Origin of the sequence: Bradyrhizobium sp. Rc3b (genome assembly GCF_900114915.1) — a bacterium.
Lineage (GTDB): Bacteria > Pseudomonadota > Alphaproteobacteria > Rhizobiales > Xanthobacteraceae > Bradyrhizobium.
Window position 1 is genome coordinate 57,672 of sequence record NZ_FOUS01000022.1, and the last position, 57,671, is coordinate 115,342.

Consider the following 57,671-nt stretch of genomic DNA (forward strand, 5'->3'; position numbering starts at 1 on the left):
TGGCCAGGATCGATCCTTCTTTGCGCGGGGCTTCGCGCGGCCTGAACATGCGCCTGCATTGATCATCTCCCACTCCGGCGCTTCTGTGATGCTGCTTTCTTGACTTACCCAATGTTACCCAACTTCGATCTGAATGGGTGCATATGGGCGGAAAATGACGGTTAGCGTTCCCGACACGCGCGGCCCTGGAAGAGGAGGGCACGTGAATTTGCGGGCCAAAGAGCCCAGAGGAGGGACTAATGCCAAGGACGCTAGCCGCTTTGCGCGGCCATTCGGCTCATTTTGTCAAAACCGCTCTGATTTGCTCAACGCTTTTGGCCGGTGCGGCCGCATCTTTCGTCCAGGCCAAAGCGCAGGATATCAACTGGCGCCAGTTCGAGGGCTCTTCGATCGTGTGGGCTTACGACATCCATCCATATGCTGACGCCGTTGCAGCACAGCTGCCCGAGTTCGAGAAGTTGACAGGCATCAAGGTGACGCCCGAGCTTTATCCGGACGACGCCTACTGGAATAAGCTTACCATCCAGCTGAGCACAAAATCACCCTCGTGGGACGTCGTCGGCACGGGGATTCAGCCGGCTTGGGATCTCGCGCCCGGTCAACTGCTCGAGCCGCTCGACCGCTATTTGAACGACCCCAAGCTCACCTCGGCAAGCTATGACTACAAGGACTTCTTCCCCGCATTGCGTGACGCGCTGACGTGGCAAGTCAATGGCGGCCAAATCGAAGCGGGCCGGGGTCAAGTGTGGGCTATCCCGCACGGGTTCGAAAACATCCAATTGTTCTACCGTAAGGACATTCTGGACAAGCACGGGATCAAGCTTCCGACAACCCCAACGGAAATGTCCGCGGCTTGCGAAAAGCTGAAATCTGCGGATCCGGCGATCACACCTTTGGGCGTGCGGGGAGTCCGCTTTTGGAGCAGCATCCACACGGCCGCAATCTCGATTGCCAAGTCTTATGGTGTGCACGACTTCGTCGTCAAGGACGGCAAATTAGAAACTGGTCTCGATTCGACCGAGTCGGTCGCCTTCCACAAGGACTATGTGGAGATGATCAAGAAGTGCGCTGCTCCATCCTTTGCCAACGACAACTGGTATCAGGTGGTCGATGGCATCAATTCGGGTCGGACGGCGATGGCGATCGATTCCAACATGTTCGGGTTCTGGAACGATGTCGCCGGCAAGCCCGCTTCGGGCAAGATTGCATTCGCTCCCCCTCTGCGCGCTCCGAACGGCAAGAATTTCGAATCGAACATCTGGATCTGGTCCCTGGCCATGAATGCGGCCTCTCAGAAAAAGGGAGCAGCCTGGCTGTTCATCCAGTGGGCAACGTCAAAGCAGGTCGAGCTCAACGGTGCCGTCGCCGGGAAGCTCGTCAACTCTCCGCGCGCCTCGACCTGGAGCGACAAGGTTTGGCTCGATTACGCGGCCAAACCGGAATTCACGAACTTCGTGGATACCTTCAAAATCGTGCAGGACAGGGCTGCATTGGCCTTTACGCCGCGCGCAGGATTTGCCGAGGCGATGAACGCCTGGGCAGTCGCCATGCAGAAAATGGTCAACGGCGCGGACGTGAAGGCGACTTTGACCGACCTCGCCTCCGAGATCCGCTCCTCCATGTAAGGCGGTCGGGGGCCAGCAGAAGCGTTTGCCGCCCCCACCACGCCCGAGTATCTTTTGAGAAGTGAGCGATGGACCTTCAAGGCATCGACGCAATCGTGACGCTACAATCATCGGCAGACCAGCTGGCCTCGTCCAAAAACGAGCAGGTGCAAAAGGCCGAGCGGAATGCTCTTGACTGGTGGAGCCTTGCTGCGATTGCCCCCGCAATCATCATCCTGCTTGGATTTCTGTTTCTGTTTTTCTATGGGGTCTTTCAATCACTGACCGATCTCAAGTTTGGCCGTCCCGTGGTTCGCTTCATTGGATTCACCAACTATGAGGTGGCAATCAAGACCCAAGATTTTTGGAATAGCGTGCGGGCGACTATGGCGTATGCTTGCTCCGCCGTGCTCGCTGAAGCGTTCTTTGGGCTTGCGCTCGCCAAATTGTTCGCAAGTGGGGTGTACCTTGCCCGGCTGATGCGGCCCGTCATTCTCCTTCCCCTGGTTCTGCCGCCAATGAGCGTCGCCTTGATGTGGACCACAATGATGGACCCGCAGAATGGGATCCTGAATTATTTGCTTTCGCTTGTCGGGATCGGCCGGTTCGCATGGATTTCGGACGCCAGTACGGCGATGTTCTCGCTGGTTCTCATCGACATATGGACTTACACACCATTTTTTGCGCTAATCATCTTCGCCGGCTTGCAGGGAATCAATGACGAGATCAGAGAGGCCGCGCGGGTCAATGGCGCGCGGGGTTGGGCAACGTTCCTCTATATCGAGCTTCCGCTCATCGCGCCCTACATCCTGATCGCCGCAGTGTTTCGGCTGATCGAATCGCTCAACCAGTTTGACATCATCTTCGGAACAACCCAGGGCGGCCCGGGTGACAGTACTTCCGTGCTCTCCGTCCGCGCCTACATCACGGCCTTTCAAAATCTCGCCTTCGGGCGTGGTGCCGCGCTCATGGTTGTCAATTGGATGATCGCGCTTCTCGGGACCTTGGCCATGGTTAAATTGTGGCGGTTGGTCCGGCAGCGCGTAAGCTAGAGGAGGCTGACATGCGTTTCAATCGCTCAACGCCTGCAAGCTTGTTCCTTAATCTGCTGGTTGTTGCCTGCACGCTGATCCTGACATTTCCGTTGGTCTGGATCGTGATGATGTCGCTGAAGCAGCAGGCCGAGGTGATGATCTGGCCGCCGCGCTTTATCTTCACTCCAACATTTGAAAACTTCCGCGTTTTGTTCGATGCCGCCCACGCCGGGGCAACAAGCTACGGCACCATCAAGGTTGATTTCCTGACCCCGGTCACCAATAGCGTCGTGATCTCGCTTGGTGCGGTGCTCGTATCGCTCATCGCGGGGGTACCGGCAGGCTACGTCCTGGCGAGGCGTGATATCCCTATGAAGGAGGACATCGCATTCTTCATTCTGGGCTTCCGCTTCGCGCCGGCTCTCCTCGTCGTCATACCGCTGTTCAGCGTGTTCCAGACAGTCGGCCTTTATGACACCTATTTCGGTATGATCTGGGTCTATCAAGTCGTCACGCTGCCAATGATCATTTGGCTGAGCCGTTCATATATCGAGGACATCCCAAAGGACATTGAGGAGGCGGCCGCCATGGATGGCGCAAAGCCATTCCGGGTTGTCTGGCACATCGTTCTTCCGCTTCTAAAGCCCGGCTTGATAGGCGCTTCTTTGCTTATCTTCCTGCTCGCGTGGCACAACTTCGCGCTCGGCCTGATCCTCAGTTCGACGAAAGCACCAGTCACCGTCGCCCTGCTCAAGCTGCTCAATCCGGGCGTTCAGTTCTATCCGGTGATGGCTGCGGGTCTGGTGGTGACCATGATTGTGCCGGTCGTCCTGATCATCCTTGGCCAGCGTCATCTCGAACGTGGTCTTACCTTTGGGGCCGTGAAATGAGCCCCAGACCATTGATGTTCTTCGGAACGACCAATCTCGACCTCTGCTTCAACGTCGAGCGGCTTCCAACGCCGGGTGAAAGCCTGATGGGAAGCTTGAAACGGAATGCGGGAGGCAAGGGCGCCAATCAGGCGGTCGCCGCCGCTCGATTGGGCCTTCGGCCGAGGTTCTACACCCGACTTGGCGATGACGACGCCGGTCGATCCTTGCTGCAAGCGCTGCGTGAGGCAGGTGTCCGTCTCGATGCCATAGCGGTGTGCCCAGGGGAGTTATCGGGTTCTGCTCTCGTCCTTGTCGGTGACGACGGCTCCAACATGATCGTCATAGACCCGGGCGCCAATGCAAATGTCACACCAAGCATGGTCGAAAAGGCGGCCGAATTCATTGAGCGGGACGCAATCGTTGTTGCCGAGATGGGCATGCCGGTCCCCGCGCTCAATCAACTCTTTGCAATGAAGAGCGTCAAGGGCTTCGATCTCGTTTTCAATCCGGCCCCCGTGAGGGCGGGCCTGTCCGCGGCGGCGTGGAGGAGTGTTGATTTCGTCACTCCAAACCAGACGGAAGCGTTCGAGCTCACCGGTGTCGAGGTGCACGACTTCGACAGCGCCGCTCATGCGGCCGGAAAGCTTCTCGATCTGGGGCCAAGAGCTGCCCTGATCACGCTTGGTGCGCAGGGGGCCTACTACGCTGATGCCAGCGCGTCTTTTGCGCTCCGGGCATTTCCTGTGAAGGTCGTTGATACGACCGCGGCGGGCGATGCCTTTAATGGAGCCTTCGCAGCCTCTCTTGCCCACCGGTTGCCGATACGAGATGCGGTCAAAAAGGCGCTCGCGGTTGCCGCCTTGTGTGTGACGCGACGTGGCGCCCAAAGCTCGATGCCCAGCTGTGTGGCCGTCGACGAATTTCTGAATTCTCAAACGATCTTGGAGTTGGAATGACCGAACAGTTCTCAGTTGCAGACAGGACCGTGCTCGTGACTGGTGCAGGTGGGGGCATTGGCTCAGCCATTGCCAATGCTTTCCGTCAAGGCGGTGCGAACGTCCTGGCAACCGACGTTAATGTGGAAAGCCTCCGGGACATTCTGACGCGTTTGCCGCACGGCAATGGCATCCTGCCTATGAGCATGGATGTGTCACGAGAAGATGATGTCGGCAGAGTGCTTGATGAGATCGCCAAGCGCTTCGGCAGGCTCGATGTCCTGATCAACAACGCCGGAATAAAATCGGCTCAGGCGCTTCTAACCGGCAATGCCGACAGAATAGAAAAAACCATACAGATCAACTCCGTCGCTGTGGTTCGGTGTGCCAAGCTCACGATCGAGCGCTTCATGAAGAGCAAGGGGGGGCGCATCGTTAATGTCGGGTCCTCCTTGTCATCTCAAGGCGCGGTTTTCAATTACCAGGCTGGCGGCGCCGACTATTGCTTGTCAAAGGCCATCGTGCACGACGTGACAAAGCTGCTCGCTTATGAATGTGCTCCGCTCAAGATCAACGTCAACGCAATTGCACCCGGGATTATCGATACACCCATGCACGCGCGTCCGCGGGAGGAGACCGAAGCGCGCCACAGCGGCCGAATTCCGCTGGGCAGGGTCGGATTGCCGGAGGATATCGCAGGCCTCGCGGTGTTCTTGGCCAGCCCCGCAGCATCCTACATGACCGGGCAGATCGTCCATGTGAATGGCGGGATGCTGATGAATGGTTAGCACCGGCTCGAACGTGAACTGGCCGCCGATAGAAGGGATCATCTCGGACCTGGATGGCGTCGTCTATCGTGGCAGCACCGCAATCGCGGATGCAATAGAAGCATTTACGCGATGGCAGGAAGCCGGCGTGCCGTTCTGTTTTGTGACGAACAATTCCACGCATACCCCGGTGGACGTCGTCCGCAAGCTGAATGGATTTGGTCTTTCGATCGCACCGTCAGAGGTGGTTACAAGCGGCATCACCGCGGCAGGACTCATCCGAGCGAATTATCCGCACTTGACGCGAATCTATGTCATCGGCGCTCCCTCGCTTGTCACGGCCATGCGCGATATTGGGCTGGAGGTCACTGACCGAACGCCGGAAGCCGTCGTGATGGGGCTGGACCGGGATATCACGCACGAAAAGATGCGAATTGCCGTTGAGGCGATCCTCGGTGGAGCTGTCTTCATCGGGACCAATCCCGATCTTCTGCTGCCGACGGCCAGTGGGTTTGAACCTGGGGCTGGTGCGACGATTGCAGCTGTGGCAGCCGCTACGCAAGTGCAGCCTTTGATCGTTGGAAAGCCGCAAGTGCCGATGATCGAGACAGCGCTCTCACGCCTTGGTACGAACCGAGGTTCAACCATTATGATCGGAGACCAAGTTTCTACGGATATTCAAGCCGGAAAGAGGGCGGGTCTTTCCACAGTGCTTGTTACAACCGGCGTGCCGACGCCTCAGGGTCCGTCCTTGATGGCCCCCGACTTCACGGTATCGAGCTTGCGCGAAATTGAGGTAAGTGCTGCTCGCGCGGCTCAGGCGCGACAGAGGAGGGCATAATGGCAAATGTTCGTCTGGAGGGCCTGAAGAAGGCATATGGGACTATCGAGATCCTGCGTCATATCGACCTGACCATCGATCACGGCGAGTTTGTCGTCTTCGTTGGTCCGTCCGGGTCAGGCAAATCCACGCTACTACGGATGATCGGCGGGCTCGAGCCCATCAGCGGTGGGCGGCTCCTCATTGACAATGAGCTCGTCAACGACATCGATGCGGCTGATCGCAACCTCGGCATGGTCTTTCAGAGCTACGCTCTCTATCCGCATATGACGGTGAGTGAGAACCTGGCCTTTCCGCTGCGCATGGCCAAAGCCTCGAAAGCCGAGATCGCCTCCAAGATAGCCACAACAGCGTCGCTATTGCAGATCGACCATCTATTGGATCGCAAGCCTCGACAACTTTCAGGTGGGCAACGCCAGCGCGTCGCAATCGGGCGCGCCATCATGCGAGAACCAAAAGTGTTCCTGTTCGATGAGCCCCTGTCCAACCTGGACACCGAGTTGCGCGTGCAAATGCGGGTCCAGATCGCCAAGCTCCACAAGCAGCTCGGAAATACCATGATCTATGTGACGCATGATCAGGTGGAGGCGATGACCATGGCCGATAAGATCGTCGTCCTCAAGGACGGCAACATCGAACAGGTCGGCAGCCCGCACGATCTATATCACCATCCGGCCTCGCATTTTGTGGCAGGATTCATCGGCTCGCCGAAGATGAACTTCCTGGGCGGCAAGGTCGAGGCAGCTCACGAAGATGGCCTGGACGTCCGACTGGAGGCCGGTTCTACGATCTCCGTTCCGGTCCAGCCCGACAAAATGCTGGTTGGCAAGCCGGTCACTGTTGGAATCCGCCCGGATGACTTCTCCTCGCCCGTGCAGCAGGAGATCTCCATTAGACTGGAGGTGGATTTCGTAGAGCATCTCGGTAGCGTCACGTACATCTACGGTTTTGCTGGAGACGAAACCGTCGTGGCCAGGGCTCCAATATCCGGCTCGCGCAAAGGCGCCGGAAAGCTCACTCTCACAGCCGCTCCAGCCGACTGCCACTTGTTCATGAGCAATGGAAAGGCGGTTCGGCGGTTGCAAGCGCCTGCGAGTTGGAGCTAGTCTTGTCGAGCCGTGCGATGACGCCGGCTCGGGACGGACACGCGGGCCACTGAGGTGAAGGGAGCCGGCATCAGGCAGTTCTTCCGCAATTCCCGTTCGTTTGTCCTTGGTGCGGGGATCGGATCGGGCATGACGGCCAGGGCCGCGGAGCGGGCGGGCGCCGATTTCGTGCTCGCACTCAATGCTGGCCGTTTTCGTGCCATGGGCGGGGCCTCGCCCGCCTCCATTCTTCCAATCCGCAACAGTAACGAGTTGGTAGCGGGGTTTGGACGGACCGAGATCCTACCAAATACGAAACTGCCGGTCTTCTTCGGCACCTGTACATTCGACCCCGAGCTTGATCTCGATCGTTGGCTCGACCGAATCATCAAATGGGGATTTGCTGGCGTAACCAACTTCCCTTCGGTCATACACATCGACGATGACCGCAGGTCGTTGCTCGAGCAGTCCGGCCTGGGCTATTCCCGGGAGATCGAGCTCCTTGTGAAGGCTGCAAAACGCGGCCTGATGACGATTGCCTATACTCGCAGTCAATCTGAAGCGCGCCGAATGGTCGAAGCCGGCGTGGAGGCCATTTGCATCAACTTCAATCTAAACCGCGAGGTTGAAAGCGGGTCCGATCCGTCGATCAGCCTGTCTGAACTTGCAACGCGTACAAATGCCGTTGCGCGCGTTGCTCAATCCGTCAACAAGAGCACCGTCTGTTTGCTTGGGGGCGGCCCGATCACAAAGCCGGACGAGCTTCTGGACATCTGCCGCGAAACCGGAATCCAGGGGTTCATCGGAGGCTCTTCGCTGGACCGCGTGCCTCTGGAGATGTCGGTCCTCGAGGTGACGTCGGGCTTCAAGACCATCCACCTGTTGCGCGAGAAGGTGGATCTGCTCGAAAGGAAGCTGCAGTTGAGTGGCTTCAGGCACGGCGTTATCGCACAGTCCTCGGCAATGAAGCGCGTCCTTGAGATGACCAAACGCGTTGCGGCGACCCCCAGCCCAGTCCTCATTTGGGGAGAGGTCGGCTCCGGCAAGCGTAGAATAGCAAGCCTGGTTCACGCGTTCAGCGACCGCAGGCACACCAAGGCGACGCTGTTTCATTGCCGACCCGGTCCGGCGATGGAGACACTTGGCGCGTTTTTCGGCGCCGAGCGGCTTGAGAGTGGCCGACGCCAATTGTCACTGCTGGAGGCGTCTAGCGACGGCGCCGTCTTGCTGCTGCATGTTGACCAGCTTTCACGCGAAGGCCAGGAGCGCCTCGCCGACTACCTGGAGACGGGCGGGTTTACCCCTCTGAACGGGGTAACTGTCATGCGTTCCCACGCCCGGATCATTGCGACCGCGACGGTGGCCCGAGGCGCTGGTCTTGAAACGGTTCTGTCCGCGCGGCTTCTCGACCTTTTTACCGGGCTGGATGTCCAGTTACCTTCGCTACCCGACAGGCTTGAAGATCTGCCGCAACTCGTTCAACACTTCACCGTCGAAGCCAAAGGAGATTCCTGCGCCCAGACGCTCACGATCGAAAACTCTGCATTCCTTTCGCTCGCCGGGCATGATTGGCCAGGCAATTTGCGCGAGTTGCGGCAGGTGGTGAACCAGCTCGTGACCTTGCCATCAAGTCACATCACCGGTGAGGTGCTAAAGCCGCTGTTGCAGCCACCTTCAGGTCCACGGCCCACGGCCTCGCTGTCCGAGCGAGACTGGATTATCGAGGGCCTAAAGAGAAACCGGCTTCACCGCGGCAAGACTGCTCGCTCTCTCGGGCTTTCGCGCAAAACCCTCTACAACAAGATCAAGAAATTGCGGATCCTCGAATAAGACCTCATGCCCGTCGGAGCGGCTGCTGGGCGGTGGCGGCATGCTCCAGCGAGAACTTCGGTACCGACGACGAGCCATGAGAGCCAAGGCTTACGAGCCGGATATCCGATCCAATCGGCGCGGCAAGCGCCTCGGGTCGCACATGGACGGACCCATCCAGCTGTGAACCTAGCCGTTGCTCTGCAGCTGTCATCCTAGCCTCGTCCGCCGCGACAAATAGGACTTTGAACCCTCGGCTTGCAAACCACTCCATACGGCGAAGCTCGAGCTCCTGACCGCGATCGAGCGGCACTCCTGCCGGTGTCCGTTCAATCATGGAGGCAGGCGGAAAGTTCGTCACTCCCGTCATCCCTGCCTCTTCCAACAAATCACCAAGATCTTCCCAGCATGCAAACGGGTCGATCATAACGATCGCCGCATAGCAGGAAGGGGGTACTTTAGGCCCCGCTTGCAAGTCCCGCAGGAGACAGCCGTTCCAGTCGATAACGGGAAGCGTGGCCATGACCAGCATGGCGTTCTGTGGAAGGGTCCGCAGTGACGGCGCATAGATGGTCATCTGATCACCGCGAGACGAGGATAGGCTTGCGGCAAGGCGACCTAAGACATTGGCTCTCACGGTTTCTACTCAACCCTACCCAACTGATGCTTCCGCCGATCTTACACGCCGCTTCATCCAGGTCTAGACCACGACGTCGATCGTTATCGCAGCATCACCCTGCTTTCTTTGGCGCAGGAGCAAGGTTCGGCTGGGAAGGGATGGTCGTCGGGGCCGTTTCCTCCTGGCTGCTTAAGTGGCTGTCCGCCCGTCCCGAGTGTCGGATGCGATTTGCTGCAGGGTACTGAGGAGCTCCGTCGCTGTGAAAGAGGGCCCGTGAAGCGTCTCGGGTAAAAAATTTCGGGCGAGCTATCTGCGCCCTACGGATCCGCTAGCAGACCGGCTCGTCTGCTTCCTCCCTGACTGGCGCCGCTGCTGGAAAACTCCGGCAGCGGCATCTTTTTTGAGTCGGAGCGCGCACGCCGCGCGGTCGAGAACTGGTTTCCCGGAATTGCACAGCTCGCGACCATGCGGAGCCAAAATCCAGAAACGATCCGCCAGCTACGCTTGCCGTCGTCGGCTCAAACGGGGAGGCGACTTCCGATCCAGACGGTGGCGCCTCAATCACCTCGTTTCGGAACTACTGTACCTCGGGCGAATGGACAATCGAAGGCATCCCCGAACTGCTCCGGTTATCTCACGTAGAACGAAGCTTGGTCGACTTAGGGGGCACCCGCTTATGGGGCACGCGTACCTGGCAAAAATAAACTTTTCGGGGACCCCCTCCCCACTGCCACGGTCCCGTGCGTCCAGCACCGAGGAAGTTTCCCCGCGGTTTCCCGGCCGAAGAACGGAGGGACAGCATACCTGTTAAGTGATTGATGTTACTGGCGCGCTCGGAGAGATTCGACCCTCGGAATCGAAATCCGATCAATCGGCAGATTACATGTCCTGAGCGGAAGGCTTGGCCAGATGGAAGGACCTGCTTGACCTGCTTCACCCCTCAGCCAGGTACCAGGGGTAGTGCGGGTGCTTAGGCTAAAACTCACCGATCAACGCGCCATGGTTGATTTGTAGGTAGCGTTGAACAGCCGCCGGCTGTGCAGCGCTGAGCGGCGGAAGTTTGCGCGGGCCGTGAGACCTTCAAGCTACAGGGCGGCCACAGCGGCAGATCGCGCGCGGATACCTTAGACTGGCGCACTTCGCTGCCGGGGATGAGGAGACTTGCGCCATGACTACATTACACCCGCCGGACCAGCCCTCGTCCTTCTCCGAGCGCCACGCGACCAAGCGCAGCCTCGCGGCCCTCGCCGACCGACCGCGTACTTTGAACGGCTCGTGCAGCGCGCAGAGAGCGTTGCGAACATGAGCCTAAACGGGAAGCTCGGCACGAGCACGCAAGGCCCTGGCGATAACGGCACCAAGCCTAGCGCCGACACGGGGACATCAGGGCAGTAAGGAAGACAGATGTTGTTTCCAGATAGGAACAACTGGCGTGCGGACATGCAGGACGTGTCCGCGGCCATTGACGAGAGCACGGGGGAGTTGGTGCAGGTGACGCCTTTACGTTGGCACGCCACGGCCTAACTTTCCGCGGTGCCTGATCCTGCGAGAGCTGTCACGGTAACGGCGGTTTTCACGAACAAGGCGAGATCGATAATCATGGGCGAGAACAATGGCCGGATTGCTTCCGGCCACTTTGTCAGCCCGATTGTCAGCACGTCGGAGCCGATCTTCTCGTTTGGCTATGGCGTGTTGCCGTTCCAGCTTGTGCAGGGTTATCGCATCATGCGCCTCTGCAATCGTGCTCTATTTGAGATTACAGACGTGAAGCCTGATGGCGTTTCGCGGATCGACGCCAAAGTGGTTCAGCTTGGCATCGCGGCGGAGGAGTTCTAGTGGAGCGCATTCTATACGCCCCGAGGCAAGGCGCGACCTATGAGCCGTCACTAGACATCCTGGTCCCGGCACTCACCCGGCTGCGCGATTGTAGGAACTCGATTGATACCCTGGTGCTGCTCGACTCGTTGCCGAACATGATCTTGCCAGGCTTGGCTTACGTCGCATCGCGCCGCCAGTACGTTCCGCGCGAGCGGTGCAAGCGGTCGTGACATATTGCGGGCCGACGTTCCTAGAACGATGCTTGGGCGCAAACGTTCGCAAGAGCTGTTGAAGCGCTATCCGAAGCGAGTAGCATGTGCCGGTCTGGTTAGGTATGACGCATAGGTCTGTTAGATTCGTAACCTACACCTAACACCAAACGACAATGGCCCTCGAAATAATCCTTTCACGGCAATCGTCACCCCTGCAACACACGAGGCGCATCAACGTTAGGGGCCTGGGGAAATGCAACTGACCGCTACACGACGTTATGACGATTGGCATCCGGTCACGCTGGAGCCGTTCGATCTCGAAGATCGCATGTACAGAAAGCCAGATGGGTCTTTCGTTCTGATGGTCGTAGGGGCATTGCCGGGTAGTCCCGCAGTTGACCAGTCTTACAGTCTATTAGGTGTATTTGAGTGGTTGGGTGAGTGCGCATGGCAAGTCGAGCGGGCGGTGATCGGAACGACAAGCTCGGCTTATGGAGTTGGTCGTCACCCGGCACATATGGGGCAGCGCCCTAAGGGCGGAACAAATGCAGGAAAAACTTGCGTCCGTTCTCAACGAGGGCCATCGTCATCTGGTCACCGTTCGCAAGGCGCAAAGTGGACATCTGGAGATACAGTTCGACCAGGAGCTGGGAGACGTAGGCGGTGCGTTCACTGAGACGTCAAAGAGTGTTCCCGGCAATCGACCTGGTTAGGTAACAAGCGGCTAAGGAGGGGCGGATTGCACTAAGTTTCTTGTCGATACGAGAGCGTCCCGGGCGCGCGGTGGAGTTGCATTCTGGATTCTGAGGCACGTCTCGCTTTCTGCTTGCAATTTCATGAGGTGCTCATAACCTCGCATCGGCATGGGCCGACCGTTCTATCCGCAACGGCTGTGGCGCGCGCCTAAACGTACCGCTGGAGGCATCACGGTAGAGCCGATGGAGTGACCTATGGCTGTAATGGATAACCAGGTATTAGACCTGAGTGATCAGGAAGTGCTGGATTATTTCGGCCGGGAACGCAGGCAAGTAGGCGATAGCAAGCGATTTGAAGCCTCTATTGTCAGACAGATCACCGACCTGGGAATGCATGTTGCTAGCCAACGGCCTGAACCCGGCGATTTTCCTGAGGACACCACCCTAATAACGGCGGTTCGACGGTATTATGAAGTTATCGCGAACGGGCAAATTATTCAGACCATCTCGCTCACGATGCGTGTCATCCAATCCTTCGGAGTTCACGCGGACACAAACTTAGCCGTTCGAGGTGCAGCACACGAGGCCGCTATCGTACAGTTGTTCCGAGACTACAATAGTGCACGCGACGGTGACATCGAGGCATATGCAACAGCAAAGGCTCAACAGTTGGGCGCTAGCCCCGACGAATTTGCGTTATACTTTGCTCCGACGCTAACGCTCAAAGCGTGGGACATGGATCGTCAGAAAGAGGATGCGCTGCGCAATTATTTTGCTGGTTTTAGAGAAAAGGGTTTTGAGCTGCGACCGATCCGGGATGAGTTCATCCCAACTTACCAGCCGACAAGACCGGGCGGCGTAATTGAAGTACCGGCAGGCACCGGTCCGGGTGAAATAGAAAGGAAAGTTGAAGAGGCTGCAAAAGAGGAGGCGAGGCAGAATGAATGCCACGCGGAGAGATATGAAAAGATCAAGATAGCCTCTCTGAACAGATGGCCAGACACAAAGGTGGAGTGGAGATGGGCGCTGGTAAACTGGGGAAAATGGAAGTTTCATTTTTGGAGACCGGTAACACTAATCCGGGATGTCGAGTTGGTGCTGTATGTGACAATCACCTATCTCAACGCAGATGAACGACTCAAATCCATCTTCCTTGATTGTTTAAAGGAAGCGGCGGTCGATGCTGCGGTAACCGGGGTAGTTACCGAAAATTTCGACGCAGCGGTGGCCGCCTTCAAGGCCGTGTTCTGGAAGTTGCTAAAGCAAAAAATAAGAGAGACGGTGAATTGTTTGATTCCGGGCCTTCGCTTGGTAGAGGAAGCGGGGAATTGGCGCGTTCTATAAAGGAGACCTCTCTTGCCGAACAGCCGTTCAGAATGCGTGAACAACGATCACGCTGTCGTAAAAATTACATTCAGGCACACAGGCATAGAAAACATGACCCTAAACCACGGTCAGGCCGACAGTATCGTTGGCCCGCAGGATGAAGAATTTAGGTATGCCTGGAAAATCCGAGATGAACTAATCACCGATGACGAGGTCACGAGATATGGAGCGCAAGCTCGTTATGGCGATACGTTGGTCTTCGGCAACCCGCCGGGCAAAGTACCGTAGAGACTCCCACAGGATACGGCGAGGCTATAACTGCCAATCCTATTCAGATAGCCCGCTGGCGCCCGACGAAGGCGGGTAGAGGCAGGCGGATTTCGTCTCCGGGCATTGATGCTCCCGAAAGCTCGGTGAGAACAGCTCGGCGCGGTGTAGTGCGGTCGTTATCAGATATATCCTACGGAGCCGTGTTTAGCGTCCACAGCCCGCATTCACGACCTATCAGAGCTTTGCTAATTCGCTCGACGCTACTGCCAGAAACTCTGCACTCTTTGGGGCGACTTTGCCGTTCAAACCGAGTAAGGCCACACCGATCACTTCGCCCCTGGCATTGAGCACCGGGCCGCCGCTATTCCCAAACGCAATCTTGGGTGAGATTTCAAGATGCCGGACGCCGCTTCTCGGAAAAGGTCGAATGAGCGTGCCGGTCTCTATTCGGACTGGCCGCGCCGCATGGTGGGCTGGATATCCGACCAGTTGAAGCGACGAAGCATTCGGCGACGAGTCTAAAAATGTGCTCGGCAGCCGAGAGGACTTCAGCGGCGCTGTTCGGGAAGCCGTTGAGGCCAGCGGCGAGAAGCTCTCGAAAATGCGCCAGTCTCGGAATTGTCGAGATCACCGAAGTTTGCGCCATGGCCCCGCCTCCTGCTCGAGGCGGGGTTTCTCATGCGGCCACCCCGTGCTGCTGCTGCTTCGCGTCAATGTCCGCGTCGGCAACCGCTTCATCCCAATAGAGACGCCGGCCGCCCGGCCGGATGCCCCCAGGGATCAATCCCAAGCGATGGCGCCGGCGATCTCATGAACGGAGCAGCCGTACTTCTCCGCCATGGTCTTGATGTCGATTAGGCGTCGCTTCGACATTTCCTGACATCCTTTGATAATTTGAAGGTGTCAAGGAAACTGTCGTGATTTTCTCGCAATGTCGAAATCCGCAATCCGCGGCGGATTTAATTTCCGCGGATTTTGGTTCGGCGGCCGGGGCCGATTGCTTCTCCCAACCGATCTTTCATCTGCCGTTTGTATTCTGGCCCATACAGTTCGCGGCCGCCAACGAAGCCTTGCTGCTTTGGATGGGCGCGAAGCCCGTCGAGTGTCGGATTCTGCGCGGTGGCGATATAGGTGCAGACGAACTCGACCAGTGTAATCTTCGTGAGCCGCCTGTTCTCTTTCGTCGCCTCCGGCGAGCGCTCATCCAATGAACGATTCCCGCAAGCGATCTCAAACTGCGGTCGCAATCCGCCATCGCATCGTCCGCAAGCCTTTGAACGATGAGGGCGTTAGGTCTGCCATTGGGAAAAGATCGTACAAGATCCGCAATGTAGGTGTAATATCGGTCAAACCGTTTCCGCGCTTATCCTTCAGGATAATTTTGCCGGACTCGATCGCTCCGGCAAGCCGACGAGAAGCTTCATGGGCCGAGCAGCCAGTAGCGATCAGATCATCGAGCATCTCAGCGACGCCGACTATTTCACGCGCTCGATCTTCCATGGTTCACGCACGCCGCTGAGAGGATCGCGCGGGGCAAGCTGCTGGCGGTGAGACATCAGCGACGGCTGGCCGGCCGGCCCCGCGCAAACTAGTATGATTCTGATCTACCTCCCGGCAAAGAAGATTGTCCCAGTGGATAAGGCGAGTATGTTTCAGCCACCGCCGCCGGTATAAGGTCCCATCTTTTCCAGCCGCCTCCATGGGATGGGCCAGGGTAGAGGCAAGCCTTCGCCCATCGGAAGGAATTGTTCCGAGCCTGCTTCGAGCTTCTGTTCAATGGAATTTGTGCGAGAGCGTATTCGCACGCCGACGAGTGGTTTTTCCTTTCCCCAATAGTTGGCAGGGTCTCGGGTGACCGCGGCATCAGCGCTGATTGGCGTCAATACAGGGAGAGAGAAATTGGGCGGGTCGGCGGTGAACTCGAAGTCTTGGATCCCGTCCGGCGGAGCGTCAATGTAGACGTACGGTTCAAGCTGAGGATTTGCCCATCCGGTAGACGCCGTCCTCCCGGTGGCCCAAACAATAATCTGTGGCGGATTGCTTCGGAGCACTCTTATGATGGCGCTCTGCACGTCGTATATAAGTGCCATTCTCGCCTCCAATATGATTGAGGATACATCTCCATTTTCTATCCACCCTCACTTATCCCACCACGGGTTGCATGCAATCGTCAATAAATAGGTTGCCTATTTAGGTTGAGTGCGACAGCTTGTCTCTCCATCCTTTCATTCAAACCGATATCGATCTCCCGGAAGATGACACGGGGCCTCGCCTCGCGTCTGTAGTGCTGTCATTTCGTCCACTAAAACTAGCCAACCTGAACGGAACGCCGGCCCGCTTTGGCCAGATTCAGGTTTGCATGAGCAGTGTCCTAACGAGCTTCACCGCATTGCCTTCAATAAGGTCTTGTTGCTGTCACCCAGGTCGTCAGCAAATCGAAGAAACGCCACCACGCGGGCGAGCGTCGTCGGTTTAATGTCGAAAAGATCGTCGGCGGCCTGCCAGAAGGCGCTGGCTGCCTCATCCGTGTATTCGTCTGGATCTTGACCGACCTCGGCCTCGACGACCGCGTTGCGATCCTCCAAAGAACTCGCATCGTCAAGTCCGTGGTTTGCTGCCTTGCGATAAGGCAGCGACCATGGCTCGAGCTTTGAAATGCCGCGCACGGCGTCGTCGAGGGTCGCCGCGAGCGCGCAGAGATCATGGCTGAACCAGTGGCTCTCGTTGACGAGCATATCGTTGGCCTCCTCGAGCACCCAGCTCGTAAGCGCGGCCAGCCCCGCCGGAGTCGTTGGCCGGGTGCGCATGACGACACGAAAGGCCGCGCCGTGCCGGTCCATCAGATCGTCCATCTCCGAAGCTGTTCCCTGCTTAGGATAGACCTCGCACAACTCGTCGAGCTCGATTTCGACGCGCCGCCAGCGTCCAGGGCGGCGAAGATCGGATCGGCAACGGATAGCATCTCCGGCGCCGTGGTGGGCGTTGCAGCGACGATGGGAAGGGCGACGATCGAATTCATCAGGGATCTCCTACTCAGAACGGCGCTTTCTGCGCGGGGCGTATAAGTCGGCTTTGAGCGCGTCGGTCCAGCCTCGGTTGAGGTGGCCTGCGATGCGCTCGGCGGGCTAGCTGAGGTGGGAGGAGTAGGGCCAATTGGACGGCGCCTGGGGCGCTTGCGGTCTTGGTTGTCATATCGTGCTCTGGGTTTGGCCGATCAAAGCCATGCCCGGTGACAGACCGGGCAGCCGGGGGTTGATCACTAGCCAGAGCGACTGGTCGAGACGTTTTTTTGCGGTTTCCCGGTGGACTGCACGCTCGCCCCGGCCATAAAGGTCCGATCGGAGCCGCGACGCCAAGCGCGTCCGTCGTTTCAGCCGCCATCGCTCGTCGCCAAACGAGTGATTCTTTGACCAAGGGAATGCGGCCTAGCTCTGGTCCGGGTGATCAAACCCAGAGCATCATCAGCTGATTTGCGTCAGGTTGCGTTAGCTTCAGCCTTGGTTTTCAGTCGACGATCGCAGGGGATGATTATGCCAGACAGTGCGAATGACGCTCTTTCGCGAGAACCGTTCGTCGTGACGCTCACCAACGGAAGACAGCTCACGGTTTCGGGCCCCCCAATATGCGGAGTGTCGACACGCGAGATGGAGCGCTTCTTTTTTCTCGACGGATCCGGGCACTGCACCAGTGTTATTGCTCCGGGACTTTGGAAAAGCGTGAACATCGACGTTTAGGTATGCCGCTTCCTTAGGCGGGTGCTTCCCGCGCCCGCCCCATGATGCTCTGCACCTCGGGAATTTTCCCAGCTCACCCGCCCCGGCGCTTCCGAAACTGGATCACGCGTCCCCAGCCGGGCGGGCGGGGCCGCGGCTCTGGCCGAGCCGGCCGGGTGGGTCTTCATCGAAGGGCGTCTATTCGACATCCTCCATGCCGTAGGCGATGTACCACCAGCGCTCCGTCAGTGAGGCGCCGGCCCATGGGAATTCTTCGGGCTCGGACTCCATGTCCTCGGGATCGCCGGTCTGGAGGGGGACGGGCTTGGCGGGGCTATCCCACATGATGCCGCCCGCCGGCAGCTCGACGTATTCGCCCCCCGGCGCGTCGGTGCACTCGTCCATCACGAAGGCAAGGTCGTCCTCGTCATCGGCGATGAAGATGCCGACAAGGTCGCGGTTCTCGATGATTCGGACGAGATACGCGGGCATGGGCGCTCCGAGGGCGGGGTCTCAGATTGCCAAATCAAGGTCACCCAAGCCAATTCACCTACTGGCCTATTGCGCTCGCCCTGCGGTTGCAGAATGGTGCCGTGTTTATAGGGAGAAGGATCCATGTCGCTTGACAATCGAACAACCGAAGACCTGATGCGAATAGCCACGGCCGGCGGTGGCCTTACGATCAATGGCGGGCCAGGACTACGGAAGATTTGATGCGAATAGCAGCAGCGGCAAGCTCGAGGATGCCGCGTAACCTTCACGGGCATGGGGCCGCGGCCGACGGGATGCGAATTGCGACAGCCGGGAAGGGGTGCGTAGAATTCGCCTAGGGCTGGACGCTCTGAGGAAGCCTCTCCCTGGACCTGTGAATAGGTGGGATAAGCGCGATTATTGCGGCGATCACTCGTTCTGCGTGTCATCATTTCGGCCGTTGCGAATCACCTGATGGAAAGCAAATGGCGAGCAAGTTTCGCGCGGTACCTTGGAAGCGTAACCTTAAGGCTGTCCCTGACCACATCCTCAAGCAGATCGCGGCATTTCAGTCCCACATATTCTTCGTCGGCGTGACCAAGACGTTCACTCCAGATCAGATTAATGCTGAGCCGCTCAAACAGCTGGGCATTCCGAGCGGAGAGGGGGAATCGCGTGAGACAATCCCCGGCGCCGACATGGGGAAGTATTCTGATCGCAATCGAAACGGCTGGGAAGTGGTCCGCCGTGATTTACCGATGACGACAAAGACCCGTTATTGGGAGAGTCCCAACTTTGGTGATGCGTCAAGGTATGGCACTCACACGCACTATCACACGCGGGAAGTCTATCAGCGTGAGTTCCACGAACCTCGCCTATATTCGATCGTTGCGCATACACTGAAGGTCAATCTAGCTGGAGCCTGTGTCGTATTGCTGCGCGTGAAGCAAGAGCTCAGTCGAGCTGCGGCGGGCTTCGAGGGCGAACTTCTGCTTATGCTTAATCTCTTGCAGGAGCACTGCGGAGCTGCAGGCGTCGTGAGCAGCGAAACCTCCACCGCTGACTACATCAAGACCATAACCCTCGACTGGGAAGTTTTCCCGCCCGGCAACGCGACGGAAGTTGTCGAGCGGTTGACGCGCGGCGGAACGACCCACGCCGAGCTTCGCAGCAAGATCGATGAGCGCGTTCGTCTATTCTCCAAACTCAGCCCGGCAGCCTTTCTGAAGGGCTCGGGCGGCTTCGGCTCGTATATTGGAGCTAAGTTTGCTGATGATCTCGTCGTTTTCGAGAACGTGCAGTACGGGAATGCGCTGTATGTGCTCTATGACCAATGGGAGAACGTCTCCAAGCGTTCACGGCTTGAGCTTCTCAAGGAGACCGACGCAAAATTTGATCGGCTACCTCACAGAATAGGATGGGATGAGGCATTCGAAAAGCTGCTTCGTAGCGAGAAGAAGAAGCGCGGGCTCAAGTAGGCGAGCGGTGCGATACGAATGAAACTCAGGATCATAGAATTACCGGACGATCACACATTTCTGTCGCCGGTGCGATCGATGGTCGATGGCTTCTTCAAGATTGTCGCGTGGCTGGCGCTCTCTGCGACAATCCAAGTTGTGGCGGAAGCAACGCGGAGCGTCCTGCTCTGGACGCTGTGCTTGACCGGTTACTTCATGCTTGTGTTGTACATTCAAACGTTCGTCGATTGGTTGACGCACGGAAAGTTGCCCGGAATGGCGGTCGCGATACGAGAAGTTCGGCCAGGAAAGGGGGCGCGGTTTGGTTTCGTTCGGTGGTTAAGCCGCGTCGCCGTCCCGGCCATTGGGGTCGTGATCTGGCTATCTCTTATGCTGGCAATGCAGTCGACCATTGAGAAGTCCGCATCTGCTATCGTCGAGTTTCAAAAGTCTTCAAAAAAGTAGCCATACAGCCTCTTGCGCTCGCGCCTTGGTTGCGGAATCCTCTGTCCAGGAGGAAGCTAATGACCGATTTCAGCTCGATGGCGGCGAAAGCGAAGGCGGAGCAGGAGGCGCGAGCTTCTAAAGACGCAGAGAAGCTGGCGCAAGAAAAGAAACAACGCGATGAGTTCGTCGACAAAGCCGTCTCTGCACTCGAGACAGTTGTTCTGCCAATACTTGAGCGCGCTCGCGCAGATTTCGCCAAACACGATGTCGAGAAAAACAGTATGACGTCCGCAACTATTATGTGAAGCGGAGCCCCTCGCTGAAGTTTAGTTGTGTTAGCCCAAAACGAGCTTCCGACAGCTATCAAATGGAGACGCCCGCGGCATTCTTTCACTGCGATGGCGAACGCGTCACGATTGGTCTAGGAAAGGAATCGTTCGACAGTGAACCAAAGCTGCCGTTGGGTGACGCGCCACTGGCCGATGCTGAGAAGAAAATCGCCGATGCTCTCGAAAAGATCATCACTGGATATTTCGAGATGATCGAACTGCACAAGCATGTGCTAAAGTAGGGCCCGAAAACAGAAACCGATGTTGCCGAGCGCACTAGACTTGATTGCGTTGGATTGGGCGAGAGACAGGCGGGGATTCCGTCGGTCCTGAGCATCACGAAAGGCGTCGTGACGTTTCGATTCGTAGTGCTTTCCCTTAATGGGCGGGTGGCAGCGGCATACGCGTTAGGAGCGTTATCAAGCCGTCCCAGATCTTGTTCATTATGAAGCCGAAGATTGTGGCAGCGATAGCCAGTACGACACCAGTTGCGAATATGATGTGACTGATCCTGTCGAGTTTTTTGCTCTGTTTGTCTGACGATCCTTTCAAGTGCCCGACATCCGATTTCAACTCGCCGAGCGCCTGCTGCATTTGCATCATCGACTCGACGAGATGCATGGTGCTGACGGTTTGCGCCAATACAGGAGGAGGTACTTCGGGAAAGGTTTTCGGCGTAGCGTCTTGCGACACATCCTGCTTTGGAGACCTAGCCACCGGGCATCTCCGCCTTCGCTTTTATCCAGTCCCAAATCTCGGTGGTTGCTCGCCCGTAATAGTTGGCCATGCTGAAGATCATAGCGGGGCCTGTATCATTCTCAGGTGTGACTCGAAGTTTGTTCGAGACGTCTTGGGCTGTGCCAGCGGCTGATACGAGCCATTCGCGATCACCGACCCTAAGAAAATTTCCGGGAAAGGCGCGGGACATTGCCGCTTCCATCTTCGCGGGTTCGGCAACTCGAAAGACGACGAAGATTGTCATGGCTCAGGGGATACTCGATTGCCGATGAGAGTTCGTCAAGTCGCGAAAAGCAGAGCGCGTTCCGACCTACCCCGTTGGGCCTGCCGGAACTATTGCGCTTGCCACTAGCAAATCAGCGTCCACATGTCACCCGCCGGCTCTCAACGGGACCACGGTTGCTGACGCCATCGACGAGCCCCCCAAATGAGCCGCCCATAGGTCCAGGGCCTTGAGCGAGTGAAGGTCGGTGAAACGGGGCATCGGATTCCGGCTTCGGGGTTCGGCGCGCGGCTTCCCAGAGGGAACTTTTGCACCAAGGCTTGTTCGTTCCTTTGTGTTCTGGACAAGCCTGGAGGCGGCGGCAATTAAAGAGTTAGATCAATGGGTTACGCCAGGGACGCAGCCCAGGCAGTCTCAGAACTTAAATATTTGGAAATTCGAGTCCTCCACGAAGCGGCCGCTGCTTCTATGGCCGCTTGGCGCCTACCCAACTTTACCCAGTCGCGCTCGTATCCGGGCTTATGAGCCATTTTACTTGGATCTAGACCTCCAAACGTCCTGAAACGTCTAGGAGGAAGTCGTGTCTCACCGTTGCGCGGGCGACCATAGGTCGGTCCGGGATGGTCACGCCTCTCATCTCGCGGGCAAGGTCGCGATTATCGCAACCTTGGACACAAAGGGCCGCGAAAGCGCTTATCTCGCGCGCGTCATCGAACAATCGGGCCGCAAGACTCTTACGATTGATGTAGGCACATCAAACAGGAGGTGCAGAAGCGAGGCGGATAGCAGCGATGAACGGGTGGCTGCACCCGCTGAGCTCTTACGCGAAATAGCTGCAAGCGCGCGCGAAGAAGTCAAGGAACTCCTGCGATCCGGTGCGATCGACGCTGTTGTCGGAGTGGCGGGCGGCAAAGGCAGCGCAGTCTTCGCTGAAGTTGCATCGGATTTGCCGTATGGCTTCCCAAAGCTGCTGGTGAGCAGCGCGAGGCCTGCCCTCCTGGCCGAACTCGCCCTCCACAACGACATCCTCCTCTATCCGACCCTGGTCGATCTTTTCGGGATCAATGCGTTCACCGAACGCGTTCTCGACAACGCAGGGCGGGCCATTGCGGCGATGCGCTATGTGCCCGCTCGAGAGCGGCGGAAGAGAAAGACTGTAGCGATCACGGCCTTTGGCGTGACGACGCCGGCGGCAAATCGCTGTGTAGCGCGGCTGGCAGAGGCAGGCGTCGACGCGATTGTCTTTCCGGCCAATGGCGCTGGGGGTCGCAAGATGGAGCAGCTCGTGTCCGCCGGTGAATTCGATGCGGTGATCGATTTGACCACAACCGAGCTCGCTGACGAGCTGGTCGGCGGCACGGCCAGTGCAGGTCCGGATCGGCTCAAAGCAGCTTCTCACCGCATGATTCCTCAGCTTATCGCTCCGGGAGCTGTCGACATGGTGAACTTTGGCCCTCCCTCGAGCGTGCCTGCCGAGTTCAAGGGGCGCCAATTCTATTCGCATACCCCCTTCACGACACTCATGCGCACGACGGTCTCGGAGAACGAGCGCATAGGCAGGCTCACAGCAGAGCGCCTTTCGCAAGCAAAGGCGCCCGCCCTCGTGTTGTGGCCGGCCAAGGGGGTGTCTGACTATGACCGGGACGGTGGAATCTTCCGAAACCCTGAAGCGGATAGAGCCTGGTTCGACGCTGTCAGGCAAAACCTACCGCCCTCGATCGTCGCCCGCGAGCTGGATTGTCACATCAACGATCCGCAATTTGCCGACGCGGCCGCATCGTGGACCGTCGAACGATTGACACCAGGAGGGTCACCCCGTGCGGATGTTTGATCGGGCCGAAATACGCGCAAAGATCACAGCTCAAGTTGCGGCGGGAAAAGCAGTGCTTGCCGCGGCGAGCAGTTGCGGGCTCGTGGCAAAATGCGCAACTCTCGGCGGGGCTGACATGCTCGTGGTCTACAGCACTGGGTTATCGCGGTTGATGGGGCTGCCGACGAGCCGGATCGGCGATTCCAATGCGCGGACGCTTGAGCTGGCGGCGGAGATCCGCAATGTCGTCTCCTCCGTTCCTGTTATAGGCGGTATCGAGGCCTGGGATCCCCTCCGGCTCGACCTTGATGATCTTCTGGACAAGTTCTGGGCTGCCGGCTTCTCCGGCGTGATCAACTACCCGACCATTTCAACGATGGGTGAGAAATGGCGCGAGCGTCGAGAGCGCGTCGGGCTCGGCTTTGAGCGTGAAGTTGAGATGATCGCGGCGGCCCGCAAGAAGAACATCTTCTCGCTCGCCTATGTGGCAAGCCCGCATGACGCCAAGGCGATGGCGTCCGCGGGAGCCGACTGCATCGTCCCACATGTCGGCGCAACGCGCGGCGGGCTTGTGGGACATGAGGAGGGGCAGTCGATTGAAGAGGCCATCAGGCGCATCAACGACATCAATGCTGCAGCTCAAGCTGTCCGCCCGGACGTCACCCTTCTCTGCCATGGCGGGGCAATCGCTGAGCCCCAGGATACCTCGGAAGTCTACCGATCGACTGAATGTGTCGGCTTCGTTGGCGCCTCCTCGATCGAACGGATCCCGATCGAGCGGGCGGTGAAGGCTGCAACCGAAGAATTCAAAGCCATTCCGCTCCCGCGAGAGCGTCAGCTTTCACGGCAGAATCTGCACCGAGGCACGGATGAATAGCCCAATCGAATTGAAGCCCAATGCCGCTTCCTTCTCCAAAGCGAGCAAGCCAACGCATGATTTGGAGACGGACGTGCTCGTGATCGGCAGCGGCGCGGCTGGACTGTCCGCAGCGCTCTATGCAGCAAAAGCCGGACTTCGCGTGACCGTGTGCGAGAAGTCTGACCGGCTCGGTGGCACGACGGCCCTGTCGAACGGCATGATCTGGGTTCCATGCTCAATGCAGGCCCGAGCGGCGAACATCGATGATTCGATTGCGAATGCGAAGATCTATCTGCAACACGAACTTGGCAACTACTATCGCTCCGAGTTCGTGGACGCCTATCTAGAAGACGGCCCAACGGCCCTCGCCAGCTTGGAGAATGGGAGTGCAGTCAAGTTCACACTGGCCTCCGCTCCGGATTATCATTCCAGCCAAATCGGCGGGGCCACCAAGGGGCGGGCGCTGAGCCCAGCACCTTACGACGGACGGCTTCTCGGCAAGGATTTCGACCTGATAGGTGATCCGATTCGCGTCGTGCTCGGCGGCATGATGATTTCGTCCGGCGAGGTGAGAAGCTTCCTCAACCCTTTCCAGTCGGCTGCCTCGCTCAAACACGTCCTGCGCCGAGTCAGCCGCTACGTAGGCGACCGGCTGCGCTACAGGAGGGGCACCGAACTCAGTGGCGGCAATGCGCTGATCGCGCGGTTATTGGTAAGCCTGCGCAGATATGGGGTTGAAACCTGGCCCCGCTGCCCGGCGGTAGATCTGACGAGGGAGGGAGGGAGAGTTACTGGCGCGGTCCTCAACCGGGATGGCAGGGACATCCGCGTCCGCGCCTCGCACGGAGTGATCCTGGCAACCGGTGGCTTTGCGCGGAACGGTCAATTGCGAGCCAAGCTCAGCGGAGCCCACCAGCACAATGATACGCTCGCCCACAGCGACGTGACCGGCGACGGTATTGCGCTTGCGGGCAAGCTCGGAGCGGCGATCGATAATGACGTGGCATCGAGCGGCTTCTGGACGCCCGTCTCGATACTCAGGAACGGCCGCTCCTCGCAAGTGGTCCCGTACGGCTGGCTCGATCGTGGCCGTCCAGGCGTCATCGCGGTGGGGCCAAATGCCAAGCGCTTCGTCAATGAATCCAATTCGTATCATGATATCTGCCTTGCCATGTTCAACAACGGTTATCCGGCGGACAAGCGCTTCTATTTCATCTGCGACAAGGAATTTGTCCGCCTCAGGGGCATGGGACATCTGCTCCCCTGGCCATGGACATTGAGTATCAAAAAGTATGCCCGGTTGGGCTACATCGAGATCGGCCGGACTATTGCAGAGCTTGCAGGGGAATTGGGGCTCGATCCCAACGAGCTCCAAAAGACCGTTGACGAACACAATGCCCACGCAGCTGAAGGACGCGATCCGCTCTTCAACCGCGGTGAATCGGCTTTCAACCGCACGCTTGGAGATCCGGCGATAGGAAAGAAGAACCCGAACCTTGGGCCTATCAAGAGCGGCCCATTCATCGCGCTCCCAATTGTCCCGGCAACCCTTGGGACGGCGACCGGCCTCTCAACTGATGCAGAGGGACAGGTCCTGAATGGAAATGGGGCGCCGATTGCAGGTCTTTATGCCTGCGGCAATGACATGACCTCGCCAATGCGTGGAATCTATCCTGGGGCAGGCATTACGATCGGGCCGGCGATTGTGTTCGCCTACCGCGCGATCGACAGCATCGTGCGGTCGGCGCGACAGGAGCAGCCCGCGGCGGCATCCGGAGTGTAAGCCGAGTGTTCTCTCCTGTTCGCCCGCGACGACCGACCAGCGCCAAAGCAAGGTGCGGACGGCCAACCAGCACCGCTATAAAAACCTTATGAGCCCTGCCGGGCTCCATGCGACTATGATCTCATGATCTGGAAGGACACGATGCGCCGCTCACGCCACGCCAAGATCGTCGCAAGCGTCGGCCCGTATCAAAGCTCACCGGGAGGCACTTGTGAGCCCCCGGTGATGCTGAACTGGTCGGTGAAGGAGTTCGCCGACCGAAGGGGGTTGTCATGCGCCGTCATCAGGCGGCTAGAAGAGGATAATGACACGCCTCCGGCGTCCGACGAGTTGCTTCAAACCTTGTAAAACACGTTTGCGGGTGAATTGGTTCTAACCTTCCGCTGGTTGGCAAGGCAGCTGTTCGGCCGCAATGAGCTTTCCAGTACTGAACTAACAGCCTGCGGCATAATCAGGTGGTGGGTCATTTCGCCTGATTTCCTCCCATGGTTCGACATCGTTCGCCGCGGAACGCGTTTGTGCCCCTGCCACGGGGTTAGGGCATGCGGATAGCGCTCGTATCAGTATTGGCCGCATCGAAATTGCGCTGGCGCGAACGTTAGCGACCCGCCGGCGGGCACTCTTTGACGCGGGCGCAATGTCGGTTGCGCCCGCGAACATTACTCAACATTACTCAGATCTCGCCGACGTTTCTCTAGGAAATCTCGCGCTGCGTGTCGTGAATGAAGTGTCGACAGGCGAGCCGCCCAAGAAGCTCACGTTCGCATGCAACTCCCATTGCCGGGATGACCTTCCAGGAGCGCTCTCGTGGCAGCAGCCCTTCGCATTCCAATAAGTAGCTCACGCCTTCAAGCGGTCGGCGTGAAGCGGATGTGCTCGCAATCGCCGGGAATGTGACGCAGCAGCATGGATACGCTACCTATCGCCATGTTCGAGATCTTGAGCTTCGGCGCGATCGTTGTGCTGGTCGTGCTCGGCCTCGGAATCATTGCCAGCATGATGGGTATCTTCAACTTCGCCCAGGGCGAGTTCGTCCTGCTCGGCGCCTATGTCACTTATCTCGTGCACAGCGTCGGTTTGCCGGTCCCGCTCGGCATGCTTGCCGCGCCCGTCGTGGTCGGCGCGCTTGGTTTCATCCTGGAAAAGCTCGTGGTTCGACGGTTTTACGCCGCTCCAATCGTCGCCATGCTTGGCACCTATGCGCTCGGGCTGATCATTCGCGAAGCAGTGCGCGGCCTGACCGGCGGACTCTATCTATCGGTGCCGGAGCCAATCAGTGGCTCTATCACGATCGGTAGTCTGCATTTCGCCGCCTGGCGTTGCGTCATCGTCATCATCACTTTGCTGGTGATGGCCGCGAGCCATGCACTGCTCGCCTACACCTCGTTCGGCCTGCGGGTCCGCGCCTCGCTGGAGAACCCGTCTCTGGCGCGCGCCTCGGGCATCTCCACGGGCATGATCTACAGCCTCACCTTTGCGTTTGGTGCCGCGCTCGCGGGCCTCGCCGGCGCGCTGATCGTGCCGGTCTTTTCACTGTTCGCCGATCTCGGCATTCGCTTTCTTATCCAGGGTTTTGTTGCCGTCATGGTCGGCGGCGTCGGGTCCTTCGCGGGCCCGGTCGCAGGCGCCAGCGTCATCGGTACGCTCAGTGCCTGGCTGCCTTGGCTGATGTCACCGGTCATCGCCGACGTTCTGGTGTTCGTGCTCGCCATCATTTTAATCAAGGTCCGGCCGCAAGGCCTAGTTTCGGGAAGAGGGGTCAACCGATGATCAACGCCAGCCGTCAACTGAGCCGCCGCCGCTTTCTCGGCAATTTTGCCTTCGCTTCGGCTGCCATCGCGGCGGGCCCGGGCAGCTGGGTGATTCGTCCGGACTGGGCAAATGCTGCGGAAGGCCCGATCAGGCTCGGCATTGCTACCGATCTTACGGGGTCCCTCGGCTTTGCCGGCAACACCGACGCCAATGTCGCTCGCATGCTGGTCAAGGAGATCAACGACTCCGGCGGCCTGTTGGGACGCCCGATCGAACTGCTGATTGAGGATACTGCCTCCGACGAATCCGTTGCCGTAGGAAATGTGCGCAAGCTGATTCAGCGCGACAAGGTCGACTTGGTGATCGGCGGTATCTCGAGTTCGATGCGCAATGCGATCAAGGACGTCATTATCTCTCGCGGCAAAACGCTCTATATCTATCCGGAAGGTTATGAAGGCAAAGAGTGCACGCCCTATCTGTTCTGCACCGGGCCGGTACCGGCTCAGAATTGCGACCAGTTCATTCCCTGGTTGATCAAAAATGGTGGCAAACGCTTTGCCTTGCCTGGTTCCAATTATGTTTGGCCGCAAACAATTAACACCTATGCGCGTAAGGTGATCGAGAGCAGCGGTGGCGAAGTCGTCTTTGAAGAATACTACCCGCTCGATCAGATCGACTTTTCCTCTACGGTTAGCCGCATCATATCCAACAAAGTAGACGTGGTTTTCAACGCCATTGTTCCGCCCGGCGTTAGCCCGTTCTTCAAGCAGCTCTACCAAGCCGGCTTCTCAAAAAACGGCGGGCGACTGGGCTGCGTCTATTACGACGAAAACTTCCTGGAAATGAACCAAGCCCACGAGATTGAAGGGCTTGCGAGCAGCCTCGACTACTACAAGGTGCTCGCGGCGGAGGATCCAGTGAGCGCCAGGATCCAATCGGCTTACGACAAACAATTCCCTGCCAAGTTCAGGTTCTCGGCAGGCAGCGCCGCTACCGGCACCTATCGCGGACTGAAGCTATGGGAGGCTGCAGTGAAGGAGGCTGGTACAATTGACCGCGACTCGGTAGCCGCCGCCCTCGACCACGCGAAGATTGCGGAAGGGCCGGGCGGGCCTGCCGAGATGGCGCCCGGCAGGCGCCACTGCAGGATGAACATGTACATTGGAGTGGCGAAGGGCGGCCAGTACGAGATTGTCGCGCGTAGCGCCGGCCTGGTCGATCCGAAGGAGTGCTGATGTCATCGACCGGCACTCGCACACAGCCGCCGCCTCGCGTCATTCAAGCTGCTCGTTCGCCGATCATGGCATCTGCCTTCACAGGGCGAAAGAAGGTGCTTCTGATTCTCGAACTAGCATTGCTGATTGCCGCTTCGATCGCACCTATCGTCCTGCCCGATTACATCACTGTCTATGCGACACGCGTGCTGATTCTGTGCCTCTTCGCGTTGTCGTTCGACCTGGTGTGGGGCTATGCGGGTATTTTGAGCTTGGGTCAGTCGCTGTTCTTCGGCATGGCCGGCTACGGTGTGGCGCTGCTTGCACGCGATTTCGGGGTTGGATCGATTTTCGCCGTTCTTCCGGCCGGAACCCTGATTGGCTTCGTGGCGGCATTGTTGCTGGCCGGCTTCCTGCTGCTCGGCCGTCACCCCTCCAGTGTGGTCTTCGTTTCGCTTGGTACTATGACCGGAGCTTACGCAGCTGATCGGCTGGCGAGAGGTTCACATTATCTTGGCGGACAGAATGGTATCCCTTCGATCCCACCGATGACCATCGGCTCGCACGAACTGAGCGAGGGACCAGTTTTTTACTACCTGGTGCTCGCCATCCTAGTTCTAATCTACCTTCTGTCGCGCTTTCTGTTGCGATCCCAGTTCGGACTGGCGCTGGCTGGATTGCGAGAGAACGAACAGCGGATCGCCTTCTTCGGGTACAAAGTGCAACATTTGAAGGCGATCATATTCGCAGTCAGCGGCGCTATTGCAGGTACTGCCGGTAGCCTTTATGCGTTTCACGAGGGGTTCGTCTGGCCAAACATGCTGGGCGTAGTCATGTCGACCCAGGTCGTCCTCTACGTCTTGTTCGGCGGCTCCGGGACATTGATCGGTGCGATCATCGGCACCGCGATTGTCGAGGGCCTCAGCTTCTGGCTCTCCGACACTTATCGCGATATCTGGCCGGTCATTCTCGGCGCTCTGCTGTTGCTGGTCATTCTGTTCCGGCCCCTCGGCTTGATCAGCCTCCTGCTGGGCGAGCGGGAACGTGTGGGTAGCTTCGGCCCGAACCGTGAGGAGAAGCGCAATGCCGCTCCTTGAAGCCGCCGGCGTGTCAAAGGTCTTTGGCAAGCTCACCGCGCTGGACGGAGCGGCGCTCACGGTCGAGGAGAGAGAGTTTCATGGCCTGATCGGGCCGAACGGCTCGGGCAAGAGCACGCTGATGAAGTGTCTTGCAGGTGCGCTCCTGCCGACGCAAGGCAAGGTGACGTTCATCAATACTGATGTTACCTCGTTTACGCCGCCAGAGCGTGCGCGAGCCGGCATGAGCCTGAAATTTCAGATCACCGCCGTGTTACCGACCCTCACACTTTACGACAACATCCTGCTCGCGATGCAGGCGCGGTCCTCACTGCTGGATCTGGCTTTCTCGCGCAGTCGAGGACGACTGCACGAGGAGGTCATGACAATACTCCTCCAATTCCGGCTCGCCGATCGCGCCTTTGATGCTGCGGCGACCCTATCTCACGGGCAGCAGCAATGGTTGGAGATCGCGATGGCGCTCGCATGCCGGCCGCGCCTGCTGCTGCTGGACGAGCCCACCGGCGGCATGAGCCTGGAGGAGCGCCGCGTCACCGGCGAATTGCTGCAGCCGATCAAACAGCATTGCTCGCTTGTCATCGTGGAGCACGACCTGGATTTCATCCGCGACATCTGCGATCGCCTGACCGTGCTCGATCAGGGCAAGGTGCTGGCGTCAGGAACGGTTGCCGAGATCCAGGCCAACAGAAGCGTCCAGGAGATTTATCTGCGCCGTGCCTGAATTCCTCAAAATCAAGCATCTCGATGCCGGCTACGGACGCAGTCAGGTGTTGTTCGGCGTTGATATGGCCATCCCGCCGCGTGGCGGGGTCGCTGTCCTCGGCCGCAACGGCGCCGGAAAGAGCACGCTCATGAAAGCGATTGTGGGAGAACTGCCAGCGTGGAAGGGCGGTCTGCAGTTCGACGGCCAAGACATCGATCGGCGGCGGACCGAAGAGCGGGTGCGGGCCGGCATTGGATATGTGCCGCAAGAGCATTCAGTGTTCGCGCGCCTCTCCGTGCGAGACAATCTCGCCGTCGCATCGCTTTTGCACCCCGATGGATCGGCAATGGACCGGGTGATGAGGATGTTTCCGAAACTCGGCCAACGCCTCGATCAGCCGGCCGGAACGCTCTCCGGCGGCGAGCGCAAGATGCTCGCAATCGGGCGCGCGATCCTCGGAAACCCTAAACTCCTCCTGCTGGATGAGCCGACCGAGGGAGTCTGGATCGGCGTCATCGAGGAGATCACCGAGCGCTTGGTCGAGCTAGCCAAAGAGATCGCCGTCATCGTCGTCGAGCAACATCTCGACCTCGCAATGCGTGTAGCGGAGCACGCCTATGTGCTCGATCGCGGCCGTGTCGCGCTTTCGGGCCCATCGCAGCAGCTGCGCAACGACCCGCGGCTGTTGACGTATCTAGCCCCGTAGAGGCGTTCGCCAGCGGCCATCCCAGCCGAAGGTGACGCATTCGAGTTCCTTGCGATGGCTGAACAGAGAGGGTCCATGTCCGAAAGTATCAGCGATTTTGTGAATGCGTGCCAAGTCGTCGACGTCCATGAACATCACATGCCTGAGGTCGTGCATAGCCCGGACGTAAACCTGTTGAAACTGTTCCAACAGAGCTATGCGGCTTGGACGAGCCACGTGCTGCCATGCGAGCCCAAGGCAACGATCGAAGCGATATCTAGCCCTACCGAGCCGACCACCTGGGAGGCTCTTGCTCCGTTCCTCGAGAGGAGCGGATCGAACGCATTCGTCCGTAATCTCGTCCGCGGAGTCGCCGAGCTTTACGGCGTCGCCGACACCGGGATCACGCGCGACAACTGGAAGGCGGTAGACGCGTCAGTGCGTTTGCGTCACCAGGAGGCGACATGGCCAACTGAAGTGATCGGCCGGGCCGCCATCGGAAGGATCGTAACGGACCCTTTTCTCGATCCGTTGATGGATCCGCGGCCGGTCCTTGGAGAAACTTACGATGGGGTCCTGCGGATTAACGCATTCGCCCTCGGCTGGCGCCCCGAATCCTGCGATCATAATGGAAATTGCGGCCATGCCCTGCTGCGGCGTCTCGGCATGGAGGTGAAAACCTTCGATGATTATTGCGACGCAATCCGCGAGCTCGTAGCCGGCTGCTCCCGGCGCAATCACATTGCGCTCAAGAACGCACTCGCCTATGACCGGGATCTCAGCTTTGACGAACCCAACAAGGAACTGGCTCGGCAGGCCTGGGGACGGATTTCGCCATCACCGGCAGCGCGCAAGGCTTTCTGCGATTTTGTCGTCGACTTGTTTTGTCAACTCGCAGGCGAGGCCGACCTGCCGGTCCAAACTCACCTTGGAACGGCAATCCTACGCGGCTCCCACCCGCTACGTATGACCGGATTGATTGAGCGTCATCCTCGGACCCGCTTTCTGCTGATGCATTTGGCCTACCCCTGGAGCCGGGACTTGTTGGGAATGGCCTTTGTGTATCGAAATGTCTGGCTTGATTTGTGCTGGTCTTTTCTGTTGAGCCCGTCGCATTTCAAGCTCGCCCTGCACGAGGCCATCGAAGTTTTGCCAGATGACTCGCGAATGATGATCGGAGGAGATTGTCTTCACGTTGAGGAGACGTTTGCTGCGATACAGGGCGCGCGCCGGTTGATCGGAGAAGTTCTGAACGAAAAAGTCGCGAACGGCTACTTTCGGTCGCGCGACGCAGAGCGCTTGGCGATCAGAATCCTTGGCGAGAACGCGAAGCAGTTTTTCAGACTATCCTGAATGCTGCACTTCGTTACGCGAGTTTACCCAAATATGAGCGGAAGAGGCTGCTTGAGACCCAAAATGACGGATAGCCTTCAGGCTTCCGCGCCCCCCGAAAGCGCAGGGCACGTGGATTTAAGGCCATGAGCTAAGGGAAGGTCAGTTCGATGTTGAGTGATGACCGACAACCCAGCCGTCGCCGCTTTCTCTGCAATTTCGCGTTTGCGTCTGCGGCCATTGTGTCCGGCCGGGCAGCTGGGTGATCCGTCCTGACTGGGCCAACGCCGTCGAACGCCCGATCAGGATAGGCATTGCCACCGACCTTACGGGGGCACTCGGCTTTGCGGGGAATACCGACGCCAATGTCGCTCGCATGGTGGTCAACGACATCAACGAAACTGGTGGTCTGCTGGGGCGCCCCATCGAGCTCCTGATCGAGGACACAGCGTCCAACGAGTCCGTCGCTATTGGCAATGTCCGCAAGCTGATTCAGCGAGACAAGGTCGACCTGGTGCTCGGTGGCATTGCGAGCTCGATGCGCAACGCCATCAAGGACATCATCATCTCTCGTGGCAAGACGCTCTACATCTATCCGCAGGCCGACGAAGGCAAGGAGTGCACGCCCTATCTGTTCTGCACCGGCCCCGTACCGGCGCAGAATTGCGACCGGTTCATCCCTTGGTTGATCAAGAACGGGGGCAAACGCTTCGCCCTCCCTGGCTCCAACTACGTCTGGCCACAAACAATCAACGCCTATGCGCGCAAGGTGATCGAGAGCAGCGGCGGGGAGGTGGTGTTCGAGGAGTACTACCCCCTCGACCAGATCGATTTTTCAGCGACCGTGAGCCGCATCACGTCCAACAAAGTAGACGTGGTATTCAATAGCGTCATCCCGCCCCTGGCGTCGGCTCCTTCTTCAAACAGCTCTATGAAGCAGGCTTCTCCAGGAATGGGGGACAGCTGGGCTGCGTCTACTACGACGAGAACACGCTCGAAATGAATCAGGCTCACGAGATCGAGGGCCTCGCCAGCAGCCTCGACTATTACAAGGCACTGGCAATGGAAGACCCGGTGAGCGCCAAAATTCAGTCGGTCTACGAAAAGCAGTTTCCTGGCAAGTTCCGGTTCTCAGCAGGGAGCGCGGCGACCGGCACTTATCGAGGATTGAAGCTGTGGGAAGCCGCAGTCAAGGAAGCCGGCACAATTGACCGCGACGCCGTCGCCGCCGCGCTCGATCACGCAAAGCTTGCGCAAGGGCCTGGCGGGCCGGCGGAGATGGTGGCGGGCAAGCGCCACTGCAGGATGAACATGTACGTTGCTGTGGCAAGGGCAGGCCAATACGAGATCGTCGCCCGTAGCGCCGGCCTGGTCGAGCCGAAGGAGTGTTGACTCCGCCATCTCACGCGGACCAACTTTGCTGGCGCCGCGTGCGAGGCAGATCTGGGTAGCTAGTTCCCGCGATAGTCCGGCGGCCTCTTCTCAAAGAAGGCGTTCATTCCTTCCTGCTGGTCAGCTGTGCTGAACGCAAACCGGATCGCTTGGCGTTCAAACTCGAGCCCGGCCTCCAGCGTGGTCTGAAACGCGGCGAGAACGGCCGCTTTGGCAAGTTCAGCCGAACGGGGAGGCTTTTGCGCAATCAGATCGGCTAATTCGAGCGCACGAATCTGCGCCCTGCCGCTTTCGACAACTTCCGCTACAAGGCCGGCCTGCACCGCAAGCCGCGCCGTGATGGATTGGCCGCTCAGGATCATCAGCATGGCCAGCGATTTGCCAGCCACACGCGTCAGCCTTTGCGTTGCGCCGTCGCCCGGCAATATCCCGATGTTAATCTCAGGCTGCCCAAATACCGCCCCTTCGCCTGCTATCACGATATCCGCGAGCAGTGCCAGTTCGTGGCCGCCGCCGAAACAAATGCCCTCGACTGCGGCAATGAGAGGCTTGGGGAAATTGGCGACATCCCTCCAGGCAGAACGTCGTGCGGAATTGTCGATTGCCTCAAAGCCGCGCTCTCGCATCTCCTTGATATCGGCTCCGGCAGAGAAGAACGCATCGCTGCCACACAGCACGACACAGCGGACATCTTCGTCGGTTGCGGCATCGCGCAAGGTGGCGCCTAGATCCACGATCATGTCGTTGCTCAAGGCGTTTCGTTTCGATTTCCTGTTCAGCGTCAAAAGGCGCACGTGGGGCGCGACAGATGTCGACAAGATGAGATCGGACGTCTTCGTCATGGGGGTTCTCCTGAAGGAATATGAGAACCAGCCCCTTAGACTGAAATCGATTTCGTGACAACGAGCGGATGTTGAAGCCGCTTTTTCGACTGAACCAGCCAAAGCGGTGCTGGCGCCCAAGGCTCAACGCTGTTCGCGCTGACCCGTGATGCCAGCTCCATCCTTGAAAAACAGCTTGACTCCACAGTTCCTAATTCTTAATAGTTCTGAAATCGATTTCAGAAATGGACGGTAGAGCTGACCGATACTGCGGGAAAACCGGAAGCATGCGGCCGGCCGGAGTGGGCCGCATCTGAGGAATCTCATTGACGCTGGGACGTCTTTTGACGTCGCGCCGTCCAACAAGAACATCAGCTTCTTCAGAAGCGCGATTAGAGCAACAGGAGGAAGGCTAGCCATGAGAATGGCACGAAATCGCGCGCGCGCTTTATGCGAGCCGCCGCGCAAGTCGCAAGCAACGATGGAAGTGTCCGGCCCCCTTGGGGTCCTGCAATGGCCGCTCCTGAGGCGAGGTCCTCAAATACGTGAAGCGAGGCGGGTTTTCCGCCGGCATCCCGGGCACCTTTTGCGCCTGCGCTTCCGTGGTCCGGCCTGCCAGGCCGCCGCTCTCCTAGACCCCGCCGCGGCCGGCGCAGTGGAGCCGACCAGCGGCTGCTCGTTCTTGCGCGACCCGGAACATCATCAACGTCATCAATAGAGCCCGAGGACCCATGAACATCATTGCTCAGCCCAGCGCTGTACCCATCCAGCTTGACAAGCAAATTGCCAACAAGCGGATGACCGCCGGCCTTGGAGGAGGGGTGGCGCTGGAGTGGTACGACTGGAATGTCTACGGCGTCATGGCAGCGTTTCTCTCCCCGCACTTCTTCCCTTCCGATGATCCCACCACCTCGCTGCTGGCGGGGCTGGCCGTGTACGGGGCGGGCTTTTGCGCTCGGCCGCTGGGCGCGGTTTTGCTGGGGCCGATCGCAGATCGCATCAGCCACAAGCGCGTGATGCTGATCTCGGTCACGGCCATGGCGGTTTGCTCGCTTTTGATATCCTTGCTGCCCACCTACAAGGACCTCGGCGTCACGGCGGCCATAGCGCTGCTGATCATGCGGCTGATTCAGGGGCTTGCCACAGGTGCTGAGGCTGGTGTCGCCAACGCGATTGCAATTGAATTGGCGCCACCTGGAAAGGAGGGACACTACCTCGGTCTAATTGGTGGCACATTCATCCAGTTGGGAAACCTTGGATCCAGCCTGGTTGCCTTCCTAGTGAGCGCCTCGGTCGCACCTGAAGCCATGCGCGAGTGGGCCTGGCGCATACCGTTCGCGGTGGGTGGCGTGCTCGGCCTTTTGATCATCTATCTGCGTACGACGGTGCCGGAAACCTTGATCAATCAAGCCATGCATAGGCAAGACGAATCTTCGCGCATTCAGGAAACGACTGGCGGTGTGTGGAAAACGCTATGGAGCGTCCGCCTTTCGCTGCTCGCCGTCATCCTGGTGATCGGTTCGGTGCAGATCGCCAACTATGCCTGGAACACCGGTCTGCCCAACATGGCCAACACGGTCTTCAAAGAGAACAGCACGTATGTGTACGGGATCATGACGCTGATGGTCCTGATCTGGATGTCGACGGCGCCTCTTATCGGCGCTTTCGCGGACAAAGTGCGACCCTCGCGCGCGTTCACGCTGCTGCGCCTGTTGCTCATCCCATGCTTCTTCCTGACACTATTCTATTCGGAAAAAGGCATCGTCACGTTCTTCTTTGTCACGGTGTTTGGCGGCGCCATCGTGGGGTTCAACATGGCCCTCTATAACTTCATCGCCACCACGCTGATGCCGCGCGCCGTGCGGACCACCGGAGTGGCGCTCGGCTATGCGCTCGGCGTCTCTCTGTTTGGCGGGACGTCACCCTATCTGCTGGTCTGGTTGCAACGCGAGCACATCGCATGGATGTTTCCAGTGTACGGATCGTTGATCGCGCTCCTGAGCGTGCTGGTCTACCAGATCGCCAAGAAGCGCGGCCGCCTCTACATCGGTGAATAAACACTCTGCCCCTGCGCTTCGCCGTGCCCGCAACAGGGGCACAGCGCTCCACGTCAGGTGCAAAACATAAGGGCTCGCGCGTGTCCCTTTCATGCTGGGCAAGAACATGGGTCGGCGCAAGCGTCCCTGCGCGAGCAGTCATTCACAAGACAAAGACTGCTTGCGCGGCACTGAGTTGCTGAAACTGGAGTCCGAAGCATGAAAACACCTTCATCGCCGCACTTCACGCCTGTCGACTTGAAGCGATATTTCAACGCCCGGCGCGCAAATGCCGGTGACGATTTCGCCAGCCGCCCGGGTGATGCCGGCTGGATCGATGCGCTTCGCGGGCTCCAGACCCATCGCGGCATGCCCTTTCTCTTCGGCAGCGAAACAGGGCCGGATGTGCTCGAGCTGCGACCCGGGGCCCCTCCTGCCGTAGTCGCGTTGCCGCCGACAATGGCGAGCTATGTGCTGTTCGTGCAAGTGGCGGCAGACCGCCCCATTGCAAGTCCCGAGGGCTTCGGAGAGATCGGCCCGGCTACACTCCCTGTCGACGGTAATCCACTCGGCGAGCGGGTGGCGACATATGGGCTCCGCTACGCCGACGGTAGCGAAACCGACGTGCCTGTGCTGCGCCGCTTCGCGATTCAGCAGAGCCACATCTCCTGGAGTGCGAGTGCGTTCGCCGCCCTGCCGCTACGGGCGCCCATCGTGCATGCAAGCACAGGCGAGGATTTTGGACTCGGCAGAGCGCCGGGGGCGAGCTTCTTCCAGGGCGAGGCCCGCACCCAATCGGGACGCATGGATCGACAAGGTGAGAACCTGTGGCTTTACGCGCTCCCGAATCCTTATCCCGACAAGGAGCTTTCGGCGCTAAGCTTGCGCGCGGAACAGGAAATCTCGCTCGTCTTTGCGGTGACCACGACAACGCTCACCCGGCACCCGCTGCGCCTCCAGGGCCGTCGCAAACTGAAGGTGAGGCTGCCCCCCGGGGTTCATCTGAACAAGCTTGGCGAGCTCGATGTCGACGATCGAGGCGAGCAGATTGGCATGGACCTCGGCACGGTCATCTCGGCCCGCGCAGTGCTCGAGTACTCCAGAGCGGATTGGCTGGGCGCCAAAGTTGATGTGCAGCCTGTGCGCTCCGCCAACGAAGTCATCGTCGAGTACTCCGCCCATCCGGACGCAAGGCTCTATCTGCGCTCCGACGATGGCCGCTTGCATATGTTCGAGCTTCGGTCGTTGGAAGGTGACGGTAACGCGGGTGGCGCCTCGCTCAATGTGGCGACAGTCGAACCAGCCACTAGGCCGGTCAAGATCCGCATCATAGAGAAGGGCAGTGGCGTGCGTGTTGCCGCGCGGCTGCATGTCCATGGTGCGCACGGGGAGTATCTGCCTCCAAAGGGCCATCACCGCAAGGTCAATACCGGCAGGTTCGAGGACTTCTCGGGCGAATTTGCCAATGGGCTGAACCAGTACGCCTACGTGGACGGCAGCTGCGAGGCGGAGCTGCCGCTCGGGCCCGTGTTCGTAGAGATCTGCAGGGGCTTCGAGGTGCGCCCGCTGCGCACCATCGTCGAAATCACTGCAACGACGGACAATCTCACCTTTGAGCTCGACCGCGTGCTGCGCTGGCGTGAACAGGGATGGGTTAGCTCTGATACGCACGTCCATTTCCTGAGCCCGCAGACAGCGCTGCTTGAAGGCAAGGCGGAGGGTGTCAACGTCGTCAACCTGCTCGCCGCACAGTGGGGCGAGCTATTCACCAACGTCGCCGATTTCGACGGACGCACGACAATCGGGGCAAAGGATTTCGGCGGGGACGGAGAATTCCTGGTTCGGGTGGGCACCGAAAACCGGATGCAGGTTCTGGGGCACATATCGCTGCTCGGCTACGAAGGTGAGATGATCAATCCGCTGTCTTGCGGCGGGTCCAACGAAGCTGCGATTGGCCATGTTCTGGAAGCGACCATGGCCGACTGGGCGGAACGCTGCCGTCAGCAAGGGGGGCTGGTCGTAATGCCGCACGCGCCGAACCCACAGGCGGAGCGGGCGGCCGACATTGTGCTCGGCCTTGTCGACGCCATCGAAATGATGTCGTTCAACCCGCGGACCGCGCAGATCAGCGCATTTGGTCTCGCCGACTGGTATCGCTACCTCAATATTGGATACCATCTGCCGCTGGTAGCCGGCTCCGACAAGATGGACGCGGCCGCACTCCTCGGGGGCTCGCGGACCTATGTGCGGCTGGGCGAACGCGACTTCACCTATCGCAACTGGATGGATGCCGTACGCAGCGGGGACACGTTCATCACCGTCGGGCCTCTGGTTGAGATGACGGTTGAAGGACGTCGCCCTGGCGGAACGGTGGCGCTTCCCCGTTCAGGCGGGACCCTCACGATCGAGTGGCGAATCGAATCGGTCAGCGTTCCGCCGGCCCGGGTGGAGCTCATATGTAACGGCACCGTCCTCGAGGAGGTTCGATGCGGGGGCTTGTCGTGCAAGGGGCAGCTGTCCCTGCCCATCAACGAGTCATGTTGGATCGCACTGCGCGTTCGAGGCAGCGTCGCCGGACGCGAGGCCGACATTGCGGCGCACACCGGTGCGGTATATGTCAAAGTAGGCGGTATGCCCATCTTTGCCACCGCGGATGCAGTGTCGGTCCTTGCACAAATCGAGGGATCGATCGCCTATATGGACACGCTCGCTCCCAAGTCCGACGAAGCGCGACACGCGCGGCTGCGAGCTGCCCTGGAACTTGCGCATCATCGCCTGCATCATAGACTGCACGAGCTGGGCGCCAGCCACCAGCACGCGCCCGTTCACTCCGTTCACGTTGAACGCGAGCATTGAGGTGTGCCATTGACGGTCGGCAGGTGGCGCGTCGTTTGGTCAGCGACCTCTTTTTACGGGCGATGAGTGAAATGGGGAGCTGCTTGCACCACTGGATCCTGGGACGCGAAGGCAAGGCTACGGTACTGAAATAGTTTTCAGGATCCGTGGCCCGATTAATGATCCCGACTGCGCCCGCGACGGGCCGGACGGGCGTTGGACCGCGGCGGGGCGCTCGATGACCGCACGACCAGCCGGTACGGCAACACAACACTTCTCGGGACGGGACTGCCGGCAATGGCATTGATAAGATAATCGGCGGCTCCCCGGCCGATTTCTGCTGCCGGAACACTGACTGTTGTGAGCGGCGGGTCCATTTGCGCAGCCAGCTCCACATCGTCAAATCCTGTGATGGAAAGCGTGGCCGGTACGGCCAGACCCATCTTGCGAGCCTCGGCCATTGCACCGATGGCAAGCGTGTCGGTGGTGCAGATGACTGCTGTCGTGTCCGGGTGATCGGTGAGGAGTTGACGAAGGGCACTACGGCCCTGGACTAGCGAATAATCGGCCTTGACGATCTGGGTTGGCTTGAGCGGCAAACCGGCGTCCAAGAGCGCGCGCTGAATTCCCTCGAGCCTGGCGCGGGATCTGTCATTGGACGCGGCAACAACGTTGGCAATCGCGCCGAAACGGACGTGTCCAAGCCTGAGCAGATACTCCGTCATCTCGCGGGTGGCGCTTTCATTGTCGATTCCGATCGCGGGGATGCCGCCACCGGCCTTGGCGACATAGGTGGTGATGACCGGTACGCCTGCCTGTTCGATCAGGCTCCTCAGCTCCCGGCCGTGGGAAGCTCCGACCAGCACGATTCCATCGATGCCGCGTTCAATGAGACTTTGCAGTTCCTGAAATTCACGCCGCTGGTCATATTGCGAATTCGCAATGAACAGCGTGTAGCCGCTTTCGCTGAGGCGGTTCTGGAGCGCTTCGACACCTTCTGCAAAGATACCGAGCGCCAGTGTCGGAACGATGACGCCAACGGTCCGCATGCGTCCCGATTTTAATGCTCTGGCTGCGCTATCGCGCGTGTAGGCCAGGTCATTGATATGCCGCATGACTCTGTCGCGAAGCTCCGGCCGTACGATATCGGGGTGATTGAGAACCCGCGACACCGTCGCTGCCGACACATTCGCCTTCCGGGCAACGTCCTCGATCTTCACACGTGGCTGCTGGCGGCCTTTTGGCGCGATTACAGGTTTTTTATCCATCTGCGTTAGTCAACCAGGAGAAGGAGAGGGGCTCCGCTCAAAACAGTTAAACCATCACGACCGCCATCTTCTCAAGTCCTGTATGCGGGCCATCGGCGCTATTTTCTGGCCCTTTCAAGCGCAGATGGAGCGGATGCACCGAATCTCATTCGAAAGGTGGTTGATTCGCTTGACTCCGGTTCTTGCACGGCCTAACGCTGAAATCGATTTCAGAAATCGAGAGCCAAGCAGCTCGATTTCAGGTAAAACCGAAAGCAAGGATGCATGGTGGATCTCTTGAAGGGCATTCGTGTCCTCAGCCTCAATCACTTTCTGATGGGCCCGGTCGGCGTGCAGTTTCTCGCCGACCTCGGTGCGGACGTGATCGCCGTGGAACCGCCCGGAGGGGCCTTTCAGAGGAAATGGGGCGGGGCGGACAAGCAGGTTGATGGCCAGTCGATGTTGCTTCTGGCGGGAAACCGCAACAAGCGCAGCCTCACGCTCGATCTGAAAAAACCCGAAGCCGTGGTCATCGCCAGGCAACTGATCGCGAAATCGGATGTGATCGCGGAGAACTTCCGCCCCGGTGTGCTCGACAAGCTTGGTCTCGGCTACGAGGACGCAAAGAAGGTCAATCCGCAGATCATTTATGCTGCTGCCTCTGGCTATGGTCCTGACGGGCCCTATGTCGATCGCCCAGGTCAGGATCTGTTGATCCAGGCGCTATCGGGACTTGCGATGATCACCGGAAGTCGCGAGCAAGGGCCGCGGGCTGTCGGCGTTTCCGCCATCGATCATCACGGCGCCGCCTTGTTCGCGGCGGGGATCCTGGCTGCCCTGGTAAGGAAAGCGCGCACAGGGCAGGGCTGCCGCGTCGATGTTAGTCTGCTGTCGGCTGCGCTCGACCTGCAGATGGAATCTTTTACCTGCTACCTGAACGGCCAAAGGCCTGACGACGTCCGTCAGCCGGGTCCGGTGGCCGGCTGGTACTATGGCGCACCCTACGGCATCTATGCGACACGCGATGGACACATTGCGATCTCTTTGGGATCGCTGGAGGCGCTCTCCGACGCGCTCGGCCTTCCGGCCGACCGGCGCATCCCTGACGAGGAGGCGTATCGCCGGCGCGATGAGGCCTCAGCCATGATCGCGGCCAGTGTCGCCAAACGCTCAACCACCGAATGCATCGTCTTGTTCGAGGCGCGTGGAATTTGGCACGCTGCGGTGAACGATTATGCCGACGTCGTTGCGGATCCGCAGATCGCGCACAACAGAAATTTTCAGGTGGTGACCGGCGCGACCGGAACTCCCATCACACTTGTCAGCCATCCCGTGCGCTACGATGGCGAGCAGCCGGACGTGCGGTTGCCGCCGCAAAAGCTCGGTGCGCAAACGGAAGAGATTCTGAAAGAGCTGGGCTATGACGCCAAGAAATTGAAGGATCTTTACGATGCGGGCGCCATCGGAACCGCGGACTCGCATCACTGAACGAACAAACAGATTTCTCGAAGTAGTACGCTTACTTCAGGAGCTGGCATGGTGATCGCATCAACATGCGCGCAGCTTTCCTTCCTTGCTGCTGGCGAGGTTTTCTCGGCGGCGATGCCAACACCAAGCACGCTTGAAAGTCCCGTGAACATGACCGTTCACGGCAGCCCGGGATGTGTTGGTAAAGAGCTTTAAGTTGCCGCCAGGCCAAAGCCGCGCGGCGAGTTTTATGTTGGACCAGAAGCCATGTCGCAAAGCCAATATCTGCCCGCGCGCGAGCGTATGCTGAAGCGCATTGCCAAGACCAGGGAGGCTGCACGCTCGGGCTTGCCGCACTGGGCGAGTGCCGCCGACGGAAAATGGACGTTTACGCCCGATGGTGATTGGACCGGCGGGGCATTTGTCGGCGAGCTTTGGCTCGCACATCTCGCTGATCGACGGCAATTCCCAATTGAAGACGCGCGTACTGCGCTAAGCCGAATGTTGCCGCGTGCTGAGCGGCTTACGGCCTTTAAGGGCTTCGGCTTCTATCATGCAGGCGCCCTTGGCAGCATCCTGTTCAAGGATGAAGGTGCCCGCGCGGCGGCTTTGACCGCAGCAAGGTCGCTTCGGGATATGTTCGATCCACACCTCGGACTGATACCGTTGGGCGGAGATGCCGAGGAGGCGAGCGCAGTCGGAGCTTCCGAGAGCAGCATCGACTCGCTCCAGGCGACAGGCTTGCTCTATTGGGCTGCAGACGAGCTTTCCGATGCCCGGATGGAGGAGGTCGCCAATGCACATATGCGGCGTGTCCTGGAGATCCACGTGCGGCAGGATAGTTCAGTTATCCAGTCTTCCACACTTGATCCACGCACCGGCAAGGTGCTCAGAACGCACACGCACAAGGGCTATAGCGATATCAGCACCTGGGGCCGGGCGCAGGGATGGGCGATGCTCTACACCGCTCACGCCGCCATGGTCCGCCCGGACGAACCGCTGTGGCGCGACTACGCCGTGCGCCTTCTTGACTGGTGGATCGACCATGTCCCTGCGGATCTCGTTGCCTTCTGGGATTTCGACGATCCGGCGATCCCCAACACCAGCAGGGATACTGCGGCCACTGCTATCGCTGCTGCCGCGGCGCTGCGCCTCGCATCCGCACTCGGTCCTGAGCGGGGCGCCAAATATCGATCATTTGCGGAGCGCACCGTTACTCAGCTGAGCTCGACATACCTGACACCGACTGCTCCCGATGACCTGCGCCCGCCTGGAATGCTCACCGGCGGCTGCTTCACCCGAAAGGCGATCGTGCGCGATATCGATGCGGCCCAGAACGTCGAGCTGATCTTCGGAAGCTACTTCCTGTTTGAATGCCTTGCCATCCTGACGGATCTGGTGCCGCCTGGCTGGATCTAATGAGGAGGCGCGAAAGGCTTCCACCGCGAGCAAGGGCTCAAACCAATCTTGTTTGTGACGCCATGCCAGCCAATCTGTCCAAAACTTCGACGGCCCGGCTCCGCTCCTTGGATTTTGCGACGGGCTTTATCGAGTTCGACACTGACTGCCACTTGTCCGGAATCCTTAAATGAGAAATGCGAAAACTCCGATCTATCGCGGCTTATTCCCGGTCGCTCCGACGCCGTTTACGGATTCTGGAGATCTCGATCTCGAAGGGCAGCGGCGCGTTCTCGATTGCATGATCGATCAAGGCGTGGACGGGATCTGCATTTTGGCCAACTATTCCGAGCAGTTTCTGCTGTCTGATCAGGAGCGCGATATTCTAGTCGATCTCTGTCTTTCGCATGTCGCGGGCCGCAAGCCAGTCATGGTGACCTGCAGCCATTTCAGCACCCAGATTGCGGTGCAACGCGCCCGCTATGCGGCCGAACGTGGCGCAAGCCTCCTCATGCTGATGCCGCCTTATCATGGTGCAAGCCTCAAGGCGGATGAAGGCGCCATGATCGGGCATTTCGGCCGGGTCGCGGACGCAGCCGGGATTCCAATCATGATCCAGGACGCGCCGCTCTCCGGCGTCACATTGACCGTCCCGTTTCTGGTCCGGCTCGCTTGCGAGGTGCCACTCGCCAGATATTTCAAGATCGAGGTCCCGTTTGCTGCTGCCAAGCTGCGCAGTCTGATCGAGCTCGGCGGTGAGGTCATAGTTGGTCCTTTTGACGGGGAGGAAGGCATCACCATGATGGCAGATCTCGATGCTGGTGCGAGCGGAACAATGTCGAGCGCGCTGTTGCCCGATCTGCTCAGCCCCGTGATCGATCATCACAGATCGGGCGACAGGCAGGAAGCCGCTCTTGCCTATGCAAGGGTGCTGCCGCTCATTAATTTCGAAAACCGCCAGTGTGGCCTGCGCGCCGCCAAGAGCGTGATGGCTGAAGGTGGCGTGATCAAATGCGAAGCCGTGCGGCATCCGCTCGAGCAGATCCATCCTGCGACCAGAGCCGGATTGATCGAGCTTGCGCGTGAGCTCAACCCGCTGGCTCTTCGCTGGGGACACTGAGGCATGAACCATCCGGAACAAGCGGTGCAACCTGTGTACCCCCAGATCAAGATGTTCATTGCCGGAGAATGGACGGAAGGGGACGCAGAGCGCTCGGAAGAGATCCTCAACCCCGCGACCGGACATGCCATTGGTGAAACGCCTTATGCCTCCCGCGGTGATCTTGATCGTGCCCTGGCGGCCGCCGCGGACGGCTTCGAGATCTGGCGAAAGGTTTCGGCCTTCGACCGGTACAGGACGATGCGCAAGGCGGCCGATCTCCTACGCTCGCGCGCAGCCGGCATTGCATCGATCATGACGCTCGAACAGGGTAAGCCGCTGAGCGAGTCGCGTGCTGAAACGCTCCTTGCTGCCGATATTATCGACTGGCTCGCCGAGGAAGGGCGGCGCGCTTATGGGCGGATCGTCCCGGCGCGGTTTGGCAATGTCGCCCAGCTCGTGACCAGGGCGCCGGTCGGGCCGGTTGCGGCATTTACGCCCTGGAATTTTCCGATCAACCAGGCCGTACGGAAGATTTCCGCCAGCCTCGCAGCCGGCTGCTCCATCATCGTCAAGGGACCTGAAGAAACGCCAGCGAGCTGCATGGAGCTGGTGCGTAGTTTCGCGGATGCGGGCTTGCCGGCGGGCGTGATCAATCTCGTCTTCGGGGTGCCGTCCGAGGTTTCAGATTATCTCATAAGCCATCCTGTCGTCCGGAAAGTCTCCTTCACCGGCTCGACCGTAGTCGGAAAGCATCTCGCAGCCCTTGCCGGCGCCCACATGAAGCGCGCCACCATGGAGCTCGGCGGGCACGCGCCTGCCATCGTTTTCCCAGATGCTGACGTCGAGAACGCCGCAAGAATCTTGTCGGCGAACAAGTTCCGCAATGCCGGCCAAGTCTGTGTTTCGCCGACGCGGTTTCTGGTGCATGAGAGTGTCTATGAAGATTTCGTCAAGAGGTTTGTCGCCGAGGCCAGCGCGATCAAGGTTGGCAATGGCCTTAAAACCGATAGCCGGATGGGGCCGCTAGCCAATTCGCGGCGGGTTGACGCAATGGAGAGCTTTGTCGCGGACGCTCTCGATTGCGGCGCCCAGTTGCGCACCGGGGGCAAGCGTATCGGCAATGCGGGGTACTTCTTCGAGCCGACGGTCCTGACCGATGTTCCACCTCAAGCGCGCATCATGCGTGAAGAGCCGTTCGGACCTGTCGCCCCGATTGCGCGGTTCAAAACCTATGACGATGTTGTCACGGAGGCCAATCGACTGCCTTACGGGCTCGCCGCCTACGCCTACACGCGATCCGCTGCTACCATGGCCGCGATCGGGGCCGATCTCCAATGTGGGATGGTGTCGATCAATCATCATGGGCTTGGGCTTCCCGAAGTGCCCTTCGGAGGAACGAAGGAGTCTGGCTTCGGTTCGGAAGGTGGCCTCGAGGCAATCGAGGGCTATCTCGACACCAAATTTGTGAGCCAGGCGAGCTAGAACCGGAAATAGCAGGTGCCTAGCAGGTGAACGATTTGTTCGACAGTGCCCCCGATCGCCTCAAGCGCTCCCCCTTCTCCGCTGGCAGACCGGTACGTCTGCCTTCTCCCCAGACTTGAGCCGCTGTCGGAGAAATCCGGCAGCGGTTCTTTTTAATTGCTGACTGACACCTTATTTTTCATTCAGTCGGGAGCAGAAATGAGATACTTTGTCCGGTAAATCAGCGCGTTCGGATACAGCTGGTTGAGCCACAGCTCTCAAGTATCAGCGCCGTTGTTAGCCCGCGAGCACCACCAATACAGACCTTTAGGTCGGTGGATAGTCGCTCCGCATCAGGGGAAAACCTCGCCCAGTGAGAGATTTTGACGCTCTTCCTATGGGACTGCGAAAGATCGGGAAGGGCGGAGAGGTGCCAAAATGCGACCCAATCAGACTTGGCCACGCAAATACGCACTTCCGGTCTGGTCCAGACTGACGAAGAGTGATCCCCGTTCATGACGAGTCGATCTCTTGGGATTCCTACGCTGCCCCTGTCATGATTGGCAACGGCACACTTTTTTCAGTTCAATAGTAACCCGCGGGGGGCGCAGCACATCGCCCGCGCCCCCACAAGGCCTAGTCAAGCGCTCGCAAGACTCTCCTCCACCAAGAAGTCTTGTCAGGCCACCGCCTGCGTCGTCGGCGTCCCTGGGTCAGTTCGATGCGCTGGACCTTCCTGATGCGCCGCTGGAGCGGCTTGCGGTGAAGCCTAATGTCACGCGCATTGCGCAGAATGGGGCATGCGCCGAAACAGGAAATTGCGTACTCGCGGAAAGCTGGCCCGCTTGGAGTCGTAACGACCGCTTACGATCGCCCCAAATGTGGTAGGGTCAGTTCGCCCTTGCCTGCGACAACTGAAAGTTTGAATTCCTGCGCGGCAGCATCCAGGACCGGCACAGAAACGGCACTCTCGCGCGCTAGGCGCACAGCACACTCGATATCCTTTGCAGCATTTGCAATCGAGATTGCTAGTGCATCTGGTTTTTCTCCCAACAAAAAGGCGGCGAAGCCTTGGAATATTCCACTGTTCGTAGAGCCTCGACCGACCAATGAGCGTAGCGTTACAAGATCTATCTGAAGCCTATCCGCGAATTGGCAGACCTCAGCGGCGACTGCAGCTATGCCCATAGTCATGCTGTTGTAAACAAGCTTGAGCTTGTGGCCGTGTCCGACATGTCCTACGTGCACAACGGTTTCGCAAAACCCAGAAAGAATGCGCTCAGCGGCGGAAAAGAGCGTTGCATCCGATCCAACCATCGCATTGAGAAGCCCGAGCTCCGCTTGCTCGGGGCTTCGTGTTACTGGAGCATCAATAAAGCTTAGACTTCGTCTTTGCGCCGTTTTCGCCAATGCAATGGTCGAGGCGGGATACGAGGTCGTGCAATCAATGATCAAACCTCCTTGGCGCATGTGAGCAAACAGTCCGTCCTGGTCGAGACACACCTTCTCAACTTCGCGGCTGGACGGTAAGGACAACACCACCACACTTACATGCTGCGCCAACTCAGCGATCGACGTGTGCTCGCGGGCCCCCGCACCCATCAGGCGATCAGCACCGAACCGGTTCTTGTTGACTTTGATGTGGAGCTCACTTTGCTGACGCAGCAGGCTGATGCCTATACCTGTTCCCATGCGCCCCGCTCCGATAAGCCCTATACTCTGCTTGATCGTTTTGGGAGACGCGTTCGCTGATGATCCCGTGCTCATGATTCAGCATTCCGAAAAGAAGCCACGGCTTTGTAGGATGGGTATCAGCTCGTGATGGTTGTTGATGGTGTAATCTGGACGCGCGGCTTGCAGGCGCGAGGTCGAAACAAATCCTCCGGTAATGGATATGCTTGTCAGCCGGAGATTGCGTGCAATATCAGTCTCGACGGGCATATCGCCGATGATGAAGGTTGACGACGGCTTCAGGTTGTATCTGTCCATATAAAATCGAAGCCGCTCTCCTTTGCTCATCGATTTGTATTGCGTGGCGCGGCTTTCAAAGGCGAGCACATCGGTGATGTAGTCATGCACTCCAAGTCTCCTCAGCTGAGACTGTAGAGGCGCGACTATGTGGTTGCTAAGGATGATGAGCAGAGCGGATTCGCGTCGCGCTAACTCGAGCACTCTGCGCGCCCCCTCACGTAAATCGGCCTTATCTGCAAGAGGCTCGTATGTGTCATGAAACAGTGCGCCATCGTCACGCTCAACTGCCTCAACCTCCTCCGGCGACATTCCAAGGCTATGATAGAGACGAGAGAGGGGAACGTCACAATGCTCTCGAAAGGTGGTTATATCGATGCTCGGACGACCAAAGCGGTCCAAAATTACATTGGTCGTTTCGAGCAGCGCGTACGTGTCATCGAGCAGTGTTCCGTTCCAGTCAAATACGAGAGCGGGTTTCATGATCCTGACCTCTGACGGGGATTGACGGAAAGAGAGGCCAGAAAAGCTTCCAAGTTTCTGTCCGCGCGCCGCTGCCCAGCCGGGGTCGGCATCTCCAACGTGAAGGGTGACAAATCGATGCCCTCTAGCCTGTTGGCCAAGATGGATACAAGAGCGCGAAAGGGCAGGTAAGTTATTGTTGCTGCTTGGATGGCCGTCGCAATGTTGCTTTCAATCAGTCTGAGTGCCGGCGGGTCCATCCTGTGAAAGCGAAGGCACTGGGCGCGCAGTTCGGGCCGCAGTCGCTTCAGTGCCTGCCAGAATGCGAGCTCATCCAGAGTATCAATGCCCATGCCGTAGTAGTTTGGAGCGACTATAGGCGGCGAACCAATCGCCCAATGTACGGCGTTGGCTCCAGCGGCAAGGAGCATCGTTGTGACGGCTTGGCTGGTATCGCCTCGAATGAGGGCCTCGTCGACAACTATGATGGTTCGTTTAGCGACAGCAGGTTCCGACACTCGATACTTCTGAGCGATGCGAGATTGCCGGGCCTTGGGTCCGCCCAGGAGCGTTCGCTCAGGAAATTGCGCTGCCACTACGTCACTGCGCTCGGCGCGCACGCCCTGTTCAGCGAGAGAGTCAAACAGACCATCCGCGTACGGCCCCCCAGTATTTGGCATGGAGGACACTATTGGCGGCATCAAGAGCGGCTCTGCTTGAACCCGCTCCGCAACAATTCTCCCCAGGGCCAGCCCGATATTGTAACGGGTTTGGCGATGTGAATGTCCCTCGACCGACGTGTTCGGGCTTCCCACGTAGAGAGTTTCGTAGGCGCAGAGTTTGGCCTTGTGTCGTCGGCTGTTCAGAGTACGGTCAACGCTGCCGCCCGTCTTAGCGTCCACGCGCTGTATGCTCCCAGGCAAGAGCTGCTGGATCTCACCTTCCAAGCCCGCGAAGGCACAAGTTTCGGAAGCAAAAAGCAACAATCCGTCATTTGTCCGCATAGTCTCCAATGGTCGCAAACCGCTTCGATTGCGGTATGCAACAAGTTCTCCGTTCTTATCCAGCAAAAGCGCGGTAATGGCACCATCAATGCGATCATCAAGCTCGCGAAAGATAGCTTCGTAGTCTGTAGGCAAGCCGTAACGCCAATAGTCTCGTTCGCAAGATCGTTCAATCCACCTCAGCAAGAGCTCGGTGTCTGTGTTGGTTCCTATCAGTTGGCCCTGAGCGCGTAATTCGCTCCTGAGCTCACGGTCGTTCACCAAGGCGCCATCCAGAGAAATTGCAAAATGGCGGCTAGGCGTTGACTGCACATAGCCGTCACTTCCAGTTTCACAGGATCCGCTATGGATCTGCGCGATTGCAACATGAGGCCGAAAGCGGGGCTCCTGTTCGATGCAGTCAATGCGTACTGAATTACCCTTCCACTGAAAGGCCCTTCCATATCGGATCCCACGCTCTCGCATGAAAGCAGAGACCGCGACACCTGCTTGCCCACGGAGTGCAAGTGTCGGAATCATTCTCTTCAGCTGATCAACAACACGCGACGATGGTTCGCTTGAAGCGCAGAGAAACGCACCGGCGACACCGGACATATAGTCACCTACTTGCTAAGGAGCCGATCTGGCGGGGCGCCTCGTATGGCTGATGTGCCTATGAAGGCGGAACTTCGCTTCATCCCTAAGCAAGCGTCGTACCACTTCTTTGAAAATACTGGCTGGCACTTCTAGAGCGAGGAGAATCGGAAGACGAGCGGCCATTCAGTAGGTGTTGTGCGTCGTTCAGGCCCTCACACGGTGTTCAAGATGCTACGACTGTGTGCGAAAAGCGCCACGGCAAGCCACCAGGGCGTTTAGCGGCTCTAAGCAGGCCGAGTAGCGGCGAGCTGAAGTTTCGTCTTTGCCAGTAAGAGTCGGCAGATGGTGCAGAGCGAGCGCATTGCGCGGTTGCTGATGCCGGCCGGCGGGGTCTGAGACAGGCGAAGTGCGCCCGCCGACAGAGTAACGAATGAATTTGTAAGCAGTTAGCCCTGCGTTCTCTGGCCAACTCACATTTGTTGCCGCTGTGCGCAGGCTGTACCTCACACGACGTGAGGTTATCAGGCCATCGCCGAGCCTTTCCCGGCGCGGGGCCGGCGCGGTCGCTCGCATGGCTCTGCATCGACAAATCCATCCAGAGCGTGGCCGCTCAAACAATGGCAGCGGCCGGGCGAGCGATCACCCTGCCGAAAACAAGCCCCTCTGTGGCCTGTGCCACGTGCGCATTCTGTCAGAATACAAGCGTGCTCATGTCTGAAACTGGCCTGCGACTGTCTTCAAAAGCCACATTGCACAGAAAAACGCGAGAGTGCCCATTCTATAGTGCTGGCCCAAATCCTGCACCGGTTCTCGGCGCCAGAAAGTGTAGCGCCGGCAACAAGATGGAAGGCGAGCTTGGGCCCCGATCCGTCAATCGACAATGCGCTTGCCGCAGAGGAGGTCGTTTACCTGTACCACGCTGGGAGAACGGAAGACGTTCGTGCTTGCCACGGCCTCGCGCGGCATCGGTCATCGGACCGGAGAACTGCTTTCAGAAGAGGGCCGCCGTATCTTCACTCGCACGCGGCGCCGCTTCGGTGGCCGGCGATGTCAGTGGGATTCGAAGACAGACAACCACGTCCACGTAAATCTAGGCATTCGTCGAACGGCGCCGCGCGCCACCGCCGATGTCGCGGAACGGCTTGCTGGCGCACCGCTACACCTATTGAGTCAAAACGCCGGTATTTCGCCATAGACACCGGACCATACGTTGATGGCGTCATTCGAGAGCTGGATGAGGCGGATCCATCTCAATCTGCCTGGCCTGACCTTCCTCCCGCAAGACCTCTTTCCCGAGTTCGGCCTCGGTAATGATCGTCGAAATGATTCAGCAACCTGGCCGGGGCAACCAGTTCCCATCACCGCCATTGCCTCCCGCGTCAAGGCTGACGGTTGCCTGCTCACCCTGAAGGGGCGATACATACATGATCGATGAACTGGATCTGCGAACCTTCACACCACATCCGCAACGCGACGCTGTACTCGGCGAAGTGCACGCCCGCCCCTTCACGCGTCTTGTTTCGCCCTTCAGCGTGATCCACTTGGCTTTTCTTGCACAGGGCGAGGCGGCCACAAGCGATCGCTGCCGTTTTATCGAGTTTTGCCTCGAGCGCAATCTTACGCCGCCTGAGCAATCGGCGAAACTTCATCAGATTGTCGTCGGCCCCGCGATGCTACGCTGGGAGCAGCATTCGGAGTTTACAACATTCACGTGGATCTGGACTAACACAAATTGTTCTGCCGCAGACCGTTTTGACAAAGTTGATGGCACCGTCCGATCGCTCATCCGCGCGTTACGTCAGACCGGACAGTTGCTGGTCGCGATCAGGCTAGAAGTGGAGCGGGACGCCTCGCCCATCACGCGGGCCGAACAGATTTTCGACCAGAACAGCCTGGCCATGGTTGCCACAAAGAGCGGCGCAGCCGTCGCCGCTTCAGACTTCCGCGTAGACAAAAAGGGTTTCACGAAAATCCTCGTCTGCGACCTCGGGTTGACGTCGCACGATCTCGGAGCGCTGGTGCAACGGCTCCTGGAAATCGAGACCTATCGTCCATTGGCGCTGCTTGGCCTGTCGGCGGCGCTTGAGCTTGCACCATCTGTTGATCGCATCGACCGCCGTCTTGTTGAGGCGCTCGAGAAAATGCAAAACGGTGAGGGGCTGCAGTTTAACAACCATCTTCTTGCCGAGCTGACGGCTCTGGCGGCATCCTTCGAAAGAGGCGCGACCGGCAGCCTGTTCCGATTCGGCGCCAGCAGGGCCTATAACGAGCTGGTCCAATCGCGGCTTTCCATCATCGAAGGCAACGATGTGTCGGGCTATCCAACCTGGTCGTCGTTTCTGGCACGCCGCATGGCGCCGGCGATGCGAACCTGCGCAACTGTTGAGGATCGCCAGGCGACTCTGTCGGTCAAGCTGGCGCGCGCCGCCGATCTGTTGCGAACCCGGGTCGACGTCGAAATCGAACGACAAAATCGTGACCTGTTGCAGGCTATCAACGAGCGCGCGAAGCAGCAACTTCGGCTGCAGTGCACGGTCGAAGGATTGTCGGTCGGGGCGATAGGATATTACGTGGTCAGCCTGTTTAGCTACCTTGCCAAGGGCGCGCATGATGTCGGACTGCGAGTAGAGCCCTCGTTCCTGACCGCAGCCTTCGTGCCGATCGCGGTCGGGGTGATCTGGCTCGTGAGTTACAATGTCCGAAAGCGGCACCTCAAGCACGACGACGCGCCCTCGGTTACTTGTGACTAAAGCTCCTTGAGGGAATCGGTGCGTCACTCGCACGGTCGGGGTGCCACGCTGCCGCAAGAATCGCGGCCGGCTCCTGCGCAAGGTAGTGCCCCGCCCGGACCAGCCGGGCGAGGCATTGTGGATCGGGTCAGTCGCCGTTGCGACGGCTGGGATGTGACCAGATCAGGCTGAAGCCCTCACCCTCCTCGTCGGCGAAGAGGTTGGCGAAGATCGGAGCGGTGAAGCTCGCATGGTCGAGCTTCAGACCAGATCAGCCTATTTGAGGTCGTGCTAGCGCGAATACCTGGGCTCCCACTGAATTACAAAATGGATTTGTTTCACCTTGAGCCACTCGGTGGCTTTCATCCGGTAGAGAGTTCCGCTGCACTCGTTCGCTCGACGCCAGAGAAGGCCACGGGCCGCAGGTCGCGCGCTTGCATATTGTTCGTAGGCGGGATTGCTTGGTCCGAAACCGCACGCGTCCGTTGTCATGAATAGGTCAAACCGCTTCCAATCCCGACGTTGATCAGACAATCGCCGGTTATTTCACTCACTGCAACTGGCCCAGAGCATGCATCGTGACAGATCGGGAGCCTATTCTGAGTCTCGCGGCATGAGCCACAGATACGGCGCCTTCAAATCGAGTGGATCACCGATATTAGGTACGAGACAGCATGCGCATCTGCGGTATCAAACTGACCCATGACGGAGCGGTCGCCCTTATCGAGGACGGACGGCTTGTCTTTTGTGTCGAGCAGGAGAAGCGGGGCAATAATCCGCGATATCAAAAAATTGAAAATCTCGATGCAGTTGTTGTCGCCTTGGCAGAGCACGGTTTAGATCCGCGGGACGTGGATCGGTTTGTCATCGACGGATGGTGGGGCGAGGTTGAGTCACAATTTGAGGTTTTCAGTGGGACTGCACCCCTTACACTTAAAGGGGCACCGTATGTTGAGGGCGATGCCGAAGGCCTCCTGATAGCGCAAAACGGCGCCGGGTTGATGCTCAAGGGGAGCGCCTTCCCTTATAAAAGCTATCCGCATGTCACCGGTCACGTGGCTTCTGCTTTTTGTACTAGTCCTTTTGCCAAGACCGGGCAGCCCGCGTTCTGTCTGGTTTGGGATGGCGCCTCCTTTCCGCGTCTCTACCATGTGGAACGTCGCGCAGCCAGGTTCCTCGAGTGTCTCTTCCCGCTGATCGGGCATGCTTATGCTGCCGCAGGCTATCACTTCGGACCATACACGCAGGCGAACCGGACCAAGTGGGACCTCGGTGTTGCGGGCAAGTTGATGGCCTACATCGCGCTCGGTTCAGTCGATGAAAGCATCGTCGAGGTGTTTCAGGAGCTCTACGAAAAGCACTTTAGCACGTTTACGGAGCCAGTCGGTCGTTGCAGCGAGGACACTGCGCTTGAGCCTGTCCATGCGTTTTTCGATGCCTGCGCGCTATGGTTAAAGGCCAAACCCTCCGCAAATGTGCTTGCATCCTTCCATTGCTTCCAAGAGCGACTGCTCGTTAGCAAGCTCGCGAGTGCCATACAGAGACATTCGAGCCTTCCCGCGCGCAATCTGTGCATCACTGGCGGCTGCGGTCTCAACATAAAATGGAATAGCGCACTACGAGCAGCTGGCTTGTTCGATTCTATCTGGGTGCCACCCTTTCCGAATGACAGTGGCTCCGCAATAGGTGCCGCTTGCTCTGCATTGGCGGCGGACCAAGGCTTTGTACCATTGGATTGGTCCGTCTATAGTGGACCAGCTGTGGAACGAGGCGACGTGCCGCCCGGATGGGGCGGCTCACCATGTAGCATGCGTGAACTTGCAACCATTGTCGCCAGCAACAAGCCAGTCATTTTCCTTACCGGCCGCGCGGAGCTTGGACCTCGGGCTTTGGGTAGCAGAAGCATACTGGCGGCGGCGACATCGCCGCGAATGAAGGACCATCTCAACGACATCAAACTTCGCGAGCACTTCCGGCCTGTAGCGCCAATATGCCTGGAGGATCGTGCCCCAGATATTTTTAGTCCTGGAACCCCAGATCCTTACATGCTCTTCGAGCACCAAACACGAGCAGAATGGCGGGACAAGATCCCCGCTGTTGTGCATCTGGACGGATCTGCGCGATTGCAGACTATTTGCAGGACCTCTCAGCACAAAGTCGCCGAACTTCTCGTCGAATACGAAGGCCTGACGGGGATTCCACTACTATGCAACACCAGCGCCAATCACAATGGACGCGGTTTTTTCCCGAATGCGGCATCCGCCTGCCAGTGGGACCGCGTTGACCACGTGTGGTGCGATGGCATGCTGTGGACGAAACGCGTGGGCGGCGACGGAGCGCCGGCCAATGGCATCTCTTTCTCTAAGAGCGGGGAAGCGGGACCGTACGCCGAAGATCGTATACGTCCGCCAAAGACCGCCTCGTTTGAGGGACTTGCGGGTTATCCTAGGAGAAGCGGTAAGACGATTCGAGATCGGAGGTGATCACATCGGTAGAGCGGCGGCGCGCGGGCCGCTGGATGAGAAGGAGCGGCTTCTTGCAGCATCGCTGGAGCTCGGTGCCAGTGTTCCGAGGCGGCTCGCATGGCGGCCCTTCATGTGAGTCACCTGTTGGGGCAACGAGCTTTGGAAGCACGCTGAAGCGAGTATATAGCGCCTTCGTAGCGGGAGATTGGGTCGTCTGTGCCGCCGCGAGAAATGTCCGAAGCGCCATTGCGAGCTCGCCATCCTTTCCATAATCGTGATGGTCGCAAGCGAGGTCTTCCTGACAAACGTCCTGTCGCTGGAATCGGATAATCTCGGCCGCTATCTCCTTGGGGGCATGAATCATTCTGCGGAATGGCGACGCATGCTGACGATGCGCGTATGAACTCAACGGGTAGGTCCAACGTAACAGCGCCGACATATAGTTCACCAGGCGACGCATCGCTCACAGAGTCTTGAGATACTCGACAAGCGCTCGCCGCTCGGCGTCGGTCAATTCTGGTCCGATGACCCCAGGCGGCAGCTTCGTTAAGTCGGTTTCCTTGCCTTCAAAGGAATGTCCGCGAGCGCTGTTTCCAAGCAGCGACACATCGAAGTTCGTTAGGCCGGCTGCACAGCTCTCGGTCACCTGTGCTTTCGTAACAAGCCCGACCTTGACCGGGTCGAACGCACGACTACCGACGCAAAACGACGTCGGCCGTTGGGCTTGCGGCACCAACATGTCTCTCAGTGTCGGAACGGACCCGTTGTGCAGATAAGGAGCCGTTGCCCAAACACCGTCCAGCGGGCGCGCCCGGTACTGAGGCTCAAGGGCGAGAAGGACATCGTCCTTGCCGTTGCGGCTAGCACGCGCCCCGACATAGACTCGCTGGTTTTGACAGTTCTTCCTCGGCCCCCACATTTGCCGCTTGGTTTCTTCAGAAGTGCCGTTCGCAATGAGCCATTGGTCGATCGTTTTGCCGACCACGTCCATGAGCGCGAGTACAAACAGAGGATCTGCGCCTTTATCCGACAGAAGGCCGCAACCTCCGGCTTTGTTGAGGTCATCTGCAGGATTTAATCCGAGTGATTCGGGCAGGTGAACGCGCCGCGTCGTCAGGACGTTAGATTGTTGGCGGTCGGTGCCGATCGCCGAGACCGGCACCTGGACGACGTTAAAATAATGCCGTCCGCCGATCTCTACCCAATTCTTCTCGTGCTTGGCTGAGCGATCGGGGTTCTCTGCGCGCCAGAATGAGTCTTCCGGCCACTTTTTGTCGAAGGCGGCATCGTTCACCGGACCTCGGTGGCATTCAAAGCAGTGAGCACGATAGAGATCGCGGCCTTGTTCAATGAGCTTTTCATCGATCGCCCAGGCCGGGTCACCCCGGAATTTGTCCTGCGCGTCCTTCCATCGGGGTGCCACGAGGCCGGTGAATTGTCTGCCTCCTGCATCTTCGGACGAAAGGGGATCGGTGCCGCGCAGAAGCTCTTCGAATCGCGCGATTTCGGACAGATGTATGGATGAGGCAAAGAGCGGCCGTCCGGACGCGGCCGCGGTCATATTGATCTTTGCGCTGACACCGAGCGCTTCGCCTGCATTGCGAACGAGTTCGTTGAGAACAGAGGCGTCATACTGCGCCCAAAGGAAATACGGCGTGTCCCAGATCGGCGGAAAGCTCACCGGCGCATCATGGCGCGCAAAGTTGCCCTTGAGGAGTGGGTCGGAGAGTTCGCCGGTCGAGGGATCGAGTAGGTTGCTATAGAAAACCTGGTTCCCAATCCGATTCAGCGCATCAAGTCGACCGAACCCTTCATCTAGATCCGCCACTCCTTGTCCAGTCAAAAGTCCGTCGGTCGCTGCCTTTTGGTTCTTGATCTTCTGAAGTGCTAGCTCAAGATGGCTTCGCAGCTCCTTTCGATCGACGCTTTGCCCTTTGATCTGCTCGAGCTTGCTGGCGAAACGCTCGAAACGCCATGGAAGGATCAAGGTGTAACCAATCGACAGCCCGATGGCTCTTTCTACCTCGCCCAGATTGACCATCGCCGGCCCGCCGTCGAACCGAATGCTGACATTCTTGTATTCGAGATGACCCGTATGACAGGCGGCGCAGGTTAGCCCGATCTGATCTTCATACGGGGCCCCAGTCGTCGGATCTACGCCGCCCTTGAGAACGGCAAAGCCGACCGGCAAACCATTCGGGTTCTCGG

Annotated in this window: 49 protein-coding genes and 3 pseudogenes (2 of these 52 cut by a window edge); 35 read left to right on the forward strand and 17 right to left on the reverse strand. The window is 58.7% G+C overall.

The window, feature by feature from the left end:
* The 9 genes from BM190_RS40010 to BM190_RS35830 all read left to right on the forward strand — a co-directional run.
* Window positions 1-103, forward strand: partial view of a hypothetical protein gene (locus BM190_RS40010; RefSeq protein WP_143109151.1) — the 3' portion only. It extends 344 nt beyond the left edge of the window; only the last 103 of its 447 coding nucleotides appear in the window; its start codon lies beyond the left edge, outside the window; it ends in the stop codon at window positions 101-103.
* 136 nt (window positions 104-239) lie between these two features.
* Entirely contained in the window at window positions 240-1,625 is a 1,386-nt protein-coding gene (locus BM190_RS35795) for an ABC transporter substrate-binding protein (RefSeq protein ID WP_092262215.1), read from the forward strand.
* Window positions 1,626-1,693: 68 nt separating this feature from the next.
* Window positions 1,694-2,656, forward strand: a complete 963-nt coding sequence (locus tag BM190_RS35800) for a carbohydrate ABC transporter permease (protein ID WP_092262216.1) — start codon at window positions 1,694-1,696, stop codon at window positions 2,654-2,656.
* A gap of 11 nt (window positions 2,657-2,667) precedes the next feature.
* Window positions 2,668-3,528: a carbohydrate ABC transporter permease gene (locus tag BM190_RS35805; RefSeq protein WP_092262217.1), complete on the forward strand. Its 861-nt coding sequence runs from the start codon at window positions 2,668-2,670 to the stop codon at window positions 3,526-3,528.
* On the forward strand, window positions 3,525-4,466 hold the full coding sequence (locus BM190_RS35810; protein ID WP_092262218.1) for a ribokinase: 942 nt from the start codon (window positions 3,525-3,527) through the stop codon (window positions 4,464-4,466). Before BM190_RS35805 ends, BM190_RS35810 begins: the two co-directional genes overlap by 4 nt.
* The gene (locus tag BM190_RS35815; protein WP_092262219.1) at window positions 4,463-5,233 is read left to right on the forward strand and encodes an SDR family NAD(P)-dependent oxidoreductase; all 771 of its coding nucleotides are present in this window, start codon (window positions 4,463-4,465) and stop codon (window positions 5,231-5,233) included. The genes BM190_RS35810 and BM190_RS35815 overlap by 4 nt, the downstream gene beginning before the upstream one ends.
* Window positions 5,226-6,053, forward strand: coding sequence for an HAD-IIA family hydrolase (locus BM190_RS35820; protein ID WP_092262220.1), 828 nt, complete (start codon window positions 5,226-5,228; stop codon window positions 6,051-6,053). The genes BM190_RS35815 and BM190_RS35820 overlap by 8 nt, the downstream gene beginning before the upstream one ends.
* Complete coding sequence (locus tag BM190_RS35825) at window positions 6,053-7,159, forward strand: ABC transporter ATP-binding protein (protein WP_092262221.1); 1,107 nt, start codon at window positions 6,053-6,055, stop codon at window positions 7,157-7,159. Before BM190_RS35820 ends, BM190_RS35825 begins: the two co-directional genes overlap by 1 nt.
* Window positions 7,160-7,213: 54 nt before the next feature.
* Window positions 7,214-8,968: a phosphoenolpyruvate hydrolase family protein gene (locus tag BM190_RS35830; protein ID WP_143109152.1), complete on the forward strand. Its 1,755-nt coding sequence runs from the start codon at window positions 7,214-7,216 to the stop codon at window positions 8,966-8,968.
* A 4-nt stretch (window positions 8,969-8,972) separates the two neighbouring features.
* Here BM190_RS35830 and BM190_RS35835 read toward each other — a convergent pair whose 3' ends face one another.
* A complete protein-coding gene (locus BM190_RS35835; protein WP_177237488.1) occupies window positions 8,973-9,524 on the reverse strand; it encodes a hypothetical protein in 552 nt (183 codons plus the stop codon).
* 1,641 nt (window positions 9,525-11,165) lie between these two features.
* Here BM190_RS35835 and BM190_RS35840 point away from each other — a divergent pair.
* From BM190_RS35840 to BM190_RS40015, 3 genes are all read left to right on the forward strand, one after another.
* Window positions 11,166-11,402 (forward strand): hypothetical protein, encoded by a 237-nt coding sequence (locus BM190_RS35840; protein WP_092262222.1) that lies wholly within the window; start codon window positions 11,166-11,168, stop codon window positions 11,400-11,402.
* 1,144 nt (window positions 11,403-12,546) lie between these two features.
* Entirely contained in the window at window positions 12,547-13,635 is a 1,089-nt protein-coding gene (locus BM190_RS35855) for a hypothetical protein (RefSeq protein WP_092262225.1), read from the forward strand.
* A 12-nt stretch (window positions 13,636-13,647) separates the two neighbouring features.
* Window positions 13,648-13,905, forward strand: coding sequence for a hypothetical protein (locus BM190_RS40015; protein WP_143109153.1), 258 nt, complete (start codon window positions 13,648-13,650; stop codon window positions 13,903-13,905).
* Window positions 13,906-14,121: 216 nt separating this feature from the next.
* Here the strand turns inward: BM190_RS40015 and BM190_RS41985 are convergent, their stop codons facing one another.
* From BM190_RS41985 to BM190_RS35880, 7 genes are all read right to left on the reverse strand, one after another.
* A complete protein-coding gene (locus BM190_RS41985) occupies window positions 14,122-14,490 on the reverse strand; it encodes a trypsin-like peptidase domain-containing protein (RefSeq protein WP_502687019.1) in 369 nt (122 codons plus the stop codon).
* A gap of 356 nt (window positions 14,491-14,846) precedes the next feature.
* Window positions 14,847-15,095 carry a hypothetical protein gene (locus tag BM190_RS35860; protein WP_092262226.1) on the reverse strand — a complete coding sequence of 83 codons (249 nt, stop codon included), beginning with the start codon at window positions 15,093-15,095 and terminating at the stop codon, window positions 14,847-14,849.
* Window positions 15,096-15,117: 22 nt separating this feature from the next.
* Window positions 15,118-15,387: a hypothetical protein gene (locus BM190_RS35865; protein ID WP_092262227.1), complete on the reverse strand. Its 270-nt coding sequence runs from the start codon at window positions 15,385-15,387 to the stop codon at window positions 15,118-15,120.
* 152 nt (window positions 15,388-15,539) lie between these two features.
* On the reverse strand, window positions 15,540-15,977 hold the full coding sequence (locus tag BM190_RS35870) for a hypothetical protein (protein WP_177237489.1): 438 nt from the start codon (window positions 15,975-15,977) through the stop codon (window positions 15,540-15,542).
* A 291-nt stretch (window positions 15,978-16,268) separates the two neighbouring features.
* Window positions 16,269-16,739 (reverse strand): hypothetical protein, encoded by a 471-nt coding sequence (locus BM190_RS35875; RefSeq protein WP_092262228.1) that lies wholly within the window; start codon window positions 16,737-16,739, stop codon window positions 16,269-16,271.
* Window positions 16,727-16,906, reverse strand: a complete 180-nt coding sequence (locus BM190_RS40020; protein ID WP_143109154.1) for a hypothetical protein — start codon at window positions 16,904-16,906, stop codon at window positions 16,727-16,729. The genes BM190_RS35875 and BM190_RS40020 overlap by 13 nt, the downstream gene beginning before the upstream one ends.
* Before the next feature lie 892 nt (window positions 16,907-17,798).
* Window positions 17,799-18,092 carry a hypothetical protein gene (locus BM190_RS35880; protein WP_092262229.1) on the reverse strand — a complete coding sequence of 98 codons (294 nt, stop codon included), beginning with the start codon at window positions 18,090-18,092 and terminating at the stop codon, window positions 17,799-17,801.
* Window positions 18,093-18,556: 464 nt separating this feature from the next.
* Between BM190_RS35880 and BM190_RS35885 the strand changes: the two genes are divergently transcribed.
* The 4 genes from BM190_RS35885 (at window position 18,557) to BM190_RS35900 (ending at window position 20,546) form a co-directional block, all read left to right on the forward strand.
* Window positions 18,557-19,549: a hypothetical protein gene (locus BM190_RS35885; RefSeq protein ID WP_092262230.1), complete on the forward strand. Its 993-nt coding sequence runs from the start codon at window positions 18,557-18,559 to the stop codon at window positions 19,547-19,549.
* An 18-nt stretch (window positions 19,550-19,567) separates the two neighbouring features.
* Window positions 19,568-19,993 carry a hypothetical protein gene (locus tag BM190_RS35890; RefSeq protein WP_143109155.1) on the forward strand — a complete coding sequence of 142 codons (426 nt, stop codon included), beginning with the start codon at window positions 19,568-19,570 and terminating at the stop codon, window positions 19,991-19,993.
* Window positions 19,994-20,052: 59 nt separating this feature from the next.
* Window positions 20,053-20,280, forward strand: a complete 228-nt coding sequence (locus BM190_RS35895) for a hypothetical protein (RefSeq protein WP_092262232.1) — start codon at window positions 20,053-20,055, stop codon at window positions 20,278-20,280.
* A 62-nt stretch (window positions 20,281-20,342) separates the two neighbouring features.
* Window positions 20,343-20,546, forward strand: a complete 204-nt coding sequence (locus BM190_RS35900; RefSeq protein WP_092262233.1) for a hypothetical protein — start codon at window positions 20,343-20,345, stop codon at window positions 20,544-20,546.
* A 136-nt stretch (window positions 20,547-20,682) separates the two neighbouring features.
* On the opposite strand, the gene BM190_RS35905 is transcribed toward BM190_RS35900, so the two are convergent.
* Together BM190_RS35905 and BM190_RS35910 are read right to left on the reverse strand one after the other, a co-directional pair.
* Window positions 20,683-21,021, reverse strand: coding sequence for a hypothetical protein (locus tag BM190_RS35905; RefSeq protein ID WP_143109156.1), 339 nt, complete (start codon window positions 21,019-21,021; stop codon window positions 20,683-20,685).
* Entirely contained in the window at window positions 21,014-21,286 is a 273-nt protein-coding gene (locus BM190_RS35910) for a hypothetical protein (protein WP_092262235.1), read from the reverse strand. Before BM190_RS35910 ends, BM190_RS35905 begins: the two co-directional genes overlap by 8 nt.
* A 559-nt stretch (window positions 21,287-21,845) precedes the next feature.
* On the opposite strand from BM190_RS35910, the gene BM190_RS35915 reads away from it, so the two are divergent.
* From BM190_RS35915 to BM190_RS35965, 10 genes and pseudogenes are all read left to right on the forward strand, one after another.
* Entirely contained in the window at window positions 21,846-23,096 is a 1,251-nt protein-coding gene (locus BM190_RS35915) for a Tm-1-like ATP-binding domain-containing protein (RefSeq protein ID WP_244550847.1), read from the forward strand.
* Window positions 23,089-23,952 carry a phosphoenolpyruvate hydrolase family protein gene (locus BM190_RS35920; RefSeq protein ID WP_092262236.1) on the forward strand — a complete coding sequence of 288 codons (864 nt, stop codon included), beginning with the start codon at window positions 23,089-23,091 and terminating at the stop codon, window positions 23,950-23,952. Before BM190_RS35915 ends, BM190_RS35920 begins: the two co-directional genes overlap by 8 nt.
* Window positions 23,945-25,717 (forward strand): FAD-dependent oxidoreductase, encoded by a 1,773-nt coding sequence (locus BM190_RS35925; protein ID WP_092262237.1) that lies wholly within the window; start codon window positions 23,945-23,947, stop codon window positions 25,715-25,717. The genes BM190_RS35920 and BM190_RS35925 overlap by 8 nt, the downstream gene beginning before the upstream one ends.
* Window positions 25,718-26,623: 906 nt before the next feature.
* Complete coding sequence (locus BM190_RS35935; protein ID WP_092262239.1) at window positions 26,624-27,487, forward strand: branched-chain amino acid ABC transporter permease; 864 nt, start codon at window positions 26,624-26,626, stop codon at window positions 27,485-27,487.
* Complete coding sequence (locus tag BM190_RS35940) at window positions 27,484-28,704, forward strand: substrate-binding protein (RefSeq protein ID WP_092262240.1); 1,221 nt, start codon at window positions 27,484-27,486, stop codon at window positions 28,702-28,704. The genes BM190_RS35935 and BM190_RS35940 overlap by 4 nt, the downstream gene beginning before the upstream one ends.
* A gap of 65 nt (window positions 28,705-28,769) precedes the next feature.
* Window positions 28,770-29,780 (forward strand): branched-chain amino acid ABC transporter permease, encoded by a 1,011-nt coding sequence (locus BM190_RS35945; protein ID WP_092262241.1) that lies wholly within the window; start codon window positions 28,770-28,772, stop codon window positions 29,778-29,780.
* Window positions 29,767-30,501, forward strand: coding sequence for an ABC transporter ATP-binding protein (locus BM190_RS35950; protein WP_177237490.1), 735 nt, complete (start codon window positions 29,767-29,769; stop codon window positions 30,499-30,501). Before BM190_RS35945 ends, BM190_RS35950 begins: the two co-directional genes overlap by 14 nt.
* Window positions 30,494-31,189: an ABC transporter ATP-binding protein gene (locus BM190_RS35955; RefSeq protein WP_092262243.1), complete on the forward strand. Its 696-nt coding sequence runs from the start codon at window positions 30,494-30,496 to the stop codon at window positions 31,187-31,189. The genes BM190_RS35950 and BM190_RS35955 overlap by 8 nt, the downstream gene beginning before the upstream one ends.
* 75 nt (window positions 31,190-31,264) lie before the next feature.
* Entirely contained in the window at window positions 31,265-32,521 is a 1,257-nt protein-coding gene (locus BM190_RS35960) for an amidohydrolase family protein (protein WP_177237491.1), read from the forward strand.
* A 149-nt stretch (window positions 32,522-32,670) separates the two neighbouring features.
* Window positions 32,671-33,892, forward strand: a pseudogene (locus BM190_RS35965) (substrate-binding protein).
* 59 nt (window positions 33,893-33,951) lie between these two features.
* Here BM190_RS35965 and BM190_RS35970 read toward each other — a convergent pair.
* Entirely contained in the window at window positions 33,952-34,734 is a 783-nt protein-coding gene (locus tag BM190_RS35970) for an enoyl-CoA hydratase-related protein (protein ID WP_092262245.1), read from the reverse strand.
* Between the two features lie 710 nt (window positions 34,735-35,444).
* Between BM190_RS35970 and BM190_RS35975 the strand changes: the two genes are divergently transcribed.
* The gene (locus BM190_RS35975) at window positions 35,445-36,770 is read left to right on the forward strand and encodes an MFS transporter (RefSeq protein WP_092262246.1); all 1,326 of its coding nucleotides are present in this window, start codon (window positions 35,445-35,447) and stop codon (window positions 36,768-36,770) included.
* 198 nt (window positions 36,771-36,968) lie between these two features.
* A complete protein-coding gene (locus BM190_RS35980) occupies window positions 36,969-39,605 on the forward strand; it encodes a CehA/McbA family metallohydrolase (protein WP_092262247.1) in 2,637 nt (878 codons plus the stop codon).
* 155 nt (window positions 39,606-39,760) lie between these two features.
* Here the strand turns inward: BM190_RS35980 and BM190_RS35985 are convergent, their stop codons facing one another.
* Window positions 39,761-40,852 carry a LacI family DNA-binding transcriptional regulator gene (locus BM190_RS35985; RefSeq protein ID WP_092262248.1) on the reverse strand — a complete coding sequence of 364 codons (1,092 nt, stop codon included), beginning with the start codon at window positions 40,850-40,852 and terminating at the stop codon, window positions 39,761-39,763.
* A 267-nt stretch (window positions 40,853-41,119) separates the two neighbouring features.
* Between BM190_RS35985 and BM190_RS35990 the strand changes: the two genes are divergently transcribed.
* The 5 genes from BM190_RS35990 to BM190_RS36005 all read left to right on the forward strand — a co-directional run bounded on the left by BM190_RS35990 (window position 41,120) and on the right by BM190_RS36005 (window position 46,280).
* Entirely contained in the window at window positions 41,120-42,319 is a 1,200-nt protein-coding gene (locus BM190_RS35990) for a CaiB/BaiF CoA transferase family protein (protein ID WP_244550848.1), read from the forward strand.
* Window positions 42,320-42,367: 48 nt separating this feature from the next.
* Window positions 42,368-42,514: a hypothetical protein gene (locus tag BM190_RS40845; RefSeq protein WP_177237492.1), complete on the forward strand. Its 147-nt coding sequence runs from the start codon at window positions 42,368-42,370 to the stop codon at window positions 42,512-42,514.
* A gap of 51 nt (window positions 42,515-42,565) precedes the next feature.
* Window positions 42,566-43,717, forward strand: coding sequence for a glycoside hydrolase family 88 protein (locus BM190_RS35995; protein WP_143109157.1), 1,152 nt, complete (start codon window positions 42,566-42,568; stop codon window positions 43,715-43,717).
* A gap of 169 nt (window positions 43,718-43,886) precedes the next feature.
* Window positions 43,887-44,816: a dihydrodipicolinate synthase family protein gene (locus tag BM190_RS36000; RefSeq protein WP_092262251.1), complete on the forward strand. Its 930-nt coding sequence runs from the start codon at window positions 43,887-43,889 to the stop codon at window positions 44,814-44,816.
* A 3-nt stretch (window positions 44,817-44,819) separates the two neighbouring features.
* Complete coding sequence (locus tag BM190_RS36005; protein ID WP_092262252.1) at window positions 44,820-46,280, forward strand: NAD-dependent succinate-semialdehyde dehydrogenase; 1,461 nt, start codon at window positions 44,820-44,822, stop codon at window positions 46,278-46,280.
* 843 nt (window positions 46,281-47,123) lie between these two features.
* Here BM190_RS36005 and BM190_RS36010 read toward each other — a convergent pair.
* Genes BM190_RS36010 through BM190_RS36020 form a run of 3 tightly spaced genes read right to left on the reverse strand, consistent with a single transcriptional unit; the run spans window position 47,124 to window position 50,287 of the window.
* Window positions 47,124-48,026: an NAD(P)-dependent oxidoreductase gene (locus tag BM190_RS36010; RefSeq protein ID WP_092262253.1), complete on the reverse strand. Its 903-nt coding sequence runs from the start codon at window positions 48,024-48,026 to the stop codon at window positions 47,124-47,126.
* A gap of 3 nt (window positions 48,027-48,029) precedes the next feature.
* Window positions 48,030-48,710, reverse strand: a complete 681-nt coding sequence (locus BM190_RS36015; RefSeq protein ID WP_092262254.1) for an HAD family hydrolase — start codon at window positions 48,708-48,710, stop codon at window positions 48,030-48,032.
* Entirely contained in the window at window positions 48,707-50,287 is a 1,581-nt protein-coding gene (locus BM190_RS36020; protein WP_244550849.1) for an amidophosphoribosyltransferase, read from the reverse strand. Before BM190_RS36020 ends, BM190_RS36015 begins: the two co-directional genes overlap by 4 nt.
* 1,406 nt (window positions 50,288-51,693) lie before the next feature.
* Here BM190_RS36020 and BM190_RS36025 point away from each other — a divergent pair.
* On the forward strand, window positions 51,694-53,019 hold the full coding sequence (locus BM190_RS36025; RefSeq protein ID WP_092262256.1) for a DUF3422 family protein: 1,326 nt from the start codon (window positions 51,694-51,696) through the stop codon (window positions 53,017-53,019).
* Window positions 53,020-53,146: 127 nt separating this feature from the next.
* Here BM190_RS36025 and BM190_RS36030 read toward each other — a convergent pair.
* A pseudogene (locus BM190_RS36030) lies at window positions 53,147-53,266 on the reverse strand (DUF736 family protein); the annotation flags it as partial.
* A 406-nt stretch (window positions 53,267-53,672) separates the two neighbouring features.
* Here BM190_RS36030 and nodU point away from each other — a divergent pair.
* A pseudogene (nodU, locus tag BM190_RS36035) lies at window positions 53,673-55,340 on the forward strand (nodulation protein NodU); the annotation flags it as partial.
* Window positions 55,341-55,926: 586 nt separating this feature from the next.
* Here nodU and BM190_RS36040 read toward each other — a convergent pair.
* Window positions 55,927-57,671, reverse strand: the 3' portion of a protein-coding gene (locus BM190_RS36040; RefSeq protein WP_283806140.1) for a di-heme-cytochrome C peroxidase. The gene runs 511 nt beyond the window's last position; the window shows 1,745 of its 2,256 coding nt (coding positions 512-2,256); its start codon lies beyond the right edge, outside the window; its stop codon occupies window positions 55,927-55,929.

Bases quoted from the DNA above. Each gene is read 5' to 3' on its own strand.
- BM190_RS35795 (WP_092262215.1), top strand. From the start codon at position 240: ATGCCAAGGACGCTAGCCGCTTTGCGCGGCCATTCGGCTCATTTTGTC.
- BM190_RS35800 (WP_092262216.1), top strand. From the start codon at position 1,694: ATGGACCTTCAAGGCATCGACGCAATCGTGACGCTACAATCATCGGCA.
- BM190_RS35805 (WP_092262217.1), top strand. From the start codon at position 2,668: ATGCGTTTCAATCGCTCAACGCCTGCAAGCTTGTTCCTTAATCTGCTG.
- BM190_RS35810 (WP_092262218.1), top strand. From the start codon at position 3,525: ATGAGCCCCAGACCATTGATGTTCTTCGGAACGACCAATCTCGACCTC.
- BM190_RS35815 (WP_092262219.1), top strand. From the start codon at position 4,463: ATGACCGAACAGTTCTCAGTTGCAGACAGGACCGTGCTCGTGACTGGT.
- BM190_RS35820 (WP_092262220.1), top strand. From the start codon at position 5,226: ATGGTTAGCACCGGCTCGAACGTGAACTGGCCGCCGATAGAAGGGATC.
- BM190_RS35825 (WP_092262221.1), top strand. From the start codon at position 6,053: ATGGCAAATGTTCGTCTGGAGGGCCTGAAGAAGGCATATGGGACTATC.
- BM190_RS35835 (WP_177237488.1), bottom strand. From the start codon at position 9,524: ATGACCATCTATGCGCCGTCACTGCGGACCCTTCCACAGAACGCCATG.
- BM190_RS35840 (WP_092262222.1), top strand. From the start codon at position 11,166: ATGGGCGAGAACAATGGCCGGATTGCTTCCGGCCACTTTGTCAGCCCG.
- BM190_RS35855 (WP_092262225.1), top strand. From the start codon at position 12,547: ATGGCTGTAATGGATAACCAGGTATTAGACCTGAGTGATCAGGAAGTG.
- BM190_RS35865 (WP_092262227.1), bottom strand. From the start codon at position 15,387: ATGGAAGATCGAGCGCGTGAAATAGTCGGCGTCGCTGAGATGCTCGAT.
- BM190_RS35870 (WP_177237489.1), bottom strand. From the start codon at position 15,977: ATGGCACTTATATACGACGTGCAGAGCGCCATCATAAGAGTGCTCCGA.
- BM190_RS35875 (WP_092262228.1), bottom strand. From the start codon at position 16,739: ATGGACGATCTGATGGACCGGCACGGCGCGGCCTTTCGTGTCGTCATG.
- BM190_RS40020 (WP_143109154.1), bottom strand. From the start codon at position 16,906: ATGAATTCGATCGTCGCCCTTCCCATCGTCGCTGCAACGCCCACCACG.
- BM190_RS35880 (WP_092262229.1), bottom strand. From the start codon at position 18,092: ATGCCCGCGTATCTCGTCCGAATCATCGAGAACCGCGACCTTGTCGGC.
- BM190_RS35885 (WP_092262230.1), top strand. From the start codon at position 18,557: ATGGCGAGCAAGTTTCGCGCGGTACCTTGGAAGCGTAACCTTAAGGCT.
- BM190_RS35890 (WP_143109155.1), top strand. From the start codon at position 19,568: ATGAAACTCAGGATCATAGAATTACCGGACGATCACACATTTCTGTCG.
- BM190_RS35895 (WP_092262232.1), top strand. From the start codon at position 20,053: ATGACCGATTTCAGCTCGATGGCGGCGAAAGCGAAGGCGGAGCAGGAG.
- BM190_RS35900 (WP_092262233.1), top strand. From the start codon at position 20,343: ATGGAGACGCCCGCGGCATTCTTTCACTGCGATGGCGAACGCGTCACG.
- BM190_RS35910 (WP_092262235.1), bottom strand. From the start codon at position 21,286: ATGACAATCTTCGTCGTCTTTCGAGTTGCCGAACCCGCGAAGATGGAA.
- BM190_RS35920 (WP_092262236.1), top strand. From the start codon at position 23,089: ATGTTTGATCGGGCCGAAATACGCGCAAAGATCACAGCTCAAGTTGCG.
- BM190_RS35925 (WP_092262237.1), top strand. From the start codon at position 23,945: ATGAATAGCCCAATCGAATTGAAGCCCAATGCCGCTTCCTTCTCCAAA.
- BM190_RS35935 (WP_092262239.1), top strand. From the start codon at position 26,624: ATGGATACGCTACCTATCGCCATGTTCGAGATCTTGAGCTTCGGCGCG.
- BM190_RS35940 (WP_092262240.1), top strand. From the start codon at position 27,484: ATGATCAACGCCAGCCGTCAACTGAGCCGCCGCCGCTTTCTCGGCAAT.
- BM190_RS35945 (WP_092262241.1), top strand. From the start codon at position 28,770: ATGGCATCTGCCTTCACAGGGCGAAAGAAGGTGCTTCTGATTCTCGAA.
- BM190_RS35950 (WP_177237490.1), top strand. From the start codon at position 29,767: ATGCCGCTCCTTGAAGCCGCCGGCGTGTCAAAGGTCTTTGGCAAGCTC.
- BM190_RS35960 (WP_177237491.1), top strand. From the start codon at position 31,265: ATGTCCGAAAGTATCAGCGATTTTGTGAATGCGTGCCAAGTCGTCGAC.
- BM190_RS35970 (WP_092262245.1), bottom strand. From the start codon at position 34,734: ATGACGAAGACGTCCGATCTCATCTTGTCGACATCTGTCGCGCCCCAC.
- BM190_RS35975 (WP_092262246.1), top strand. From the start codon at position 35,445: ATGAACATCATTGCTCAGCCCAGCGCTGTACCCATCCAGCTTGACAAG.
- BM190_RS35980 (WP_092262247.1), top strand. From the start codon at position 36,969: ATGAAAACACCTTCATCGCCGCACTTCACGCCTGTCGACTTGAAGCGA.
- BM190_RS35985 (WP_092262248.1), bottom strand. From the start codon at position 40,852: ATGGATAAAAAACCTGTAATCGCGCCAAAAGGCCGCCAGCAGCCACGT.
- BM190_RS40845 (WP_177237492.1), top strand. From the start codon at position 42,368: ATGGTGATCGCATCAACATGCGCGCAGCTTTCCTTCCTTGCTGCTGGC.
- BM190_RS35995 (WP_143109157.1), top strand. From the start codon at position 42,566: ATGTCGCAAAGCCAATATCTGCCCGCGCGCGAGCGTATGCTGAAGCGC.
- BM190_RS36000 (WP_092262251.1), top strand. From the start codon at position 43,887: ATGAGAAATGCGAAAACTCCGATCTATCGCGGCTTATTCCCGGTCGCT.
- BM190_RS36005 (WP_092262252.1), top strand. From the start codon at position 44,820: ATGAACCATCCGGAACAAGCGGTGCAACCTGTGTACCCCCAGATCAAG.
- BM190_RS36010 (WP_092262253.1), bottom strand. From the start codon at position 48,026: ATGAGCACGGGATCATCAGCGAACGCGTCTCCCAAAACGATCAAGCAG.
- BM190_RS36015 (WP_092262254.1), bottom strand. From the start codon at position 48,710: ATGAAACCCGCTCTCGTATTTGACTGGAACGGAACACTGCTCGATGAC.
- BM190_RS36020 (WP_244550849.1), bottom strand. From the start codon at position 50,287: ATGTCCGGTGTCGCCGGTGCGTTTCTCTGCGCTTCAAGCGAACCATCG.
- BM190_RS36025 (WP_092262256.1), top strand. From the start codon at position 51,694: ATGATCGATGAACTGGATCTGCGAACCTTCACACCACATCCGCAACGC.